A 53,451-nucleotide genomic window follows, 5' to 3' on the forward strand; every position below is an offset into this window, starting at 1 on the left:
GCTTCACGTACGCGGCCTCGGTTCCTCCCTCTGCATCCAGCTGTGCAATAAGCTCCGTGAGCTTGCTCTGCAGGGCGGTTTTCCCCGCTTCGATGTCAGACGAAACAGTCGACCCGGCGTCCTGAACAGCCTTAACCTGCTTGTCGCCCTCGGCGTCGATCTCCTGAATCTTCGAGGCTGTTTCCGTCACAACGCCAGTAGCCGCCGTTTCAGCTCGAGTCGCGGCCGCTTCAGCCGCTTCTTTATAAGCTTCAGCCCCTGCGGCCCGCGTCTTGAAGTCGGCAAACACATCAGCCAGCTGATGCAGGTTTGTAAGCGACGGCTCCAACCCGGCCTGCTCGATCACCGCCATGAATTCCTCGGTGATCATGTGGTACCAGTATGCCCCGATCACTGTCGGCATCTGCTTTTTCGCTCGATTTCCATCCTGCGGATACTGATTTGTGATCGGATTCTTGGGAGGCGTTGGCGGTGTATCAGATGCGTCTGAGTAATAAAGTCTCTTCATCTTTACCTCTAAAAGAAAATGCTTTTCATCTTCTCGGCAATAATCAGGATCCCGTAAGCGAGAACAAAGATCGTCACTCCCCAACGCAGCACTCGCAGATAAGCAGGAAGTTCCTTGTCTGGCTTCATCATGGCCTCTCTCAGCGGCAAAAGTGCCGCCAGCACGGGTATAATTTCATTCATGGAAAGTCTCGATTTCCATATAAAAAGCCCCGCTCAGATGGCCGTCTGGGCGGGGCTTATCTTTCTAATAAAAGCCTAAATATGAATGCAGGGGAGCAAAACGAGAGCCGGAGGCTGCACTGTGCCTGACCGTCCATAAATTCCGTTGGAGCGAGAGGCATCGAACACGATTTCATTGCCCCACTCGTGATATCCCTCGTTCATATGCCTGAAATTCGGGTCGTATGCTCCGCCGTAATAAGCCGCGCCCCATGCATTGCGTTCGCCGCCGGAGTCAACCGCGACCTTGATGCCGCCAGTTATGTTTGGAAGCCCCGCGCTTCTCTGCTCGCCTACATTGCTCTGCCCGCCCCACACCGTCTTGTCGATCAGATATGGCAGATTGAATGTCGTGCTCCCGTTACCCGAGCCATATTTGGTCCCGATCACAGAGAACAGGTTCGCGTAGGCCGAACGGCTCACCGCCTGGCCGTTGCATACAAGCCAGTTTGCGTTCGGAGAAGAAGAAGTCGGGAAGAACATGATTGCTCCGGGCGGGACCACTTCAACTTGAGCAACTTTTGCCTGGATCTGGGCAACAGCGTCTGACAGAGCCTGGTTCACGGTCTTGATTTGGGCTTTGATAGCTGCGTCGAGCTGGGCATTGTCGTGCCGGTCCGGTGTGATGCCGCCTCCCTTGATGGCGTTGATCAGCTCCATCATGACCGCGTTGTACCAGATGGCCCCGGGTACGGTTGACGCTATGCCGCCACCGGACGATCCGTCTGTCGGATATCCCGGGTCAACATCATCGGGAATATTGGGCTCGTTCTGCACGGCTCCGGAAAGAAAGATCCTGTCCATTACGCATTGTCTCCTTCAAAACTGTAGTAGCCGAAATAGAGGTCGGTATGCGCCGGCTTGTAGCGCTTGATCAGGCATTCAATGAGCCTGTCGCCCCACCACGCAAGCGCCTCGTTTACCGGTCCCAGCGTGTTGTGATACCCCATGACAGACCCGGCTCCGGTCATCACGTCAACTCGCCAGACGTGCCTCCAGTTCTCGCCGCAGACCGCATCCATTGAGGTTGACTGAACGGAGTGCTGGCGGAACTCATCAATGACGATTCGATACCCAAACATTTCGGCCAGCTCAAAGAAATAGGCCCTGTCCTGCCTGCCGATGTTCTTGATCTTGTACATGAGCAGTGTGCGCAGCGTCGTCTGATTGGCACTGGACCAGGCTCGAATGCAGTCGTCAGGCAATCCCCAGTCGTCCAGCCAGTCTTCGAAAGTTTCCACAGCAAAGCGAGGGTCGGCCTCCCGCATCAGCGCCCGTACTCTTGAATCGATGCGACTGAATTCCTCCGCCCAAACTTCGATCATCATCCCCATGAGGGATGCGGCATCACCCCTCGGCCACGCAGGCCCCGGCGGAAGCAGCTGCTTCAGCATCCGGGAGTACTCTTCCTGTGTCGTCAGTTCCATGTGATCGTCCCCAGCGTGAGAAGCTCATTTGTTCCCGCTGTCGGGTTGGAAGTCGGAGACACGAGGACATGGTCAACCTCACCCGCCGCGGCCGAAATGGCCGCTCTTATGTGCGAAAGATAGATGCTCCTCGAGGGTTCGCTCTCCTTCATGAACAGGTCCTTAAGCTCGGCCTCAACCGCCGCCCTGACATCAGAAGTGTCCGGGGTGAGCGTACTGATTTCGATATTGACCGCCTTGAGCGTCGGACCCATGACGGTTACGTCAGCCGTTACCGGGCGTTTTGAATCGATATAGGACTGAACCTGCTTCACCATTTCGGACGTCGGGGAAATGTCTGCCAGATCGTCGCAGACAAACCTCACAACAACCGTTCCGTCTCCGTTTTCGAGCGGATAGCACCAGGCTCTTGTCACACCCGGTACAGCCAGGGCCCACTGGACATAATCAGACGAAGTACCTCCATGCGGCGTTTCCCGCTGCCGTGCAAGAACACGGGCCCGCAGGCTTTCGTCGTCCTCCGCATCAGCTCCTCCCGCAATACCTCGAGACTCAGCCTCGGAAAAAACACCTTCGATTGGCGAGATCAGCGTGAGCGTATCGCCGGATTCGATGTTGCCAGCTTCTCCCGCTACTAGGGCCTCAACAGAGGAAACCCCCTCCGCATCCGGAGCGACCGTCACCTGGAACTGCTGCTCGTCTCCGCCCTGCAGAATTGTCCCTACAGGTACGTTCACAACGCCGTCCTGAAAGCTGAATTTCACCGTTCCAGAGGCTTTCGAGGCGGCCTTTCTTGTGATCCCGAAGATTGAAGCATGGCGGTCGAGATGCTCGGAGTCTGCCGTGTCGACGAAAATCTGTTTGGAGACGTACTCAATGAAGCCGTGCAGCTCATGGCTCGCTCCTGCCAGCACCCGGCTGTAAACGGTCGCATTGCTTCTGCGCACCTGCGGAACGCTCAGGCGCGACTGGATTCCCGAGCTTATGCGGGAAATCAGCTCCCGCAGTGTTGGTCTAACAAATGCCATCATTCGCTCCAAATGTCTTGAAACCTCATGCCGATCAGGTCTGCGCCACTCGGTTTCTGAATCGTTACCGTTAGATTCAGCTGGTCGGCACCTCCCCGTTCTGCGGAAACGTCTACGCCTTTGGCAATGCCGTCATCGATCATCCACTGCAGCGCCGCCGCGGCGTAGTCTTGAGCTTTAAGCAGCGTCTCCTGTGTCACCTTCGCTCGAGACAGCAGCCAAAGCTTCGACCCAAACTGGTCGCCGGGGTCATCCGCGTAGGTATCCCCCCACCATCCCTGTTTCGAGTCCCCTGGGAGCTCGTCTGAATCCGAAGCCCGCGCCCATGAAAAAAGGCTGTTGTACACAGCCCGTCTTAACTCATCGTCACAAAAATCGGACAAAGTCGACTCAACGCCGTTGAGCATCAGAATCATTTGACCAAGCTCCACGAAAAGGACGCGGCGACCATCACCAGGCAGGCGATAACGGCCCACGGAAGAACCCTTCCCCACAGCCGAAGCTTTTGGTCCGGGGCGAGAAGTTTCATGATCACCATTGCTATAATTTCCAGTGTCCTCAATACGATTGAGGTCATAAAAAAGCCCAGCCAGATGCCCGTCTGACTGGGTTTTACTTTTCCTCGGCGGTAAAGAGCGCAGATTTACCGCATGAAATAAGAAACGCAAAAAATCACGCCTACAAGCAGAACAGCAAAGATGAATACCGTCACGCCACCAGCCACAAAGCCTTTGGCAAAAATCTTCATAAAAAGTCTTTGCGCTTCATCTTCTGCCAGTTTGTCGTAATCAATCATCTTCACCTCACATCTTTTGATCCGGGCTAACGCCGCCGTTATGCGTATGTCCGTTGTAGGTGCCCCTGATACTCTGCATCCGGCCCTTCGAGTCGTAAATCTGGGCCTTGCCCTGAATGTCCCCATTCACGATCAGCTTTCCCGTGACTGTGGTCTCAGGAGCGTCAATCGTCACAGAACCAGAACTCTTTACTGTCACCGGCGAATCCTTGCCCTCGACAACGATCCCGGATCGGGAGAAGTAAACCTTTCGCCCCAGATCATCGAAAACGCAAACTTCGCCGTCCTTGAGCCCCGTGGGGCGGTAGCGTCGGTCGGTGATGCAGAATGCGATCGTGTGCTCTCTGTCTCCGGCAAGGGATGCGGCAAGCACCTCGGCGCCTGTCTTGGCCTCAGAGGTGAATCCATACGGCTCAAAATGCTCGACATCGTCCCTCAGGTCATCGGCGAAGAGCTGCACCTGCACCGTCCGCATCTTCCGGGCAGCGTTCTTCGCCATCAGAACGCCTCTTGTAATCAGATCAATCAAACCGCTGCTCATAATCGTCCGGACCCCGCTTTGGCTAAGAATGTCGTACCTTTTTGGACCTTCTTCGCCACGGTCTTCTTGCCTTTGTCGACATCAGGAAGATCAGTGACGGTAAAAGCAGACGGATCTTTTAGTGTCATTGTTGTGGTTGAACCGTCTTTATCGAGCCTGTAAGTAATCTTCGAAACCAACAGCCTCTGGTTTATGCCGAGCATCGGATCTTTAATCCGAACCTTCATGTTCTGTTTCCATAGATCCCCGTTGCTCTGCCTCCACCCCTGCACCTGATAGGTCAAAACATCAGCGTTCCCAATGGAATTGGCCATCAGGTGCTCGGCTCTGGACTTGAGTTCTTTTCGAGTTCTGTTGCCGGACTGTTCGGTAACGGAAACCCTGTTTCTTGGAAAATCGGAGTTTTCAGCCTGCTCTGAAATTGAGTTCGCCGGTTTGCTGTTCTTGCTTTCTGGATCCGTTCCCTGCCCGATAACGACATAGGTTTTAAAAACCTTGGATATATCGTGCGCTCTGGACCCGGTCAAAATGTTTTGGCCATATATAAGCTGATCATGCGCCTCTCCGTTTTGAGTCTTGCCACAAACAACCAAGTTGCCAAACTCGTCGTCATTTATAAGCAGGCTGTCATCCTTCAGCAGTTTTGTGATTCCGCTGCCAATAGTTTCGTGGGTGGAAAAATCAATTGCCCTGACATTTTTGGCAAGGCCGTTGTCCACCACTTCAATTCCGTAATATCCAGCGATCGTTTTTATTACTGAGGAAACCGTCGCCCTTTTCCATTGATGCGGTTTCCCAGGAGGGATCATGCATTCATCCAAATCTACCGTCTTGCTTTTAATCGTTATCTGAATGTCCGATCTTTCGTGCGTATAGCTAATGGTCTTGTTGACAATAAAACCTGTTAACAGCGTATCGGACCCTATTTTGACAACAGCCTCAAGTCCCTCTTCTATGCCTTCGCAAAGACTGGCTCTGTTTGAAGTTCTCGCCGCTCCCAGTTGGCACGCCCGCACTAACGAATTAACGCTCACCTCAATCTGAACAGATGTCCAGCCAAGATACTTTTCCCCGTTGACATACAGGGTTACTTCGTTTTCAGGAGTCATAAAAAAAAAAAAGCGCCCGGATTTCTCTGAGCGCCCTTGGGGTTGATTGTCCCGCTTATTTATTCTGGAAGCTTGATGTTCCGCGTTTCCGGATCCACGAGAATCCGCTGCTTAGTAACGGGATTTACGTATTCCTTATATCTTCCCGACCAACCGTTGTCGTGAAAGTAGTTTTCTCTTGCCAGTCGATCCTGTTCGTCCTTCGCCTTCCTTGCCGCCTCATCTGCTTTTACCTTTTCCAGGGACTTCGAATCAATAACAATGTGCTTTATTGTTTTGCTCGGCGGATCCGGAAGATATTCAACGCTGAAATTCTTAGATCCGTCAGGATCTACCCAGCGATGAATTATCTCCTGTTCGGCAAACGCGTTCGCGCTTAAGAGCACCCCAAGCACCGCAGCAACAGCAAGGATCTTTTTCATGGCAGTCACCTGCTCAAAAGCTTCAGCTCCCTGGCGGGAACAAACCCGCCGTGCCGGATGCCGTTGCGGTCGATAATCTCTTTCTCCCTGGCGGCATCCTCATAAAAATTATAGGCAACCACAAGGGCCGGCTGCACTTCCGGAGGTGTAACAGTTATTAACCGCGCGGAGTCTTGAGCCCGGGTCGTCATGTCGTCCGATACTGCAGCGCGAGCATTTTCGAGCGCAAGATAAACATCATCGCTTTCAGTCTCCAACATCTCGGCATCAAGCGCGGCGAGAACCTGGTCGCGAACAGCGATCATGTCCTCGTAGGCTATGCCGCCCTCCGCCGTATCCTCATCGCCGCCGACCTTGGCCGATGCCGAAACGGCTTCAGCAAGCAGCGTCTGACGAGCAAGAGACTGGACGGCCGAAGACTGAGCTGTCGTTCTCGCCTCTTCATCTGAAACCTGCCCCGTCTGGTAATCGTTGTTCATGCCGTCCGATTTCACCAGGCGACTTAAGAGCCTCGTCACACGCCTCCAGTTGTTGACGCTGTAAGCCAGCCTCGAATACCCGAAGGAGTCGGCGACGGTCTTCGCAAACACCTCGACATCGCTGCTCACAAGGGAAATTGCCTTGGCCGACAGCTCCGACATCTCGTCGGACACGGAAAACAGCCGGCAGAGCTCTTTATAGTCGCTGAGCTCAAAGAACTTCGAAAGATTCCCCGTGACGGCAGCTTTCACGAAATCCTGGGCGCCGGAAAGATCAAACTTATCTAGAAATGCGTCCAGGGCGCTCTGCTTCAGAGTTTCAGACGCCGAAGCGCTTGCCGCAGCAGTGTCGGTCGACGAAGTCGGAAAAACATAATCACCGGACTCGACGAAAACGAGCTCGGCGGACGAAAACCCAAGTTTTGTCGTCGAATACGTGACCTTGGTCGTCGCCTTCGGCGTCACCGTCATACTGCCCAGCATCGGGTGTACGAGTACGCCGGCCCCCTCCTGCTCCATTGCTTCAAGCAGGCGGTTCATGCCGGTGATGTACTCCGGTCCCGCAAAAACAGCCGTCAGCGTGATTTCTCGAGCGCTTTTCCCGAGGTCCTCTACAAAAGGCTTGTCCCTCTGGGGATACTCGAAGACATGCACTCTTCTTCCAATCGTCAGGCTGCTGTCCGTGACGGAGAAGGGCACGCCCCTAAAAGATGCGGGCCAGAGTTTTTCTTCAAACGTCGGCATGTTCAATCAATTCCATAGCTGTAGTCGGTTGTGAGCGATACTGGACCGTTCGACCGAACGCCCTCTGTCCTAACCGTGGTTCCCTTGTCCGTCTGGATACGAAGGCGCACTTCGCTTTGGGCTGTCACTCTGCCGTTGCCCGCCACCACGCCTTCGTCCACACCCCTGAACCCCGCCGGAAGCCTGTCGTAGCTGTCGGAGAGCTTGCTTCCCTGGCTCGACAGCTCTTCTGTTTCCCCGAAAAGCCTCTTCAAGAAACTGCCGACGGCGGACAGTTTGTCGAGGAAGCTGTCAAGCACCGGCATCCATGTGTCCTTGAACTTGATAGCCAGCGCGATCCCGGCCCCCAGCGCCGTGAGCAGCAGTCCCACAGGATTCGTCATGGCTGCCACCCCGAGAAGCCTCAGCGCGCCGATCACCGCTGCGATTGATTTAACGAAGGCCCCAACCTTGATCACAAGATCCATGCCGATCAGAACACCAAAAGCCTTCAGGATGGTGGAAACGCCGCCAATGGATCTGATAAAGTCCGTCAAAGCCCGAACCGAATCAAACGCCCCCTGGATCATCCCCTGCCAGTCAACACCCTTCAGCTCCTTGGTCAACTCTTCGACAAAGTACTGAATATTCGTCGCGATCAGATCGCGGCACTTGACGATCGTCTCTTCCATGGGGGCGATCAATCCCTGAAGCACAGGCTGTAGCCTTGATCCGATCGCGGTCGAAATCGTCTTCGTGACCGACTGGAGCTCAGAGAGCTGATCCCCGAACTCGTTGGCCGCCTTGACGTCTTTGGCCGACATGACAAGGCCCAGCTCTTCAGCCCTCTTGCCAAAAGCCTGAAGCCCCTCGGCCCCGTCCTTGAGAAGAGGGATCAGCCTTGCGGCCATCTTGTCGCCAAAAGCGGCCGTCAGAATCTGCATCCGCGCCGCAGGCGATTCGTTGTTCTTCACCGCCTGGGCGAGATTGTTCATCACGTCCGCCGCGCTTCGCACGTGTCCGTTGCTGTCTTTAAGCGCGATGCCCAGATGACGGAACATAGCGACAAGCTCGTCGTTCTGTCCCGCGGCCGCCTTGCTCATGTTGGATGTGAGCTTCGTGAGAGCCCCGTCCAGCTCCTCGGCGCTCATTCCGGAATTCTGCGCGCCATATCGAAGCTTCTGCAGCGCTTCGACCGAAACGCCGGCCCGGATCGAAGCCTTGTCAATCGCATCGGCCAGTTCCAGATACGAGGAAACAGCACCTTTAATGGAAAAGCCGCCAGCTCCGGCAAGAACAGCGAAAGGCTTCGCAATCATACCGGCCAGATCCATCGAAGCCCGATTGAGCTCGCGAATCGATCTTCCAAACGCGTTCATGCGCCTGCGGACATCCTTCAGCGGAGCGGACAAATTGTCCCTCAGCTGAAGAACCGTCTGCAGCAAATATTCCTGCCCTGCCATCACTCACACTCCTCGGAATGAATCTTGTTCGTCATTTCCACGTACTGGCAGATGCGCTCAAGAGTCATGCCGCCGAATTCCTCCGGCGACATGCCCCAGAACCTCGCCATTCGAAAGATCGATTCCTCGACGACGTCAATCGCTTTCGCCCACCGGCGGCATTCCAAAAAGAGGAGTGATCGCCTTCGCGATGGCCATGCTGTCTTCAACCGTCACCTGCCCGAAGGCCTCGGCGTTGATGGTCGTGCAAAGACGCTGCGCGTATTGCATGGCATGGTCGAAGGCCTCGGCATTGGTCTTCTCATCGCCCACCATCTTGAGCGCTTTGGCGTCCGCAAGTGTTGGAGCGCGAAAAGAGAGCTTTTCGTATGTCGTCCCCTTGTAGGTCACCGGGGTCTTAAGAATCACCTCGGCCGGCTTCATGACCAGTCACCCCTCACACCGTTGAAAACAAGCTGAACCGTTCCATCCTCCGGTGAGAAATTCGCATTGTCGCCCGCAAGGAAAGCGTCAGAGAGCGTGTAGCGCATGCCATTTGCAAGCTCTGCCACGATCGTCATGTCGGTCGCGGTGCGCAGCTTCTCAAGCGGAAAATCAGCATCCACGTAGAAATTGCCAGAAATAGACGGCACAACCGGCGTTTCCGAATAGCCGATCACCCGGCCCGAGGCCGTCACAGCCTGCCGCGTGTACTTATTGACAGGGATCTGGAGGGATCCGCTCAGGTTGAGCTCCTCACCATCCACTGTGATGTAGCAGGTTCCCGAAATTCTCTGGTTAGCCATTTAAAACTCCTTAATTCAGACGGAACTGAGCAAGAACCGCGAAGATCCTCAGCTGGTTCACGAGGTCAGGCGGCAAAAGCACATCGACCCGGTTCGGATCGTCTGCATTGCGCTCAACAATGAGGTTCTGCTTGAAAGCGTCCAGATTCTCGACAAGAGCCTTCTCCTCGAGCTTCTGGTACTCGGCGATGAGCTCGGCGCGGATGATCGAAGGCGTGACAACAGCCTGCCCGGAACCAAAGTGCGTGCCATCGGAGGCAAGCTTGTGCCTCGGGTATTTGCTCGTGATGACGGTCTTCAGATCCCTCAGAATGTACGCGAGGGTAAAGAGCGTGCAGTCATCCAGGTACGAGTTGTCGGGCGAGCCGACGGCGTTCGTCTGATAGGTCGTGATCGCCCTCTCAATCCTCATGTAGCCGCCCTGGGTGTACTCGGTCGCAATGCCCGAGGTGAGGAGGCTCTGGCGCTCCGAGAGGTTGAACCTCGAGCCGGCCTGCGCCGCCGCCACGCCAATCAGCTCCAGAGTCTGAAGCGGACGGGCGGGATCGTTGTTGAGAGCGCTCGCGGCCCGGGCGGCATATGCGCCGAGGACTTCAGAGCAGGAGGAGGCCACCGCGGACTCGATGCCAAGGACGGTTTCGTGCTGGTTGTTGCGGCTCTTTCCAAAGGAAACAAGATCAGAAACGGAGCCGCGCTTGACCGTGAAAACGTGCCCGTAAAGCTGGCGCATCGGAGACCATCTGCCGGATTTGTCGTTCAGCTCTTCCGCCAATGTGGTCAGGCTCGCCGCATCCGCAAACGGGCAGGCAATCACGTCATACTGCTCTTCGCCCATCGCGGCCACCACCCCAGACAGATCCGGCGTTCCGGTTCCGCCCGAGAAGGCCGTCAGCGCAACGCTCACGCCCTCGGGGAGCTCTTCACCCGCCGCATAGCCCTGGCGGTTCACTGCGAGCTGGATGTCGTTGCCGACAAGACCCGCGTTCTTCGCGTTGAAGGTCACCACCCCGGCGGCCGCGGCTGCAGTCACCGGAAGGTCCACATTGGCGGTCACAGCAGAAGCGATGGCAGACGCAATGGCGGTCGCCGTATCATCCACCGCAACAGCGACGGACACCCGCACTGCTCCAATATAGAGGTTGATCGTCCCGGCTTCGGTCGGAGTGCCGGAAACGGTAGCCGTAGCGGAAGCTTTGGTTCCGGTCGGATCGGCAACCGGGATGCACCAGACCTCGCCGAAAGTATCGTTCTTGCGATACATCGCGTTCATCAGCGCGAGCTGGGAGCCGTGGCCGAAAAGTTCTTCGCCCTGGGCAGAGGAAGACACAAGCTGCGGCTTAAGGGCCGTGGCCTTTCCGCTTGTCATCTGGCCGATCAGCAGCGTTTTCAGCACGCTCGTCGCCGTATTAGCCTGAGAATTGTCGAGCTCCGCATAAAAAAGCGGAACCCGAATCCCGGACGGGATGTTTGAGAAGGAAACCGACATAGTTGCCTCTTATTTGATTAAAAGTTCAGCGGTGACGAGTTTGTCATCCTCGTCCGTAGTGGAAAAATTCTTCGCTTTGAGCCTGACAGACTGCAGAATCGGCAGTGCGTCGATGATTCGCTGCTGTGCGGTTATGCTTCCCATCAGGAGCTCGCCGTAGGCAAAATCGAGCGTCTCAACGAGCCTCGCGCGGTTGCAGGCCGACGTATTCACGCTCTGGCTCTCGAAATAGATGATCCTGTTCGTCTGTTCCGGATAACCGAGCGGAAGCCCCAGTACCGCCTTGAAAACCTCTTCCTTCAGATCCTCGAGATAGTCGTGCCCGGTTTTCCCCAGAGCGTCGTCGCTTGTAAGCGAAACGCAAATATTGATCGAAAAATGGTTTTCGATCAGCTGGCGGTACTTGGTCGAGGTTGTCGCCGTCTCCGCAGTCACGCCGGACGGAAGGACGAACGCGCAGGGCATCGCCGGGCTCACGCTGTCGTCGATGTTGAACCACGCATAAGCTCCGAAAACGCGCCGCTCGAAGGACGGGCAGTTCTCGCGAAGGCATTCGATGATCGGTGCAAGCTTCATTTAAATGAGATCTCCTTCGCGGCCAGCGCCTTGTCCATCAGTCGTGCAAGGTTCGATTCGATGCGGTCTTCGCCCACAATCTTTGTCGCGTCCACCATGAAATTCTTGCGGGGCTGAGCCACCTTCTTGCCGACAGACTTCTTTCTGCGCCGGTTGTCGGCCGCGGTTCGGGTTCTTGGGCCCCTGTGGCCGTAATAGACGTAGGCCGGGTAGAAGTCCTTCCCCATCTGATCCGTCTTCCAGGGTTTGATCACCGCAGAAAACCCGGATCTCGAGGGCTTGGGCTTAATTGACTTCTGCAGCACGCCGGTGTCTCGTCCCGGGTATTCGTCCGGCTTTGAAACGCCCTTTTGGCGAACAAGGTTCTTTGCGACTCGCGCGATCTCGCGTCCCTCTTTCCGAAGTCCGCTTTTTAGTGTCTTCACATCAAAGTCGGCGTACTTGAAGCCCTTCGGGAAGCGAACCTCGACATCAAGAAGCGCCATACTGGGCCTCGCATTCCAAAGCGGTAAAGCGGTGGGCGTCGTTCATGTCCGTCAGGCGCTTCACCAGATACCAGGCCCCCTCGTAGAGGATCTTTGTCGCATGGGTCAGGTCCTGAGGCCGCGTGCCCTTTGTGTAGCGGACGATGAAGCGGTGAGTCACGTCATAGCCTGCCTGAACAGACCCCCAGTAGTTCACGCCGCCGATCACTTCCACCTTCGCCCAGGCGTGAAGCTTCAGCGCCAGGTCGTTCGTGCTGTCGGAGGCATCCTTAGGGCTCGTGTCCAGGCTGTAGATGTCAATAGGGCGCTGCAACTCGCCAATTTGAGGCAGTTTCATGAGCTACCTCCATGTGCGATAGGGGTCCAAAAGCCGGTCGACGAACGGGTTCTCGATCAGGTTTTCAGCCTGGGCGGCCTCCCGATGCTCGTAAAAATGAGCCGCCTGGATCAGAATCCACGCCCGGATGCCTGCCGGAACCCCCGAGGGATCCGTGGCATAACCTTCGACGCCGTCCCTGGTGATAATCCCGTGCTGAAGCTCGTGCTCGGCCATCTGGGTGCAGGCAAGACAAAGAGAGGCGATCAGAGAATCATCCTCCGAATGGTCCACGCGGAAATGACGCTTCGCTTCTTCAAGCGTGACGCCGCTTTCCGCGGTGCTTGTATCAATTCCTGTGAACTCAGTCTCGTTTGACATCACGATGCCTTTACCGCTCTGCGCCTGGGCGCCGCCTTCTTCGTTTCAACCTTGACCGGGGGCTCTTCGGCCGCACCGGACGCTATCAGCGAATCGGCGACGACCCGGGATACCCGGACAACCGTACCAGCTTTGACAAGCCCGGCAGACGGAAGCAGCGCGGCCTTCTTCAAAAGAATCTCTTTTTGCATACGCTCATAAAGCAAACGCCCCGAAAGCAGGAAGCCTCCGGGGCGCATGCGTCAGTTAGCGGCTATCAGGCCGAAGGAACGGTCAGAGCGCCGCCGCAGAGGGCACCCGGGCGTTCGATGCCGAAGCCCAGACGACGCTCGGCGCGGATCGTGATCAGGTTCTTCTCGACGTTGTCGCTGTCCTGCTCAAAGAGCTCGACCGTCATGCCGGTGCGGGTCCAGACCGTGCCGGCCGCCGAGAAGTCGCCCACCATGAAGGTATCGACGGCGACGGCCTGAGTGGTCACCACCGGCAGGCCCCACAGCTGCGGCTGGGCGACAGACGCAGGGGAAGTGAGGTAGTAGTCCGCGCTTCCGTTCTTCAGCATCTGGAGCTTGCTCCAGTTGAGCGGATTCATGAGAATCGCGTTCGGGCGGAAGTAGTTCTGTTCGATCTTGGTCTTCGCGAAGAGAATCAGGTCAAGCAGCGTGGCGTTGGTCGTGCCGAGATCAGCCAGCTTGGCGACGTGCGGGGTGTAGTTCCCGGTGGTGAAAATGCCGGAGAGGTTCTGGCCCTTGCCGTCGCCGGTCGTGATCTGATCCTCAACCGCAAGGTCCACGCCGTAGACGACGCGCTGATTGATGTAGGCTTCGAGAGCCGGAGCATCCTCCATCAGCTGCTTGGAAATGCGGGCGAGGTGGGCAACGGTCTTAATAGTGCCGGAGATGAGCTCGAAGCCGGTCGAGCCAAAGGGCTTCTGAGCGCCTTCAGCCACAGGGGCTGCGCCGTTCACAAACCCGGCGTCCTTTTCCTTCACGTACTCATACGCGTTGGAAGCGACCGGGATGTTGGGGAACAGGGCCTCGATCGTGAAGGGGCGGAAAGCGCCGGCCAGAACGCCGGGGCGGCGGTAAGCCTGAACCACGCCGCCGGTCGGGGTGAGGATCGGATTGACGGCATCGGCCTTGGTCTCGGCCAGTTCCATGCGAGCCTTGGTGGCGGAGCCTTCGACAAAGGCCTTCACAGCATTGGACTCGGCAACCTGGGCTCCGACGCTCTTCGCCTCGGCCTTGGGGGCGACGGCCTTGACGGCGTTCTGCTGCAATTCGATCAGCTGTCGGGAGAGCTTCACCTGTTCGTCGCCAAGACGCTTCAGCTCAGCCTTGTTGGCCTCGGAGGTATCGTTCATTTTGCCTTCGATTCGGTCGAGGGCGTCAGAAATTTCCTTAAGTTCCATGATTTTTCCTTGAGAATTAAAGTGACTGCTCGAAGTTTTTCAGCCTCATGAGCAGTTCCTGAGCCGCTTTTTCCTCGGCCTCGGCATCCCGCTGAGCCTTAAAAAGCGTTTTGCACCGGGCGATAAGGCCCTGCGCTGCCGAGCGCGAGAACCGGCCTGAATCCCTCAGGAAATCCTCAAGCTCGCGAATTGTTTTAATGCCTGCGATGTCCTCGGCCCGGACTTCAGTCACCCTGGCGAAGTTATCGGCGGGCAGAGCCACGACGGAAATCTCGTAGAGCCGGGAGATGTTCTTGATCGTGCGGCCGTATGCGCTGTCCGTCTTCTCTTCGTAGTCGCCTTTGTCAATCGAAAAGCCGATCGAAAGGCCGGAAACGGAGCCGTCTTTCAGGGCGGCAAGCACTTCGTCCGCCTTGGCACTCCCCCGGGTGAGCTGGCCGGTCACGCGCAGGCCTTTCTCATCCTCCTGCATCGTGAGCCACTTCCCGATCGGGATACTCGACCAGTCATGACCGTAAAACATGACTGGCATCTGGCCGCCAGCGATCACGGACTTGTACGCGCCGGGAAGAATCGTGTCTCCATAGCTGTCCGTGTTGCCGAAAGTCGACGCGTATCCGGTGAAGAGGCGCTTGTCGGCGTCAAGCTTCATCTCGGCCGCTTTAATGTCAAAGTCTTTGAATTCCATTTTGCTTGGCTCCCGTGGTCGCGTCCGGGTTCTTTCCCAGCTGATCAACCGGGACGTAATTGCTCATGGTCGTGAGCACGTCGCAACCTTTTTCTGGCGGCAGATTCTCCTGCCCGCGGGCCTCGTTTCTCGTCATCAGACCGCCCTCGACCATCGTCGTGTAGTATTTGGCCCGGGATTCGGACGACCCGCGCAGGAAGGCGTCCGTCTTGAATTCGATCTCTGTTTCCTCGTCGCCCGTTGGTATCAGGCGCTTAGAAAAAGCCTGTTCAAGCTGAGTCAGGAGCGGATTGATCGTGAATTTGTGGAATCCGTCCACCAGCTGTTCGATCCCGGAGCCCCAGGTGCTCTGTACGGACGACCCGACAATCACCGCCGGAACGCCAAACCACCGGCAGATTTCCTCAACGGAGAACCGCCTGGTCTCAAGCAGCTGTGCGTCCGCAGGATTCAGGCTCAGCTGTGCGTACTTAAGGCCGCGATCCGCGATCAGAAGTCCGCCCGTGGGATTCGACATCTGCTCCCCGAAGCGCTGAATCAGCATCGCCATCTGCTCCGGGTTCAGCTTCGAGTCCGTCTGCAGCACACCGGTCGGCTTCGATCCTTTCCCGAAGAGATTGTTGGCGTTTTCCTGGGCATGAATGCTCTCATTCATCGAGGCCCGCATGAATTCAAGCTTCGCAAGCCCGATATAGCCGTTTCCAAGGCCTTTCCAGTGAATCACGCTCTCCGGGGCGAGAATGGTCCGAACACCGTCCTGCGTGTAAACGTAGACCATGCCGCCGGCCACGACGGATGTTTCCATCTGATCCGCGGCGAGCGGGATAAGGGCCACAGGCTCGTCTCCCGCGCCCCAGACGATCTGGGCGTAGGCGTTGCCTCGCAGAAGCCGGTTCATACACATCGTGCTGATGAAGTCGGCTGGCGTCATCCATTTGTTGGGCCGGTCGTGCAACAGAAACCAGAGCGGAGAAGCCCTGAACGGCTCCCGGCCGCCGGAGGGGAGCCTGCGGTACACGCAGACCGGAAGCGAGCTGATCGTGCTCGAAAGCAGTTCAACGCAGGCGTAGACGGTCGATATCTGCAGCGCGGCATCGGCCGGAACGGGCTTCGTGTTGTCGATTATCGGCGCCGTAGGCAGGGGAATCTGCTGGCCTGAAGCCGTCCCAAGGGGCCCGCCCCACGAGGCAACCCAGTTGATCAATCGCTGTAGAAACATAAATGTGATTACCAGCTTAAAAATGTGCCCGAGGGAGAACCTTCAAAATCCGCATACTCGTCGGCGTCAGACTCCGCGCCGAACAGCGCGAGGATCAAAGCCACCGGCCCGTCGATCTTCTGCTCGTAGCGCTCCTTTCGCGGGAAAATATTGTCCTTTGCGTCTACCCTCGCCACCACGTTGCTCATCATCCAGTCCATGACCGGATTCGCCTCATGCGCGAGCCTGTGGTCGAGCACAAGGGCCTCGAGTGACTTCATCGGGCTCGACACGTTCGCGACAACGACGGAGCACTCCACCAGGGGAGCCCCGGAATCATCCAGGTTGTTGATCAGCTGCGTGGCGTGCCACGGGTCGTAGACGATGCCGAGAACGTTGTACCGGGATAGATCATCCCGGATGTCCTCTTCGACCACGTTGTAGTCGGTCATGGCCCCTTCGGTCACATGGATCAAGCCTTGATCGGCCCAACCCTGATACTGCGAGTTGACCGAGTTCTGAACCGCGTTCCGCGGCAGATAAAAGTCCGAAAAAACCGTGTAGCGAGGCTTGCCGTCCTCGCTCTCACGGGGAAAAAGCAGCACTTTCGCCGTCATGTCCGACTTCGACCCGAGGTCTAGCCCTATGTAGCAGTCTTCACCCTCGAAATCCTCGCGGCGCAGGGAGGAATCTCCTCCCCGAAGCCACTCGGGCATGTTCATCCAGGCGGATGCGGCGCTGCACCAGACATCAAGGTGCTTCGTCTGAAAATTCCCGGCCGCTGATGGCAGCGCAATCGCCTTCTTCTGCAGAGAAGTGACCATCTCCGGCATGACCGACACACCCCAGTTGGGATTGGCCTTCTCAAGCGCTTCGACGCTCTTCCAGTCGTCTCCGGCGTCCAGCCCGTAGATGATTCCGAACTGCGTTTCGTCGGACACCGTGCCCTCAAGCACCTCCAGAACCATCGTCCGGACCTCGTAGCAGATGCCGGAAGTGTCGAAACCGGCGGTCGTAATGACCCACATCAGGCTGTTTTTGCGCTTGCCAAGACTTGTCTCGACAACGTCATAAACTGCCCTTGTCTTGTGGGCGTGGAGCTCGTCGATGATGGCCAAATGGGTATTCAAGCCGTCCAGCGTGCTCCCTTCGGCCGATTTGGCCTGAAAAGTGCTGTTCGTCGACTCGACATAAAGCGAATGCGCCAGTATCTCGAGGCCAAAATGCTTACAAAGAGATGGCGTCTGCTGAGCCATTCGCTTCGCATCGCCGAAAACGATGCCGGCCTGGTCCCGAGTTGTGGCGAACGAATACACTTCGGCGCCGGGCTCGTGGTCTGCCAGAAGGCAGTAGAGCGCAACGCCGGAGGAGAGACAGCTCTTTCCGTTGCCCCTGGGCACTTCGATGTAGACGCGGCGGAACCGTCTCCCGCCGTCCGACCGGCGCCTCCAGCCGAAAACAGTGGTCAAAATCCAAACCTGCCACGGCTCGAGCCTGATTTTTTGCCCGGCGAGCTGTCCCTTCGTGTGCGGGAGCAATTCGACGAACCGGCAGACTAAAGAAGCTTCATTTTCATCGAAGTAGTAGGCCGATTTCGCCCCGGAATATCGCTCCAGATCGCTTTTTTGCCGGCGAACAGCCAGCTTTACGAACTCGCAGGCCGGGATTTCGCCGTTCAGCACACGCTCGCCGTAATCCCGGGCAATCGCGCAGTAATTACGAGGTGAAGTCCGCAAAATCTCCGTCCTTTTCCGGCGCTGCGTCCGCGGGCGCGTGCGCGCGGGCGACCGGCGTGAAGCCCAGCTCCTTTTCAAGCTTGATCAATGCCGCCAAAAGGGCCTGCATGGCCGTGAATTCCGGGCTCAGCTTCCTGCTTCCCGACTTTTCGTCCACGTCGTAGAGCGCCCCATGCTCGACCGCCTTGGCCATCTTCCGCCACAAGGCGTATGTGCGGCACCATTGCTCGAGCGCAGGGCCGTCAACAACCGACAGGCGGCCTTCCGGCGCGTTTTTGACCGCAAGCGCCCACGCTTCCTTCGCGTCTCCCGGCACGCCGACCGGCGGCTCTTCGCTCAGCCTGTCCTTCGCCACCGGGATCGTCCTGCCGTTCATGCGGCATTTCTGCAGCGTGCCCCTGGCGGCCTTCTCAGCATCCGATTTTCGTGGTCTGGGCATGGTTCAAGGCGTGAAAAGCACGTGCAAAAAATTAGCTAAGGGCGCGGTCTAGAGGCCTTCTGCCGCCACTTTTCGACCCCGGGGGGTGGGTTGGCGCGAAAGCCATCGTGGTAGTGTTGGATTGTCCAGATCCATCCCGCCACGAGGCCTCGCATGGAAACAATCTTTTCCTTTCTAAAGGCGGTCGCGCTGGCCGCCGTACAGCTTGTGAGGCTTGCCATGTCGCTGAGAGCCTGCGGTGTTCAGTTCCATCCTCTCGTATCGAGGAACAAAGACGGAACCTATCTGGTAGAAGCGTGGCTCACGCCCGGGAGGGACGAGGTCCGCTTCGACACCTTCGTGGCCAAAGGCTGCGACATCTGGCCGTCCATAAGCCAAAGCGCTCCCGTGTTCAGGGACAAGGCTCCAATCAGCGAGATCGTCGCTCCGGCCTACGATGGAACAGGCGACTCCTGCTTCACCGTAAGAATCAAGCCCAGGCGCAAAATGGAAAAGGTCCAGCTCGTCATCAAGGGCGGCTGGCTCAATCAGCTGAACGCTTCACGGTATTTGGACAACCCGAACTCTAAGATCCACGCCTCCGTCCTGTAGCGGCGTTCTCTTAGTGATTGAAAATGGCGCTGTAGATGCTGGATGCAAGTCCGGCCTTTTCATCTTCGTCATCCGATTGCTCGGGTTCTTCAGAGAGCTTCTCCCGAACAAACTCGCCATCGAGGTAAAGCAGAGCGCCGCAATGGATGCACCGAAGCGCTATCCGGTTCGCCGTCGCGAGGGAAGAGCTGTCGTACTCCCAGGCGAATTCGCCGCAAACCGGGCAGGTTATGTGTCCCTTTTCGGCAAAAGACTGCATGTAGTCCCGGAATTTTCGTTCAAGGTCGTCCCGATCCGCGCCTGCTGCCATTACCAAACCCTCCATCCTCTCTGGCCGTTTTCTTGCTGTGGCATTCGTGGCACAAGGCCTGAAGATTGTCCCAGTCCCAGAAAAGCTCCGGATCACCTTTGTGCGGCCGGATATGGTCAACATCAGTGGCCGGCGTGATCCGTCCGCGCTTCCTGCACTCCTCGCACAGCGGATGCTCGCGCAGGAAAGCCGCTCTCCTCTTCTGCCACGAGTAGCCGTAGCCCCGCTCGGTGGAAGAGCCTGTCCTCTCTGTTCTCCGCCTGTCCCTCGCGGCCTTCAGCCGGGCGTCGCGCTTCTCGCCCTTCTCCTCATGTCTCCGGCAATACCGGACCCCCAGAGGAACCGGTGTATGGCACCCGGGGTAAGCGCAGATATGAAGGAGAGGCATCTAGGCCTTTCCTCGCCAAACATCCCCGATCCTCCGAACGGCATCGGCCAGATCAGTGCAGGCGAAATCAATCAGGTAGTAAAGTCCGAAGACTGCGCAAAAGGCATACCCAATGAACGACATAGCTCTGGCCGGGGCGAAAACAATGGCAATGAGCATGCCAAGACCGGCCAGAGCCGCAACGATCTGTCGAAGTTTCTGCACGATCTCGATGACAAATAGAAAGCGCCGGGAGCGAGTCCCGGCCAAAGCACCGCACTTAGGAGAGTCGGCTGCAATAGGGGTGCCGGAGCTTCGCTGCAAGCAACAACCAATGAACGTTAAATGTAGGAATGCGAAGCCCCGGCGCGATCTGGCGCCGGATGAGTCCCGTCGGGGATTCGGCCACGCCGATAGTATTTCCGAGCTCACCCGGCATAAAAGAATGGGCGCTGAGGAAGTACCAGTTCTTCAGCGCCCTTGTGGCAAATTCCGGTGGAAGCCAGTCCTTGCCTGTCATTAAACTGTTGAGCCCGGAATGCCGTTTCATTGGAATCCCGGGCTTGTGACCATTCGATGATCTGCCAGCCTGTTCGGTTGCTTCCTTCATTCTCAGAGGGCGCAAAGCCCCCATAGATGTTGAAAGGCACGAACTAATCGGCATGCGAATTGTCACTGCATATAGTATCACGGAGGATTAAAAAATACAAGCGGTTGTAGGCGCGGGCAATGCACTGGTCATAAAATCTCCGACGGATTCCGGCCCTGCGGCACAGATCAACCCGGGAGATCGATCCCTGGACGTAGATGTCGATGAGCAGCGTCCTCTCGGGGCAGTTCCCGAGGGAGGCTATGGCCCGGTCGAGCTCCACGGCATCGGACTCGTCCGGCGTGAGGCGAGAGTCCCCGGAGCAGTCCGGCTTATAGCCCATCCTGACCAGCACTCCGAGGAGGGCGCTCGCTCTGGGTCCCCGACCGCTCCTTGACCACCGGCCCCAGTTCACAAGCCGGGCCTTGAGCTGATTGAGTTCACTCTCCGTCATTCTTCACTCCGTTTGGTCCGGGTGGTGGCGGATAACAAATTTTCATCCGCCACCAGTTGGTGTTCCTGTATTCCGTTGATTTTAAACCGTGTTTTCATCGTTGTTTCCGGGTTGGTGGCGGTGGTGGCGGATAAAATGTCTATTGTTATTTCCTAGAGTTTTTTGGTTGGGTTTTCCCTAATGCTTTTTATTACTTATTTTCTTCTATAAAAGGGTTAGCCACATTTATCCGCCACCACCGCCACCACATCAATAAAAGCCAATAACCACGGGGTTCTTCGTGGTGGCGGATCAGTGAAATCATCCGCCACCACATCCGCCACCACCGCCACCAATGTCACCAAATTCGCCCTTAAAACTGGATTTCATCATCCGTTAAGCCGCCCTCGGCTACCCGCTTTTGGTCCTTAACGTAGAAACGAAGAGAAATGCGTTTTCCGTTGACCCGTGCCGTGGCCTTTTTGTATTCATAGCCGAGAGACGCCATGCATGCTGACAGCCGCCGTGCGTCTGCCGTAGTAACCCGGCTTCCTCTCAGGCCCAGAGCAAGCTCCAGAATGTTTGCCGCCGTGAGCGGGATATCTTCTCCCGTCATTGGATCCTTCAGGTTTGCCGGATCAGAGAGCCAGATCTCGAGCTTCTCTGTCCACGGGTCGATGCGCATATACTCCTCGTTCACTTTGGCTGAGAGCCGCTCCACCGGCTCGTGCCTGATTCCCTCGGCGAGGAAGATCTGGAGGGCCTCGGCCCACAGCTGCGGCATGTCGGCCCGCGCCCGGTCGATGTCGATCATTCCGACCCTGACCGGGGCGAATCGGCGGTTTCCCGTGGTGTCGACCAAAAACTTGTCGTCATTCGTCGTCATAACGAATATGCACCGACGGGGAACGGTTTTTGCATGTTCCTGGTATTTTGGGGTCCAGGTGTCCTCTGTGAGCGTGATGTAGCGCTTCACCTCTTCAACCTCGCGGCGCCTGAAGCCGGCGAGCTCCGGGATTTCGACCGTGAGCTTACCGCCGATCGCCCGGGCCAGATCCTCATCCCTCGAGTTGAAAGTAATGTTCCCGGAGAATCGATCCTCGAGAGCCAGAACCCTGACGAGGGTTGACTTTCTGCTTCCCTGCCGGCCTACGAGCACCACTACGATGTCGGCCTTCACCCCCCGGATCGAGATCGCCCGGCCCGCCATCGCGGCAAAGATATAGTGCGCCACCGCCCGGGTGTATTCCGTATCCTCGGATCCGCAGTAGGCCGAAAAGAAGGCGTCCACCCGGTGCACGCCGTCCCATTCGGGAAGCTGTTTGATGTACTCGGTCATTGAGTCCCGACGGTTTTCCTGCGCCACCACTTCAATCGCCCCCCGAAGATCCCCAATTGCGATCGCCGGATGAAAGCCCCTCTCGTGCTCAAGCCGGGCCTTAAGCGAATACTCATCGGCATCGGTGATTTCGGTCCAGATGTCTCGGGAGTTCTTCCTCACAACCGTGCGGCCGCAGAACGAGTCGAAGCTCATCTCAAGCCCGCAGAAGCGGTACCCGAGTCGCAGCGCGGAGATGACGGCGGCGAGGCTGGTCTTAGGCCGTCCGTCCTTGTCGTTGAACTCAGCCATGAACTTTGCCTCGGGGCTGGGCTCTTCCACGGCGGCCGGAGCGGCCTCGGGGAAGTCCTCCGGGAGCGTCTCCTGAAAACCCTGATTCTTCGCCCAGGCCTTGAAGTCCCCGAGGTTCTTGTCCTTGCAGTGGCCGTGCAGGCACACGAAGGCTCCTTCCGGATAGCCGTTAGTTCCGGCCTGGTAGTACGTGGTCGAGGTGTCTCCGGCCTCGCCTGTCGTGTGCTGGTCCTCCCACGGGCAGACGATCTGGAGCTCGCCGGGGCGCGGCTCAGACAGCACCCTCCCGGTTTCCCGCAGCCAGTCCGCGAGCCGGTCCTCCTGCAGTTCCGTCTCGCCCTTCTGCCGTTCCGGCCTGGCGCGGCCGCGTACAGTCTCGGCTCCGATCGCGGTCCTGATGTTATTCACCAGATCTCCGAAATCTTTTTCAGAGCAGTGCGGCACGTGGTCGTCGTCGAGCTTCTGCGTGAGCTCGTAGGGCTTTCCGCTTGAGACGTGGAGCCCGGCGAGAACGAATTGCTGGCCCCGCGAGAGGATCTCGACCATGTTGTGTTCATCGACCCGCAGGACCTGCTTTTGCAGGCTCGCGTCGGTGCGGATCGGGATGAGGCAGTGGCTGGAGCCCTCGCGCTGCCGGATGAGGACTGCCCGCCCGAAGCGGCTCCGCACGGCCCGGACCGCCTTTTGCGCGATCTTCGGGTCGTCGCAGTCGATGTCGATCGCGTTGACCCCGAACCCGGTGCGCACGCAGATTCCGAGCCTGCTGTTGCCGGACCACCGCTTGATTTCCTCTGGCGTGGTCTCGTGCTTCGTCCATGCGGGGAATCCCACGGCCTGGCCCTGGCCGTTGTAGGCCGAGGGGACCTTGCCCAGAATCTTGAGGGTGGAGTTGCTCGAGACCTCGGAGCTCTTGTCGCAAACGACCGGGAGCAGGATTGAAGTCCAGCCGAGCGCCACAGCGTCCTGCCACACAGCGGCCGGGGCGCCAACCGAGTTCTGCTTATAAGCGATCGGGGCTGTCATTTTTCGGCCCTCTTGTTCTGTTCGGTCTGACCTGTGAGGATGAGCAGATTCAGAATGCGAACCGCTGCGGAGTATTTGGGGTCCGAAATTTCTCCAGTTGCAATTCGTGAGAGTGTCGACTGGTTGACGCCCGTTAAAGCGGCGATGCGCTTTTGCGTGAGGCCTCGTTTTGTCAGTTCTTTGATTGCTTCCGCAGGGGTGCAGGTTTCCATGCTAAATAGCCTTATGAGTCCGTAATTTGCTAAATCGCATTTTAGTAAATCGCATTGCAAAAGTAAAACGAGTTCGCTGATAATTGGCAAATACTTATGCTGTTATGCATAGTTAAGAAGGGAGGAAGGCTCATGACCAAGCTAGGAGAAAACCTAAAGCAGCTGATGACAGCTAAGACTCTGTCAGCTACTCAGCTTGCACGAATGTCTGGCGTGGCTCAATCTCAGATCACCAGAATTCTTACAGGCGAAGCTAAGCATCCGACAATTGATACTGTTGTTGCTCTTGCTCAGGGTCTGAATGTTTCTTTGTATGACCTAGTTTCAACATCCGGCGGCGGTATTAAGGTTTTTCCGCCGGAGGAGCCGGTAGACGATAGTCTGTATGTGCTGGTGCCTGACGTAAAAGCTTCCCTTTCCGCCGGTCCGGGCTGCGACTGGCTGTTGGAGCCAGAGGATGAAGGGGCTCAAGTGGCCTATAAACGGGACTTCTTCGTTAAGAAGCACGTTAATCCTAAGAACACCTTCCGCATGAGGGTCCACGGGGATTCCATGTACCCGTACTTTTTTGATGGTGATTCCGTTCTTATAGAAAGATATAAGGAAGGAGATCCCATTCGCTCTGGCCGCATTTATGCGTTTTCGTTTGCGGGTGAACTGCGGGTGAAGCGTCTCCGTGTTCGTATGGACGGAAAAATTGCTATCGAGTCCGAGAATTCATCCGCGTATCACGAAGAGCTTGTCTCCCAGGAAGAGTTCTTTAATCGGGCGAAAATTCTTGGCCGCGTCATTGATCGCTCCGGCGGCGATTTTCTTTAACTACCGCTTTTACTTCGACTTGCGTTTGCGTTTTGCAATCGATGCAGGGATTATTTTTGCCTCTTCAAATTGTTGCTAATTGTAAATCTAATGCTAAATAACATTGTGTTTTAGCATTATGTCGGGTAGACTCTAGTCATGCGAAATCACATTGACTAGGAGCCCGAGCTATGCAGTTAGCGATTCTCCACAGAGTTCTCGACGTTTTCACCGGAAGGTCTTTCGGTGATGTCTCCGACCGTGAGCGCTTTCAGGCGCTGCTTTGGGCCGTCCTCATCAATTCCCTTTTCGTCCTGGTTTTCATTTTCCGGAAACCACTCTTCACTTTCCTTCTTGGACTTTAAAACATGTACCTCGAAGACCTCATAAAAGAGCAGACGGAGGCCCTTGCCCGGCTCACGGCCGCGGTGGACTCCCTCCGGGAGGAGCTTAAGGCCGGACGGGCGCCCGATGCGCCTGCTCCTGAGCCGGCTCCCGCTCCCTCCCCGGCGCCGGAAGCGGCCGCCGCCCCTGAACCCGTACCGGCTTCCGAGCCTGAGCCCGTCACGGAGACTCAGCTCAAGCAGGCCGCGCTGGATGCCGCCGCTCGCAATGGTCGCGAGTTCCTTGTGAACGCACTGCACAAGTTCTCGGTCGAGAAAGTCACGGAGCTGATGCCCGACCAGTACCAGGCGTTCGTCGACAAGCTGAAGGAGACGGCCTGATGCACGCGGTCCTTTCGCCGTCGTCGTCCCGCCGATGGATTCACTGCCCTGGGTCCGCCGCGCTGATCGAGCGCTATTCGCCCAAGGAGCAGACCTCGGAATTCGCGGACGAGGGCACCTACGCCCATGCCGTGGCCGCCGCGATGCTGACCGGCCAGCCGCTTCCGGCCTCCAAGCGCTACAGCTCCGAGGAGGTCGCGGAGACGGTTCGGCCTTACGTGGACTACGTGAACGCCCTCCGGACGAGCGGCGCCGCCGGGTGCCCCTCGCAGATCGAGCAGGAGCTCGACATCCGCCCCGTCACAGGAGAGATCGGAGCCCACGGCACGGCGGACGCACTCGTGTTCCTTCCGAGCGAGCTGGTCGTTGTCGATCTGAAGTACGGCATGGGCGTGAAGGTCTCCGCGGAATTCAACCCCCAGCTCACGATTTACGCCGCGGCGGCTCTCGAGCAGTACCGGGCGGTTTTCGACCGCATCGAGACCGTGCGCCTCGTGATCGTGCAGCCGCGGCTCAACAGCGTCTCTGAGTGGCGCGTTCCGGTGGGGGTGCTCACCGAGCAGGCTTACGACATCACCCAGGCCGCTCGGGAGGCTACTAAGCAGCGCGGCCTTCCGGAAAACAGGCTCTCGTTCTCCCCTTCGGAAAAGGCCTGCAAGTTCTGCCCAATGGCGGGGCGCTGCACGGCTTATGCCCGGTTCTCGGCCGCGGCTGCCGGAGTCGAGGTCGATGCCGCCGGCGCCGTGCTCTCGGACGAGGAGCTTGCTGCCATGTACTCGAAAGTTGACGCGGTCGAGCAGTGGTGTGCCCGCATTCGCGCGACCGCGATGGACCAGCTGATGGACGGGCGACCGCTTCCCGGCTTCAAGCTCGTTGCGGGCCGCGAGGGCATCAGGAAGTGGAGGAGCGAGCTGGTGGCAGACGAGCTCATGCGGGGCTTTCACGTCCCCGCCGGGAAACGCTACCAGTCGAGGCTCATCTCGCCCACGCAGGCCAGCCGCCTCGTGAAGAAAAAGCTCCTGACGAACGAGCAGTGGCAGAAGCTAGAGGCCTGCATCACGCGAGCCGAAGCGAAGCCCGCCATCGCACCGGAGAGCGACCCCCGGCCTTACTGGGTCGCAGCCTCGCCGGAGGATTTTCCGGTTGTGAATCTTGATAGACCCGCATCGGGCAAGGAAAACTGAATGTCTAAGCAAATGCTTTATGGCCGTCTGGCCTTTCCCTACATATTTGAGCCTCGCGCTGACAAGGCCGATCAGAGCAAGAAGCCCCGCTACGAGCTTACGCTCCTGATCGACAAAACCTTTCCGGGAATCGCCAAGTACAAGGCGGCCTGCCTCGAAGTGGCCGTGAAGAAGTTCGGAAATGCCTCCGCGGCTCAGGCCGTTCTTCAGGCCCGCCCGGTCTTCAAGGACGGCAACGCCAAGGCCAAACCGGTTGAGGGTTTCGCGGACCACTACTACATCGCGGCCCGCTCCACCACGATGCCGGACTTCTTCGGCCCCGACCGCCGGAAGCTCTCGACCGAAGAGGCCCGGAAGCTCTTCTATGCCGGGTGCTACGTGAACGTGATCGTGAGCCCCTGGGCGTACTCCTCCAACGGCAACCGCGGCGTGAGCCACGAGCTTGTTGCGCTGCAGTTCGCAGGCCACGGAGACGCCTTCAGCGGCCGTCCCACGGCAAGCGCTGATGACTTCCCGGACGTGAGCGCCCAGGCGGGAGAGACGGCTTTCGCCACCGGGGCCGACGACCTCATCTAACCAGTTTTCCGGTCCCGCTGGCCTTGAATTGTGAGGGCGGCGGTACCGGCCTTCAAACCATGAAACTTTTTCTCGACACGGAAACCTACTGCGAAACGCCAATCGCCTACGGCACACACCGCTACGCCGAGGATGCGGAGCTGATGCTCTTCGCCTGGGCGTTCGATGACGAGCCGGCGCAGGTCGTTGACCTCACCGCCGGGGAGGCCATTCCGCAGCGAGTGCTGAGAGCGTTTAAGGATCCTGCGGTGGAGCTCTGGGCCCACAACAGCCATTTCGACCGCACGATCCTCAAGCGCCAGTTTCCCGAAGTCGCGGACCCGGCCCGTTGGCGTGACACGATGATCCTCGCCTACGCCCATTCCCTTCCCGGAGCTCTGGGGGCGCTCTGTCCACTTCTCGGGATCCCTGAGGATCAGGCGAAGGACCGGGACGGGCACCGCCTGGTGCTTTTGTTCTGCAAGCCACAGTCTGCTTTCCGGAAGATCAGGCGCCATACTCGCCTCACCGATCCGGAGGACTGGGCGCACTTCAAGGAATACTGCCGGCGTGACGTGGGTTCCATGCACGAGGTGTGGAAGCGCCTGCCGCACTGGAACGAGAAATCCTTCCCGCTCTGGCGTGAATGGACGCTCGACCAGAAGATAAACGATCGCGGTATGCAGATCGATATGGATCTGGTTCATGCGGCGATTGACGCTTCGGCCGCGGCCAAGGCATCTGCCGACCGCCGGGTGCATGAGATGACCTCGGGGCAGGTATCCACCACGGGGCAGAGAGACGAGCTGCTCGGCTTCATGCTCCGGGAATACGGCGTGACGCTGCCTGACATGCAGAAAGCCACTCTTGAGAGGCGGCTGGACGACCCGGAGCTTCCCGACGAAGTGCGGGAGATGATTGCCCTGCGGCTCCAGTCGACAAAGACCTCAGTGCAGAAATTTGTGGCTCTGGCCAATTGCTCGAATAAGGACGGCCGGCTTCGCGGGTGCATGCAGTACATGGGCGCGGCCCGCACCGGCCGTTTCTCCGGCCGGCTCTTTCAGCCGCAGAACCTCCCCCGGGGGTCGATGAAACCCGATGAGGTGGAGGCAGCTATCGCGGCGTTAAAAGGCGGCGTCGCTGATCTGCTTTATTCCGATGTCATGAGCGTGGTGAGCAGCTGTATCCGGGGCGCCATCATCGCTCCGCCGGGCAAGAAACTGGTTGTTGCCGACCTATCCAATATCGAGGGCCGGGTCCTTGCCTGGCTGGCCGGCGAAGAGTGGAAGCTGAAGGCTTTCCGCGCCTACGACGAAGGCACCGGCGTGGACCTCTACAAGGCCACCTACGGCCGTACCTTCGGCGTGAAGCCCGAGGACGTGACGAAGAAGCAGCGCCAGATTGGAAAAGTGCTTGAGCTCGCGATGGGCTACCAGGGAGGCGTCGGGGCTTTTCTCACGTTCGCCCGGGCCTATCGGGTGGATCTGGACGAGCTGGCGGATCATACCCGGAAGGCGATCAACCCGAAGTACTGGTCCGCTGCAGAAGATTCCTATGACTGGTGCCTGAAGCACGGCGGCTCTCACGGCCTCGCGAAGGACACCTACATCGCGTGCGACGCAATCAAGCGGGCGTGGCGCGACGCCCATCCTGCGATCTGCAAGTTCTGGCCCGACGTATCGGAAGCCTGTGACTGGATGCTGACTGCGCAGACCCCGAAGGTGGTCGGGAAGTGCGTGTTCGGGCGTCTTTCCCGATCGTTCTGCGGCGTGAAGCTTCCGTCCGGCCGTTTCGTCTGCTACCCGATGGCGAGGCTTCCTCGGGAAGATGAGCGCGCGACCTTCGGTTATCAGGGCATAAACCAGTACAGCCGCAAGTGGACGGACATCAGGACCTATGGGGGCAAAGTTGTCGAGAACCTCACGCAGGCCACCGCCCGGGACCTGCTGGTCGACTCTTTCGCCCGGGTCGAAGCCGCCGGCTACCGCATCGTTTTTTCTGTTCACGACGAGCTCATTACAGAGTGCCCGGACGCTCCGGAATTCACGGCGGACAGCCTTGCCGGGCTCATGACCTCCGGCGCTCCGTGGTCCAAGGGATTGCCGCTCTCCGCGGCTGGTTTTGAAGGCTATCGATACAAAAAGGATTGACGAATGCGTACACCCATCAGAGAGACACCCGGAAATTTCGCTGCTCAGGCGTTTCAGTCGGTCACAGACTCGGAGAGGAATCGGCTCCAGCTTTTGCTCAACCAGTTCACCGGCTACCCGGTTGCCGCGTTCAATTTTGTCGGCTCGGCCGATGACCGCCGCCAGGCGCTCGTGCGCTATTTCATCGGCCGGCTGAATAACGCCCCCACGAGCCACCACCCTTTCCTGCTCGCCCAGTGGGAGCGGCAGGCTCTGGTGAACGCCGTGGGCGGCCTGTGCCTGTCTGACGTCGCCCGGGCCGCCGAGGACGCGCTGCACCAGATCCGCAAGGAACGGGGGGCGGCGCTATGACCCCGGAAAAGCTGAAGCAGCTCACGGCTGTTCTGTCCGACTGCGAGAAAGCCCGGTGCTTTACCGAGGATGAGCGGCTCGCTTTCACTTCTGCCCGCGGCGCCCTGAAAGTTTTGTTCTCGGAGCGGGAGTCCATGCGCTGGGTCGCCCCGGTGCTTGTAACTCAGCTTCAGCGGGAGAACCTGCTGCGGCGGCTGGTTGATGCCTTTGGGGATTCGCTGTGACTCCGGAAGGCCGGCTTGTCGTGTATCTGCGCCGCCGGGTGAAAGGCCTCGGGGGCGAGACGAGGAAGTGCGCCTGGACGTCGCACATCGGAGCGCCGGATCAGCTGGTGCTTTTCCCCTGCGGAATTCACTTCTGGGTGGAACTGAAGGCTCCGGGAAAGAGGCCCCGTCGGTCCCAGATGCGTGAGTTCGATGTCATGACGCGGGCCGGATGCGCGGTGTTTGTGGCGGACTGCCCGGAGGACATCGAAGCGATTTTGAGAAGTTTTCTGCTGAATGGAGGAGCAGATGAGTAATTTTATTTTCCACGCCGAAGTAGTTCCGGTCCTGAAGGCTCTTGCGGGCTTTACAGCCAGGAACGATATCCGCTGGTACCTGAACGGCATTCACTGCGTGCAGGAAGGGGCTTCGGTGCGGCTTGAGGCAAGCGACAGCCATTCGGTTGCTCGGGTTACTGTGGCGGGGGTCTACATTGACATGCCCGCCCCGGAGCTTATTCTCAGTCCCGCCGGCATGGCCCGCCTGGAAGAGCAAAATTTCTACACCGATCTTGAGCTCAATCCGAGCTGCTATCAGCTGATCGGCGAGTCTCTTCCGGATGTGCCGGTGCAGTGCCGGGCGAAATATCCGGATCTGGCCAAGGCCGAGAAAGAGGTTCGCGATCGGTTTGATCCGGCCGCCGGCTACACCCATTCTTTCAAGCTGAAGCTTCTTCAGCCGATTCTCAAGGCCAAAAAGCATATTTCCGCCAGAAAGCGTGCTGATTCGACAGACGCCGATCGGCTCATCACGCTCACGATGCGCGGACTCCGGCGAGATGACGTCGACCGCTACGGCAAGCAATACGGCGGGGCTTTGGAGTTCAGCTTCCCGGTGAGCATCATGCCGGCTAATGCGGCGAGCGACTTCTCTGGTCTCGTCTTGTCTGTTGCGGATGAGGAGAGGAGATAAGCCATGCGCTTCACTCCCCGGCCCTATCAGAAGCTCATCATGCAGCACATCCTCCGGCACCCCCGGGGCATGGTCTGGTCCAGCATGGGCACCGGCAAGACCGCGAGCACGCTCTTCGCACTCGATACGCTGAAGCGCTGCGGAGAGGACGCCTTCCCGGCGCTTATCCTCGCGCCCCTTCGTGTTGCGGTCTCGACTTGGCCGGACGAAGTGGCCAAATGGAGCGACCTCGGGCTCACGATTCAGCCGATCACCGGTTCAGCCGCCGCCAGACGCCGGGCGCTTTCAACCCCGGCGGATGTCTACACGGCGAACTACGAGAATCTGCCCTGGCTTACGAAAGAGCTGGGCGACAGGTGGCCGTTTCGCACCGTCGTGGCCGATGAGTCCACGAAACTGAAGGGCTTCAGGCTCGGTGGCGGGGGCGGTTTGCGGGCCCGGGCGCTCTCGAAGGTCGCCTTCAAGGGCGTCACCCGCTTCGTTGGGCTTTCCGGCACTCCGGTTCCGAACGGGCTCGAGGATCTCTGGGGCCAGTACTGGTTCGTGGATTCGGGCCTGCGGCTCGGGAAGACCTTCAGCGCGTTTCATCAGCGGTGGTTTTATCCCGAGCGGGTTGGATCAGATCCGCACGCCGTCCGGTGGAACGCGCAGCCCTTCGCTCAGGAGCAGATCGAAGAGCGGGTGCGTGACGTGACTGTGAGCGTTGACGCCGCGGACTACTTCGATGTGACAAAGCCGGTTGAAAACGTGATTTCGGTGGAGCTGCCCCCCGCCGCCCGGACGATCTATCGACGGCTCAGCGCCGACATGGTGGCCGAGCTCCAGTCGGGCCGGGAGATCACAGCGGCCAATGCGGCGGCCCTCTCCGGGAAGTGCGTCCAGTGCGCTTCTGGGGCGGTCTACACAGACGATGCGGGCCACTGGGAAGAGATTCACACAGCAAAGATCGAGGCCCTGAAAGACGTGGTGGAGGAGGCCGCCGGGGCTCCGGTGATGGTCGCATATCACTTCAAGAGCGATCTTGAGCGCCTGAAGAAGGCCTTTCCCAGAGGCCGGGTGCTTGACCGGGATCCCTTCACGATCCGGGACTGGAACGCCGGAAAGATCCCGGTGCTATTCGCCCATCCGGCAAGTGCCGGGCACGGGCTCAACCTGCAGGACGGCGGGAACATTCTCTGCTTCTTTTCCCTCTGGTGGGATTTGGAACAGTTTCAGCAGATCTGCGAGCGGATCGGGCCGGTGCGGCAGATGCAAGCCGGCCACCCCCGCCCGGTGTTCATCCATTACATCGTCGCACGGGGCACGGTTGATGAACTGGTTTTAAAGCGGCTGAAGACTAAAGCGAGCATTCAGTCGATTCTTTTGGAAAGCATGAAGGAGAAGGAACTATGAGCGGAACAAGAGCAATCATGCGCGTGTTGATGCGCGATCTGCAGGACACGGCCCAGAGGGTAGGGAACGATCCGGGCCACGAAACGACAACAAACGCCATGCTGCTTTGCCGGTCGATCAAACTGCTGCATTGGCATCTGCTGGAGGAGCTGAGCGACGGCTATGTCGCGGAGGATAAAACCCGGGAGCTGCTGGCCGTCATTCAGTCTCTCGCGGCGATTCGCTCTTATCTCGAGTGCCTGCGTTACCGGGTGCCGTCCGAGTGCATCGATTTTGAGCTGCTCTCCGTTTCCGATAAGGCCCGGGAGTACATCGAGCAGGATAAGGATCGCAAGACGGATGAAGTGGAGCTTTGCGCTCTTTCATCGCTGTTCACCGTCCTTCAGCAGGTCGAGTCTCAGCTGAAAAACTATCTGACGGACAACGTGAGGTGACGAAATGGTGGATGTGAAGATCAAGGCGCTGCACGAATTCGCCCACGAGCCGACTCTCGGGACGGAGGATGCGGCCTGCTACGACATTTACGCGATCGAAGACCAGTACGTGAAAGCGTGGGAGCCCACAACGATCAGGACCGGGATTGCGTTTGAGGTCCCGAAGGGCTATCGGATGGCGGTCTACAGCAGGAGCTCGAACCTCCTGCGCCGCAACGCGATTCAGGTGCCGCTCATCGTGGACGCGGACTTCAGGGGCGAGGTTCTTGTCTGCTGGATCTGCACGAAGGACTACCAGATCCTCGCCGGGGACCGGGTGGCGCAGGTCGCGGTGGAGCCGGTGATTCCGGTGCAATTCAAGTGGGTCAACGAGCTGAGCCCGACAAAGCGCGGGACCGGCGATACGGCTCAGCCGGACGCTGATCATGCCAAAGAGCAAACGCCCACGGAAGCCGCACCGCCGGGTCGATGTCCAGGCGGGATGGTCTGCGGCGCAGAAGCTGTGCAACTACCTGATCCGGGGGTACGGCGGGTGGTCGGACTCCGATCGAAACGAGTTCGCCGGGCATTTTCTCGAGCCGGTGACAGCTCTGCGCTACAGCGATCCGAAGGACGACCTAAGGCCGCTCTTCGCCCTCGCCAAGGCCCAGATGGTACTCGCCTGGGGCCTCACGAGCTGGTACGTGACCGAGGGCCGGGAGTACGAGCGGGACGAGATCGCCGCGGCCAATCAGGCGCTGCAGGTCGCGTTCAACGTGTGGCTCGACCACCGGAGGATGCTCTATCCGCAGCTGAAGGTGGCTCGTGAGCTGATGCGGGATCGGTTTGAAAACATGACGACGTATTTCGAGCCCTACGAGATCAGCAGCCAGCGCTACACGATGGCTCACGGTGCCGGATTCTACGACCGGGCTGAGGCGGAGCTCGACGGAAGATTGAGATTCAAGAGGAATTGAAATGGGACAGGTAAAGGTTTGGCCGAAGGACGAGCGGGCGAAAGATGTGGTCATGAACCACGGCGAAGAGATCAAGAAGCTGAAAGCCGGGGGGCAGACGATCCCGCAGCTCGCCATGAAGTACCAGGTTGACCCGAAGGTAATTCGGCAGGTTCTGCACGACTACTGGCCGCGTTGGAAAGAAGAGCCGAAGACTGAGGACGCTATCTCGGAAGTGAAGGCTGAAGCTCCAGCTCCGGCTCCGCAGGAGGAAAAGCCGGCGAAAGCGCTCGAGTCCGACCCGGTAAATCACCCGGCGCATTACACGAAGTACACCCGTGAGGTGATCGAGCTCACGGAGCGGTGCAGCTTCTGCCTGGGCAACGCCTTCAAGTACATTCTGCGGGCGCCGTTCAAAGGCCGCCGGGAAGAGGACATTGACAAGTCCTTGTGGTATTTGGACCGGTATTTCAGCGAGGCATCCGACTTCAATCCGGACATAGCCGGGAAGTATTTTGCTAGTCTTGCCTGGCCGTACGTCATGGATCTGATGGAGTGGCAGGAATACGAGCTTTGCAGTTATTTTCTCGGCGTCATCAAAGCCAGAGACGCGAAGGGAGCGGAAAGAAGGAGAGCCTGGCTGAAGTTCAAAGAGCTTGCTGAAGAGGCTAAGAAAGGAGTCGGGGAGGAAGGAAAATGAGAAAGCGCAGCGAAACAAAGCCGGAGCTCGGCTATCTCATGGTTGACGTCAAGCAGGCGGCGGCCATGCTCTCCATCGGCGTGAGCACTGTTTGGAAAAAAGTAAAGAATGAACCCAGCTTTCCTCAGCCGGTATATTTCTCCAAAAAATGCGCACGCTTTAAAGTAGAGGACATCAAGAGGTGGGTGAAGGAGGTTAAGGCAGAAGACAAGAATGAGACCGCCAGTGCCTGAGCGTACCCCGTCACGAGAAATTGACGGGGTTTTATTTGACCGTGTTGCTTATAAATAGTTTCACAATATCGTTATCTTTTGACAGCTGAGCTTTTGCTTTGAACTTCAAGACATCCCCGGAGGCGAACGAAGAAACATAGTCGTTTTGCTCGGTTTGCAACGCTGGATCGGTAATAAGCCCGTTAATGCGAGTATCCGAGTCTTGGCCGTTCAGAGACAATTTGCAAGCGCCGGTAACCTTATCCAGCTCAGTCAACAGGCCCTCATACGTTTTCTCTTCATCAACTTTTTGAATTGGCTTGTCGAAATATTCCTTCAGGGATCTGTCTGCGGAAACGATTGGTCTTTTCTCTTCATCCAAAACCGAAACTGTATTGCAGGATTTCCCAATGGGCGACAACGCCTGTCTTGTCGCGGAAACGAGTCCGTCAGACATTTTGTCTATGGTTGCCATAAGCCTGTCCTGTAGCTCTTTGTTTTGGGCTAGTGACTGTTGGAGGGCGGCAGAAAGATATTCCATTTCCTTCTTTTTCCTCCTGCTTATAACGTAAGCGATTATTGGCGAAAAGACCGCTCCGGCGAACCCGGAAAACAAATTTGCCACTTCTGGCGAAACCGAAACCGGCAACTCTATGCAGCCTTTTTCCAGTTTGGCGTTTGTTGTTACCTTGGTGCCAAGAGTGCTGTACTTTCTGTTGTACTGCCCGGTTGAAACAAAATTGCCGACGCACACCAGAATCTTGGCGAATCCTTGAAGGGATTCACCCAAGTCTGATAAATTTATCGAATTGTCTGAATTGATTAAACCGTCAAACTGAATGACGTAAGAAACCGAACCGTCAGGCATTTTCGTCTCCGGTAGCAAGCAAAGAATAGCAGAACTTCCCCCAGGCGTCGTAGACCTCGCGCATGTCACCCAGCGCCTGCTCTCGGTCGTAGGCGCACTGATAGGATTCGTTGCGGTGGTCAAGGCAACTCTCTCTTAAATCGCGCGAGAACGGCTTGTGGCCGTATCCTTTAGCGTCCTTGGCCCAAGTGTTGAATGTAGCCCGGGCGAGGCCGTGCAGCGTCACTATGCGGGGCTTGCCGGTCTTCGCATGGAACTGATCCGGATCCACCCAGCCGATGCCATCTATTTTCCGTTGCTTGTCGTGCATGCGTTTGATGAGCGCCCGAACGGCGTCGCGCGTAAACGGCGAACTATGCCCCTTGTTGACGTTCGGGAAGATATAGTCGCCCGAATCATTTCCCATCCGAGGCGCCGTCCTGATCAACTGGACGGCCTCGTCACAAAGCGGGGTCTTTCGATCAAACGGGATTTTTTCGCTTTTAACCTTCATACGCGCCCGTGGGATCACATGCAGCCACTGGCCGTTGTCATCCTGACGGATTTCTCCCCACGTAGCCTCGCGAGCTGTCGAGTTGCGGGCCGATGTCAGGATAGCGAAGGCGAGGCACCGGGCCGTCTGGCTCACGGGAACCAGCTGCATGAGCGCCTTGAAGAAGGCTGGCATTCTCTTTGGCGGCAGAGCGGGCTCATGGCCTCCTTCTGGACGATCAAGCGGAAGCAGATCTCCAAGGCGCCCGTCGACAACCTGGCACGGGTTCACCATCGGTGGGACCATCTCAGAGCGAATAGCCCAGTCTATCGCCCGCTTTGCATCTCCGAGGATGCGCTCCGGCGTATCAATCATGGTGCGCCATTTCTCGCCCAGGGCGTCGCAGAACATTTGGGGAGTCAAATCCACAACCGGGCAGTCGCGGATCTCCTGCGGGATGTGATTCCTGAAGAACCCCGTCCAAACCTGATCCCGGGATTTGTTCGCGTTCTTCCACCGGCCGCGCTTTTCATTGAACTCGATCCACTTCCATATCAGCTTTTCGAAAGTCAGAACGTTCTCTTCTTTGCCCGGGTCTGCAGGACGCAACGCCTCCATCGCGGCCTTCTCTTCCTTGGCCGGGTCAATCCCCTCAGCAATCTTCTTTTTCCACAACCTTCCTTTTTCGAATGCCTCGGCCAAGGTCATCTCAGGGAATTTACCTAGTGTGAATACACGCTTCAGGCTGCGCTCACGAAGCAGGAAATACTTCGCGTATGAACCGTCCTTGAGCCTCCTGACAGACACATAAAGCCCCGGCACAACACCGCACGAAGCGTCTGCTGTCAAGGCTTTCAGCCGCTTTTCAGTCATTCGGTTTGCCACTCTCATGAACGCTAATTCCTCGCAACAGATTGTTTTTCTGTACAAAAAATAGTTATTGCCACAAAAAAATTCGTGGTTTAGCTGCCTATTTTTTAAGCACGGGCTTTATTTGTGGTAATAATTGTGGCATAGATTTCGAGCTTACGACATGGTCATGTAGACAAACATAAGCAATGACAACGCTTATGAATTGTCATAAGCTCATGATTTTATTGAGAGTGCGTAGACAAAGACAAAGAAAAAGGAGGCAACTTACGTCACCTCCTTTCCTGGATTTGGTCGGGGTGGTGGGATTCGAACTCACGACCCCTTGCACCCCATGCAAGTGCGCTACCAGGCTGCGCCACACCCCGAGACTTCTAACTATAGCACAAAACTTTTATAAAAGAAAGTCCCGAATAGAAGCCCGGATATCCTCCAGTTCCTCCAGAATTCCCTTTCCCGCGGCCGCCCTAACCTTCTGATCCGTTTTTTTGCGCTTGAGGTATTTTTTCGCCCCCGCAAGCGTGAAGCCCTTGTCGTAGAGCAGCTCGCGGATCTCCCGGGCCTTCAGGATGTCTTTGCGCTCATAGCGGCGGCGCGAGCCGTGGCGGCCCGGGGAGAGCTGCTTGAACTCTTCCTCCCAGAAGCGGAGCACGGAAGTAGCAACACCGACAAGCTCCGCCGCCTCCCCAATCGTAAAGAAGCGTTTGTCGGGAATCGGCGGAAGATCTTCAGTTTTTCTCTCAGCCATTCCTTGGTCCATCCCATGTTGATTGGAGATTGTAATCGCAAAAAAAGAAAAGGCAGGGCCCCGCCAAAGCGCAGGCTCTGCCTGATTTGCGGCGCGGCGGCCCTATCAGTCGCCCGATCTGGCCGGGCAGCCGGCGAGCACCGCTTCGCGCAGCTTCGCCGAGGCGTGGAAGGTCACGACGCGGCGGGCGGTGATGGCAATGTCCTGCCCGGTCTTGGGATTGCGGCCGGGACGCTGGGACTTGTCGCGGAGCTGGAAGTTGCCGAAACCCGACAGCTTCACGGCGCTTCCCATCTCAAGGCGGGTGCGGATCTCGTCGAAAAACACGTCGACCAGAAGCTTCGCCTCGCGCTTGGACAGGCCCATGCGGTCAAACAGGACGTCTACAAGATCCGCCTTGGTCATGGTGGCCCCGACCTGGGCTTCAGGCTTGTTGTCTTTAATGCTCATTTCTCTGCTACCTTTTACTCGCGCAGTTTGATGTTCAGTTTAGCAAGGCTCGAGACAACGGCCTGCACCGCTTTCTCCGTCTCGGACTCCGAGAGCGGATTCTCGCCGAAAGACTCCAGCACAATGCGGAAGGCCATCGACTTGTCGGCCTGGGGCGCATCCTTCGGCCGGTACACATCGAAGAGCCTGAAGTCTGCAAGGCCCGCAAGGCAGGGGTCGGAAGAGCGCGCAGCCTCAACCGTGCCGTAGATCTGGCTCAGGGTCACCGCCCGCGGCACGAGCACCGAAATGTCGCGTAGCTGCGGTTGGAACTTCGAGACCGGCCTGTACTGCGGCACCGGCACCGCGAGGAGGGGCTCGGCCTCAACCTCAAAAACTACCGGGGCGAGCGGCAGGTCATAGGCCTGCTGCAGCTTCGGGTGCAGCTCGCCGATCATGCCGATGCGGCGGCCGTCGAGATAGACTCCGGCGCTGCGCCCGGGGTGCAGCGCGGGGAAGACCTCGGGCACAAAGCTGAGCTTGAGCGGGAAAGCGATCGCCTCCAGGTCACCCTTAAGGTCGAAGAAATCAACCCTGCGGGCCTTTTCGCCCCACTGCAGGGAGGCCGCGTCCCCATAGGCAAGCGCCGCGAGATGCTCGGGCTGGCGCACGCCCTTGACCGACGTGTCGGAAGGCTCGACCGACGGGTCGCGGAAAAACACGCGCCCGAGCTCGAAAACCCTGACCCGGTCGGCCTTGCGGTTGAGGTTATAGCCCAAAACGGACACAAGGCCGCCCAGCAGCTGGGTGCGCATCACCGACAGCTGGGAGGCGATCGGGTTCAGAAGGCGGATCGGATTGCTGTTGCCGGCGAAGTCGCGCTCCCAGCGCTCCTCCACGAAGGAAAAGTTCACGAGCTCCTGGTAGCCGCGGGCCGCAAGGCCGCGGCGCAGGTCGTGGCCGCTGCGGCGCTCCTCGCGCTCGGGCAGCATCACGGCGCGCTCGAGCGGGGGATTCTCCGGCAGGCGCCCGTAGCCCCAGAGCCGCGCCACCTCCTCGACGAGGTCTTCCTCAATCTCAATGTCGAAGCGGTAGGTCGGGGACACGACGCTGAAGAGCTCCCCGTCGCGGCTGTACTCAAAGCCGAGGCGCTGGAAGGCCTGCTCCATGAAGTCGGTCGGAATGTCCACCCCGACCAGCTTCCTGCAGCGCTGCGCCCTCATCTTCACCACCGGCGGGCGGGGCATGTCCTGCTGCACGTCATGGACCGGACCCACCTTCGTCTCGGCCGTGCCGCAGATGTCGAGCACGAGCTTCGTGATGTATTCGAGGTGTTCGGCCACGGAGCCGTAGTCAACGCCGCGCTCGAAGCGGAAGGAGGCGTCCGTCGAGAAATTGAGCCTGCGCGCGCGGCCCTGGATCGCGCTGCGGCGGAAGAAGGCGCTCTCGATGAACAGCGAGGTCGTCTCCGGGCCGATCGATCCGGCCTTGCCGCCCATGATGCCGGCAAGCGCCTGCGGGCCGCGGTCATCGGCGATCACGCCGAAATAAGGAGACAGGGCCACCGTGCGGTCATTGAGCAGCTCGAGGCTCTCGCCCTCGCGTCCCCAGCGCACCGTGATCCCGCCCGAGAGCCGGTCCAGGTCAAAGAAGTGCGTCGGGCGCCCGAGCTCGAACATGACGTAGTTGCTGATGTCCACCAGCGGCGAGATGCAGCGCTGGCCCAGCCGCTCGAGGCGCTCGCGCATCCAGTCCGGCGTCCGCGCGTTCGGATTAAGACCGCGGATGACCCGGCCCGCATAGCGGGCGCAGAGGTCCTTCGCCTCGATGTGAATCGGAAACTGCTCGTCGCAGTTCGGCTCGACCGGCGTGAAGGCCGGCAGCGACAGCGGCGCGCCGGTGATGGCGTGGACCTCGCGGGCGATGCCGATCAGGGAGAGCGCATCGCCGCGGTTGGGCGTCACGTTGAGGTCCACCACGGTGTCGTCGAGATGCGCGTAAGCGCGGATGTCCTTTCCCACCGGGGCATCATCGGGCAGGATCCACAGCCCGGAGTGGTCTTCGGAGACCCCGAGCTCGCGGGCTGAGCAGAGCATGCCGTTTGAGGCCACGCCGCGCAGCTTCGCCTTCTTGATCCTGAAATCGCCGGGCAGAACGGCGCCCACCAGGGCGCATGGAACCTTCACTCCGGCCTTGACATTCGGGGCTCCACAGACGATCTGCAGGGTTTCACCCGCGCCGGCGTCAACCTGGCAGACATGCAGATGGTCGGAATTCTCGTGCGGAACGCACTCCAGGACCTTCGCGACCACGACGCCGGTGAAAGCGGGCGCCGCGGGCCAGGACTCCTCAACCTCCAGCCCGTGCATCGTGAGCGCATCGAGAAGCTCCGCGGTGCTGATCGCGGGATTGACGTAGGTACGCAGCCAATTTTCAGAAAACAGCATTTTCCCTTCCTCTCCCCTTACTCGTTGAACTGCCGCAGGAACCGCAGGTCGCCTTCGAAGAACAGGCGCAGGTCGTCAATGCCGTAGCGCAGCATCGTCAGCCGCTCCAGACCCGAGCCGAAGGCAAAGCCGCAGTATTTTTCAGGGTCGAGGCCGTAGTTGCGGATCACGTTCGGGTGAACCTCGCCCGCGCCGGAGATCTCGAGCCACTTGCCGCGGCGCGCTCCGGTCGTGAACATCATGTCCACCTCGACCGAAGGCTCCGTGAACGGGAAGTAGCTCGGGCGGAAGCGCACGACGAGGTCGTCGGTTTCAAAGAACCGGCGCAGAAACATCGAGTAGACGCCCTTCAGGTCGGCAAAGCTCACGCTGTCGCCCACCCACAGGCCCTCGACCTGATGGAACATCGGCGAGTGCGTCGCGTCGGAGTCGACCCTGTAGGTGCGGCCCGGGGCGATCACCTTGATGGGAGGACGGTGCGTGCGCGAATAGCGCACCTGCATGGGGGAGGTGTGGGGCCGCAGCGGCAGCGGCAGTCCGTTCTCATCCTTCAGGTCCACGTAGAAGGTATCCTGCATGGAACGGGCCGGATGATTCGGCGGGTTGTTGAGAGCGGTGAACGTGTACCAGTCGTTTTCGATTTCCGGACCTGAGGCAACGTCAAATCCGATGGAGCGGAAGATCTCCTCGATCCTGATCCACGTCCTGATCACGGGGTGGATGCCGCCCGCGCTGGAGACCCGCCCCGGCAGCGTCACGTCAATCGCCTCGGCAGACAGCTTCTGCTCGAGAGCCGCCCGGGCGAGGGCCTCGCGGCGCTCGTTGAGCGCCTGCTCCACGGCCTTCTTCGCCTCGTTGATCTTCGCGCCCGCCTGCCGGCGCTCGTCGGCCGCCAGCTCGCGGAGGCCCTTCATCATCACAGTGAGTTCGCCGGTCTTGCCGAGGAACTTCGCCTTGGCGTCTTCAAGGGCGGCGGACTGCGTCGCCTCTTCGAAGGCCTGCCTGGCCTGTTCTATCAGTTTGGATAAATCTTGCATTTTTCTTCCATTCCAGGACGGAAAAAAACTCTGCTGGGCCTGCTGCGGCCCGCTTCGGAAAAAAAGCGCTTGACGCCGCGCCCGCCTCGCGCGGCCCGCCTTTTTTCCGAAAGGGGTTGACGCGGCCCTCTCAGGGCGTGGATGAAAAAAGGGCGGCCTCAAAAACCGGGGCCGCCCTTTTTAAAGCCGGGGAAGCTGCGGGATGCGGCACGCAAAAGCCGGCCGGCCCGCATTCCCCGCCGCGACGCTCTGACGCGGGCTCAGAAAGCCCGATCAGGCGGCGCGAGCTGCTTTAGCTTTTTCAACCAGGGCAGCGAAGGCTTCCTTGTCGAACACGGCCATGTCGGCGAGCACCTTGCGGTCCAGGCAGATATTGGCCTTGTGGAGGCCGTTGATGAAGCAGCTGTAAGTCAGTCCGTTCGCGCGGGTGGCCGCATTGATGCGGGCGATCCACAGGCGGCGGAAGACGCGCTTCTTCGCACGGCGGTCGCGGTAGGCGTACTGGGCGCCGCGCATGACGGCTTCCTTCGCGACGCGGAAAACGTTATTCGCGCGGAGGCTGTAGCCCTTGGAGAGGGCAAGCAGCTTCTTATGACGGGCACGGGCAGTTACACCACGCTTGACTCGAGGCATCTTTTTATCTCCTATCCAGATCAGGAAGCGATCGCAAGCATGCGCTTGACGTTGAGCTCATTGCACTTCGCAACAGTCACCATGCCGCGCAGATGACGCTTGTTCTTCGTCGTGCGGTGAGACAGGATATGACGCTTGGTCGAGTGTCCAAACTTGATGGAACCGCCGGAGCGAAGCTTGAAGCGCTTCGCGGCGGCCCGCTTGGTTTTCATCTTCGGCATTTGCCGTTACCTCTTTTTTTGCATGGCTCAAGGGCGCTTTCCCTTCAAAAGGGCGGGAAAGGCTTGACGGCCCCGAGTCACTTCTTTTAAAAACTCCGCACCCGGCCCATTGCCGGCCAGGCTCCGGAGGTACTGCTAAATTTCTTTGCCGGCCCGGGCGGCCCCGCGCTGCGGGAGTCCGCCCCGGCGGGTCACTTCTTTCTCTTCGGCCCGAGGACCATGATCATCTGCCGGCCTTCGAGCTTCGGACGGCTCTCGACCTGCGCGACATCGGCAAGGTCCGTGGTCACGCGGTCGAGCAGCTCCGCGCCGAACTCCTGGTGGGCCATCTCACGGCCGCGGTAGCGCAGCGTGATCTTCGCCTTGTCGCCGTTTTCAAGGAAGCGGCGGACCGAGCGCAGCTTGGTCTGGTAGTCGTTCTCGTCGGTGGCGGGGCGGAACTTCACTTCCTTGACCTGAGTGACCTTCTGCTTCGCCTTCGCCTCCTGGGCGCGCTTCTGCTCCTGATACTTGAACTTCCCGTAATCGATCAGACGGCAGACCGGAGGACGGGCCTTGGGAGCGACCTCGACGAGATCGACCCCCATGTCCTCGGCCATGCGAAGCGCCTCGGCCGTCGCCATAATCTGGCTCGAGCCGTCGGGCATCGTCACGCGGACTTCCGGAATGCGGATCTCGCGGTTCACGCGGTGCCCGCGCGGTTCTTTATCTTTTGCAGGGGTTGTTGCCCTATTCAATATCACTTGGCGACCTCAATGTTCGACTTTGCGGCGACCTGCGACTCCAGCATCTTCAGGAACTGCTCGAGGCTCATAGCGCCCAGGTTCTTGCCGCCCCTTTCGCGGACGGAAACCGTACCCGCCTGGCGCTCCTTGTCCCCGACCACGAGGATGTAAGGAATCTTCACCTGGCTAAGCTCACGGATTTTATAGTTTATCTTCTCGCTGCGCAAATCCTCTTCTACTCGATAACCCGCAGCGAAGAGTTTTTCGTAGACTTCATGCGCGTAGGAGGCCTGCGCGTCGGTGATCGAGGCGACGGCCGCCTGAACCGGCGCGAGCCACGTGGGCAGCGCGCCCGCGTAGTGCTCGAGCAGCATGCCGATCCAGCGCTCGAGGGAGCCGAGGATCGCACGGTGCAGCATCACGGGCACCTTCCTCGAGTCGTCGGAGGCCACGTATTCGGCGCCCAGCCTTCCGGGCATCTGGAAGTCAACCTGGACCGTGCCGCACTGCCAGGAGCGGCCGAGGCAGTCCTTCAGGTGGTACTCCACCTTCGGGCCGTAGAACGCGCCCTCGCCGGGCAGGATCTTGTAGGTCACGCCCGCGCTGTCAAGCGCTTCCATCAGCGCCTTTTCAGCCTTGTCCCAGACCGCGTCCTCGCCGATTCTCATCTCGGGGCGCGTGGCGATAAAGTATTCGATGTCGCTGAAGCCGAAGTCCTTGTAGACCTTCTGCACGAGGGAGGTGAAATGCACGCACTCCGAGAGAATCTGGTCTTCCGTGCAGAAAATGTGGCCGTCGTCCTGCGTGAAGCCGCGCACGCGCATCAGCCCGTGCAGAGAGCCCGAGGGCTCGTTGCGGTGGCACTGGCCGAACTCGCCGTAGCGGATCGGCAGGTCGCGGTAGGAGCGCACGGCGTTCTTGAAGATCTGAATGTGGCCCGGGCAGTTCATGGGCTTCAGAGCGTAGATGCGGTTCTCGCTCTCGGTGGTGAACATGTTGGAGCGATACTTCGCCCAGTGGCCGGAGCGCTCCCAGAGGGAACGGTCGAGAAGCTGCGGGGCCTTCACCTCCTGATAGCCGTTGTCGCGGTAGACGCCGCGCATGTACTGCTCGATCACCTGCCAGAGGGCCCAGCCGCGGGCGTGCCAGAAGATCATGCCCGGGGCCTCTTCCTGGAGGTGGAAGAGATCCATCGTCTTGCCGAGCTTGCGGTGGTCGCGGCGGCCGGCCTCCTCGAGCATGTGCAGGTAGTTCTTGAGCTGCTCGCGGGTCGCGAAGGCCGTGCCGTAAATGCGCTGCAGCATCTCGTTTTTCGAGTCGCCGCGCCAGTACGCGCCGGCCACCTTCATCAGCTTGTGCACCTTGAGGCAGCCCGTGCTCGGGACGTGGGGGCCGCGGCACAGGTCGGTGAAATCGCCCTGCGTGTAGAGCGTGATCTTCTCGCCCTCGGGGATGGCCCGCACGAGCTCGACCTTGTAGTGCTCGCCCTCGGACTCGAAGAACTTCACGGCCTCCTCGCGGCTCACCTCGCGGCGGGTGATCGGCAGATCCTGCTTGACGATCTCGTCCATGCGCTGCTCGATCGCCGCGAGATCCTCCTGCGTGAAGGGCTTCTTCGAGGAGAAGTCATAGTAAAAGCCGTTTTCGATCGCCGGGCCTATCGTCACCTGCACGGAGGGGTACAGCTGCTTGACGGCCTGAGCCATCAGGTGAGCCGTCGAATGCCGGATAATCTGCAGCCCGTCTTCATCGGAGGCGGTCACGATGGAGACCGCGGCGCTGTGGTCGACCGGCGTGGACAGATCGACGAGCTGTCCGTCCACTCGTCCCGCAATCGCCGCGCGGGCCAGTCCCGCGCCAATCGACGCAGCGATCTGGGCGACCGTCTGCGCTCCTTCGTACTGGCGTTTGGATCCGTCAGGCAGTGTAATTTCGATCATCTGGAACTCCCAATTCCCCACCAGTGTTGCCGGCGAGCCTTATCGGTAAAAAAAAAGTGCGGGCTGAGCCGCACTTTTTAAGCTAAGGAACTGCTGTGTGACTCGCCCCGTTAGAAACGAGTCAGGGTAGTTTGACCAAATACAATGCAGTCGAACACCGCAACAGCTCCCAGAATAAATATTGGTAGGCACGATTGGACTCGAACCAACGACCCCCACCATGTCAAGGTGATGCTCTAACCAGCTGAGCTACGTGCCTGAGAGGTTTTTAATTTTACGGATTCGGAAGAAAAAAGCAAGTCCGTCCATAAAAAAACTTCTTTTTAAGGGATATCACTACCCTTTCCCTTCCGTCCTCGCTCAGCAGCGCCTGGCCGATATCACGCCCTTCACCCCGAGAATCTCTTTGAGAGCCTGGTGCAGCAGCGCCGTCCCCGTCACCTCGAGCCCGAAGCGCAGCCGGGCGACATTCTTCACCGTCTGGGTGTTGACGTGCGTGATGTTGATCTTGAGGCGAATGAAGATGTCGGTCACGTCCTTGATGAGCCCGATTCTGTCGCGCGCGAGCACCAGGATCTCGAGGGGGTAGACCGCATCTTCGGGCGGCTTTCCCCAAGAGACGTCGATCAGCCTCTCGCGCGAGTGCTCCATCAGATTCTTGAGGTTCGGACAGTCGGCCCGGTGCACCACAACGCCGCGGCCGCGGCTCACAAAGCCCACGATCTCGTCGGGAGGCACCGGATGGCAGCAGCGGGCAAGCTGCGTGAGCAGCGAGTCCACCCCCACCACGAGCACGCCGCCCGCCCCGCGGCCGCGGGGCTTCGCCTGCAGGGAGCGCAGGGGCGGCTCGGGTGCCTCTTCGGCTTTCTTCTCGGAGGGCGCCACCGCCGCTTCGATCGCTCGGGTCGAGATCTCGCCCTTGTCGAAGGTCGTGCAGAGATCCTCCACGGACTCGAAGCCGAGCGTTTTCGCGAGCAGCTCGAGCTTGAACGTGCTGCGTCCGAGCCGCGCGAGCTCCCGGTCAAGCTTGTCGCGGCCGCGCTCGATCTGCTCCTGGAGCTGCTGCGCGTTGAACCAGGCCCTCACTTTGCCGCGCGTGCGCGGCATCGCCGCAAACCCGAGCTCCGGGTTCATCCAGTCGCGCGAAGGGCCGCCGGACTTCGCCGCAATGATCTCCACCGTGTCGCCCGTGTGGATCTTGTGCGTGAGCGGCACCATCACGCCGTTGACCTTCGCGCCCCGGCAGCGGTGCCCGAGCTGAGTGTGGACCATGTAGGCGAAGTCGACCGGCGTGCTGCCGGCGTCAAGCTCCACGACCCTGCCCATCGGCGTGAGCGCATAGACATGCTCGTCCTCGACGCCCGGAGCCTTCGGTGGCTCCACGTCAGAGTGCCAGGCAAGCAACTGCCGCAGCCACACCACCTTCTGCTCCTCGGCGCTGTTCACCCCGAGAGAGTTGCCCGCCTCCTTGTAGCGCCAGTGAGCCGCAAAGCCAAGCTCTGCGAACTCGTGCATCTCCCGGGTCCTGATCTGGATCTCGACGGGCAGTCCGTTGCTCGCCCGCACAACGGTGTGCAGCGAGCGGTAGCCGTTCGGCTTCGGGTGGGCGATGTAGTCGTCGTACTCGGAGGAGATGGCGCTGAAGGATTCGTTGATGATCGACAGCACCTCGTAGCACTGCGCGACGGTGTCGACAATGATGCGCAGCGCCCTCAGGTCGAAAAGCCGCTCGAAGGGCAGGTGCTTGCGCTCCATCTTGAGCCAGATCGAGTAGATGTGCTTGGAGCGGCCCGACACCTCCGCTCGGATTCCCCTTTTCTCCAGCAGCGCGCGGATCTTGCGCACGCAGTCCTGGACGAAGGCGATGCGCTGGCTGCGCGTCGCGTCGAGCTTCTTCACGATGCTTTCGTAGACCTCCGGCCTCGTGAAGCGCAGCGACAGGTCCTCGAGCTCCCACTTCAGCTGCCAGATGCCCAGGCGGTTCGCAAGCGGCGAGTAAAGCTGCAGCGTCTCCGCACCGTAAATCTCGGCCTCGGGGTTCGGGTGCATGGCGAACCAGCGCAGCGTCTGCAGGCGGCTAGCCAGCCGCAGCAGCACCACGCGCAGGTCCCCGCACATCGCAAGCAGCATCCGGCGCAGCTTCTCGGGCTGGGAGGCGGCGTTCGCCTCCTTATTCTTCGAGCGCGCCTGCACGGAAAGCCGGATCAGGCCCTGCAGCTGGCGGCACAGCCCGAGCACCCGCGTCCCAAAGGACTTCTCTATCCACTCGTCGGAGTTCTTGAGAAAGACCTGCACCGAATAGAGATAGGCCGCCGCAAGCAGCTCGTCGTCGTCGCGGATTCCCCGCAGGATGGCCGCCATGCCGTCGGCATGGGCCAGCCTCGGCTCTCCGGTCTCAAGGACCTGACCTGCGTAGATCGGCTCCACCATCGAGCGGGCGAGCTGCCAGTTCACGGGCCTGGCCATTTCCTTTGTCTCTGAAGCTTCCATCTGTGTTCACCGAACCGCTGAAAAAAGCAGGCGCATCTGAAGAAAGCGCGGGGCCCCGAGCGGGCAGGCGCGCAGCAAAAGGCCTGCAGTGCAGTATAGACAATTCCGCAGGAGGAACCCGGCGCCGCGGCTTTTCAGCTCACGCCGATGCGGGCAAGCAGCGCGGCGATGTCGACGCCGTTGCGCACCGAGAGCTTCCGGCAGGCCGAGCCGCGGTGCACCTTCACGGTTTTCTCTGCGATCGCGAGCCGCTGCGCGATCTCCTTGTTCTGCAGCCCCTGGGCGACGAGCTTCACCACCTCTTTTTCACGGTCGGTGAGCGTGCCGTAGGCTTCGCGCTCCGCGCTCACCCGGCGCTCCTGCTGCCGGGCCGCAACCGAGCGGTCGACGGCCGCGCGGGTGACGGAGATCAGCCGGGCTGCGTCGACGGGCTTCTGCAGGAAGTCGACGGCGCCCTGCTTGAGCACGTGCACGGCCATGTCCACATCGCCGTGGCCGGTGATGAAGATCACCGGCAGCGCGATGCCGCGCTCCTGCAGGGCATCCTGCAGCTCGAGCCCCGTCATGCCCGGCATCCGCGCATCCAGCAGCAGGCAGCCGGGCCTGGAGGAGTCGCCCTGCCCCAGAAATTCCTCAGCCCCCGCGAAGCAGGCGGTCTGGAAGCCTGCGGCCTCGAGAAGAAACGCGGTGGACTGCCGCACTCCGGGATCGTCATCGATGATGCGGACCAGAGGCTGGTCGTTTTCATTCGTCATAGCGCAACTGCACCTGCCCAGTATCGGATCAAAGCATTAAGACAAAAGACTCAATTTCAGGAGGCTAGTTTCCCCTTCCCCCGGCCGGGAGGGCGCCCTCCCCGAAGCCGCGGGGCGATGCCGCCGCGGCTTCGCAGAGGCTGGCCGAGCCGCCCGCGGCTTTAGTTCTTCAGGCTGTGGATCGGGGCGGGAATACGGCCGCCCAGGGCCATGAACTTCGAGGACTCGCCGCCCGGCACGCGGATCACGGCGGCCTCGCCCAGCAGGCCTCCGAACACAGCCTTGTCGCCCACGGTCTTGCCCGGAACCGGAATGACGCGCACCGCCGTGGCCTTGTTGTTGATCATGCCGATCGCGGCCTCGTCTGCGATGATGCCGGCCACCGTGGCCGCCGTCGTGTCGCCCGGAATCGCGATCATGTCGAGCCCCACCGAGCACACGGAGGTCATCGCCTCGAGCTTCTCAAAGGACAGGGCGCCGGAGCGGGCCGCCGCCTCGATGGAGGCGTCCTCCGAGACGGGGATGAAGGCGCCGGAAAGACCGCCGACATGCGAGGAGGCAAAGACTCCGCCCTTCTTAACCGCGTCGTTGAGCATCGCAAGAATGGCCGTGGTGCCGGGCGCGCCGATGGAAGAGAGCCCGAGGGCCTGGAAGATCTCACCCACGGAATCGCCCACGGCGGGCGTCGGGGCGAGCGAAAGGTCGGCCACGCCGAACGGGATGTTCAGCGCCGCGGCCACGTCGCGGCCGATGATCTCGCCCACGCGGGTCACCTTGAAGGCCGTGTACTTGATCGTTTCGGCCACATCGTCGACGGTGACGCGGCGGCCCCCGGCCTTGTCCTGCATCAGGCGGTCCAGCGCCTTTTTCACCACCCCGGGCCCGGACACGCCGACGTCGATCACGACGTCGGGCTCGCCCACGCCCAGATAGGCGCCCGCCATGAAGGGCACGTCCTGGGGGATGTTGCAGAAGACGACGAGCTTGGCCGCGCCAAGCCCGTCGCGGTCTGCGGTGGCCTGCGCGACGTCGATCACGCGCTGCCCCATGAGGGCGACGGCATCCATGTTGATGCCCGCCTTGGTCGAGCCCACGTTGATCGATGAGCAGACCCGGTCGGAGGTCGCAAGCGCCTCGGGCAGCGCGTCAATCAGGTTGCGCTCGCCGGGAGTGATGCCCTTTTCGACCAGGGCGCCAAAGCCCCCGACGAAATCCACCCCCACTTCCTTGGCGGCTGCGTCAAGCTCGCGGCAGACCGCCGCCATCTGGTCGCGCGTGAACGACGAGCAGACCGTGCCGATCGGAGAGACGGAGATGCGCTTGTTCACCACCGGGATGCCGTAGCGGTCGCCCACCATGTTGCAGGTCTCGACAAGGCGCTTCGCGTAGCGGGAGATCTTCGAACGGAGCCGGTAGGAGAAGGTGTCAAGGTCCGTGCTCGCGCAGTCAAACAGGCTGATGCCCAGCGTCACGGTGCGCACGTCGAGGTGCTCCGTGCGGGTCATGTTGATGGTCGAGAGAATTTCGCTTTCTGAGATCATTCTTGTTCCATTCTTAGAAAAAGGAAGAGCCCGGCGGGGCTGCGCTCAGCAGATGTCCACGTGATGCATCGCGTCAAAGATCCGGCGGTGCTGCATCGTGAGGGTGAGCCCCATGGCGGTCGCCCGGTCGGACATCACGCGGTGCAGCGCCCTCACGTCGACGCTCTTGGGCACCGCGACCTCGAAGATCTGCACCGACTCGCCGTTGCCAAGGGGCTTCGCGCGCAGGTCGTGGATGTTGATCCGCTGCTCACTCATCATCCGCGAGAACGTGGAAACGATGTCGTTGCCGTCCTTGCCCCAGATCGTGACGACGAACGGGTCGGACTCGGGGACGCTCTCGCGGGGCAGCTGCTCGTAGTCCCGGATCACCAGCGAGAGCCTGAAGCGCCTGCGCTCCAGCCCCTTTTCGATTTCCTGCTTCATCTGCTCGTTGGTGAGCCCGTCGGGCTTGTTGACCAGGTAAATGCCTGAAAACTGGTCATGAAGCGTCGACTGCGTCATCTCCTCGATGTTGCAGTTGAGCCGCGTCAGAGCGGAGGACACAGAGGCGACGATGCCGGGCTGGTCGAGCCCGATCACAGCAACAAGCGCGCTGTTTTCCTTGGTGTATTCAGTCATAGCACGGAACCGGGCCCTCGCCCGGAAAAAAGAATTTTCAGCAGTGTAACTCCAAACGGCCGGCGGTCCGTTCCTGCCGCTCCAAAATGGAGCGGAAGCCCGGAAAGCTGTCAAGCGCATTCTCGAAAAGCTGCCCGGCCAGCTCCTGCGCGGGGACGCCCCGCAGCTCCGCAAGGACTTCCAGATAGCCGGCGAGATCGGCAGGCTCCGTTCTCAGGCGGCCCGCGTCGCGCCTGGCCGAGGAAGGCATGTCCGGACAATCCGTTTCAAGGACGATCGAAGAAAGCGGCAGGCTGGCGGCGAGGCGCCGTATCCGCAGGCTGCCCGCATAAGTCATGGCGCCTCCGAACCCCAGCCGGAAGCCTAGCCTGAGAAAGGCTTCAGCCTGCTCCTTCGAGCCGTTGAAGGCGTGGATCACGCCGCCGGGAACCTCAATGCGCCGCAGCCACTTCGCCACCTGGTCGGCGGCGCGCCGCGCGTGCACCGACACCGGCAGCGCGAAGTCACGGGCGATACGCAGCTGCTCGGCGAAAAAGTACTCGTCCCGCTCGAAATTGGCGCGCTCCCCGTAGAGGTCGAGCCCTATTTCGGCGACCGCGATCACGGGCGAGGCGGGGTCGGCCTTCTCGCGCCCGAGCGCGGCCCGGAGCTCCGCGAGGGCTTCTTCGGGTGTCTGCGGGACGGCAAGCGGGTGCACTCCAAAGCCAGCGGCCCAGCCGAAGCTCCGGGCGAGCCTCGCGCAGTCGGTCCAGTCAGAGGGAGAGCCGCCCGCGATGAGTCCCGAGGCCACCCCCCTGCGGCGGGCCTCCGAGACCAGGCGGACGCGGTCCCCGTCAAAGCGCTCCGACTGCAGGTGGCAGTGCGTGTCGATGAGCCTCATGGCGCAGGGCTCCGCTGCCTCAGCCGGCCATCCTCCAGCGCGAGCACCCGGTCGCAGCGCGCGGCAAGCTCCAGGTCATGGGTCACGATCACGATGGCCGCCTCCCTCTCGCGGGCGAGCTTCAGGAAAAGATCCCAGATCTGGCGGGCCGTCTCCTGGTCAAGATTGCCGGTCGGCTCGTCGGCCAGCACGCAGGCCGGACGCGTCACGATCGCACGCGCGATGGCGACCCGCTGGCGCTCCCCGCCCGAGAGCTCCGAAGGAAAATGCTCCGCGCGCCCCGCCAGCCCCACCTCCGCGAGCACCTCTGCGGCTGCCTTTTCGGCCAGGGCGCGGCTCTCGCGCCGGATGAGCAGCGGCATCTCCGCATTTTCAAGCGCCGTGAATTCAGGCAGGAGGTGGTGGAACTGATAAACGAAGCCCAGCCTGCGGTTGCGCAGCTCCCCGCGCTTTTTCTCAGACATGTGGAGGATGTCCACCCCGTCGATGAGAATCCTGCCCGCGTCGGCCTCATCGAGCCCGCCGAGGCAGTGCAGCAGCGTCGACTTCCCGGCGCCTGATGCGCCCACGACCGCGACCGTCTCCCCCCTGTCGACCCGGAAGGTCACGCCGCGCAGCACCGGGGTCGTCCGCGCGCCTTCGCGGTAGGACTTCTGCAGCCCCGAGACCTCTATGGCGGCGCCGCCCCGCTTCATTGTTATTTCGTCATTCATAGCGCAGGGCCTCCGCCGGGTTGAGCTTCGAGGCTCGCCAGCTGGGGTAAACCGTGGCGGCCAGGGATAGCGCGAGGGAGCACAGGGCGATAGGGACGATGTCCCCCGCCCGGGGTTCCGAGGGCATGGTGTTGATCAGATATATCGACTGCGGAAGAAACTCCACATGGAAAATGGCCTCGATTGCCGACACGATGGAGGAGAGATTGCAGGCGACAAGCAGGCCGAGCGCCACGCCGGCGGCCACGCCGATGACGCCGATCACGGCGCCCTGCACCATGAAAATGGCCATGATGGAGCCGGGGGACGCGCCCTGGGTGCGCAAAATGGCAATGTCGGACTGCTTCTCGGTCACGGTCATCACCAGCGTGGAGACAAGCCCGAAGGCTCCCACGAGGACAATGAGGAAAAGAATGATGGACATCATCCGCTTTTCAACCTGCACGGCCGCAAACCAGGTCTTGTTCTCCACCGACCAGTCCCGGGCCGCGTAGCCCGGCGGCAGCGACTCGATGAGCTCCCGGGCGATCTGCGGGGCCCGGTTCATGTCCCGGGTCTGGACCCGCACGCCCATGGGCCCGCCGGTGCGCAGCAACGCCGCGGCGTCCTCGATGTTAAGGAACACCATCGAGGAGTCGTACTCGTAGTGCCCGGCGGAGAAAACCCCGGAAACGGTCATCGTGCGGGCCCTCGGAATCAGGCCCGCGGGCGTCATCGTTCCCTCGGGGACCACCAGCGCGATGCGGTCTCCGGGATAGACCCCGAGCCGGGCGGCAAGCACCGACCCCAGCACCACGTGGAAACTGCCGGGCTGCAGGCTCGCAAGGGAGGACGCCGGCATCGTCGAGGCGACCTCGCTCGCCCGCGGCTCCTGCGCCGGGTCTATGCCCTGGATCATCACGCCCGTGACGACGCCCCCGTTGGAGACGAGGCCCTGGCCGTTCACGTAGGGAGCCGCACCCGTCACCTCGGGGTTCTTCATCGCGGCGGCGGCCAGAGCCCGCCAATCCTCGACCGAGCCGCCGACGCGGGTGATCTGGATGTGCGGAATGACGGACAGCATTCGGTCGCGCACCTGCGTCTGGAAGCCGTTCATGACCGAAAGCACCACGATCAGCGCCATCACGCCCAGGGCGATGGAAGCCATTGAGGTGGCCGATATAAATGAGACGAAGCGGTCGCGGCGGCCGGAGCGGCGGCCGGAGCGCGTGTAGCGCAGACCGATGAAAAGTTCGAAGGGAAGAGAGATTTTCATGCCGGAAGCGGCGCCGGACGCAACGGGGCAAGCCGCCCTGCCGTCAGGCGCCAGAAATAAGTGCCGCCTGTGATTGTAAGCGGGCCGAAGCGGCGCCTAGCGGCCGGGCGCTGAAAATTTGAAACTCCGTTTTACAATGTGGCCCAACATGTCTAACGCTTACTTTCTCATTCCCGGCGGCCTGCTGCCCCCGAAGGCGGCCTCGGAGGCGCTTGACGCCGAGGCACGGCAGAGCCTGGAGGAGCTCCTCGGGGACTGCCGGGCGTCGGCGCCGCAGCAGCTCGCCCAAGGGCTGCTGCTGCCCTTTGCCCGCTGCACCCATCACCTCTGGTTCTGGGCGGCGGTGACGCGCGCCCGCACCACGCCGGCCCACGCGGGCTACGAATGGCTCGCGGAGAACGGCCCCGCCCTTGCGGGCGAGGTCTGGTCCGTCACGCCCTGCAGGCTGCAGGACGGACGCACCGCGGGCCTCGGCGGCTCGCCCCTCACCCCTCAGGAGGTGGAGCAGTGCTCTCCCGCCCTGCGGGCCGTGCTTGAAAAATCAGGCTTTGTGCTTCAGCTCTGGGACGCCGAATGGTACGCAACGAGGAAGCAGGACTGGGAAGTCGTCGCCAGGCCCTGGCGCTGTCAGGAAGGCTTTGCGGCCGATGACGAGGAGGCCCTCGCGGGCGACCGCGGAGCAGCTCTCGCCCTGATGAAGGCCTGCGGAGAAGCCCTCGCCGGCACGCAGGTCTCGCAGCTCCGCCGGGAGGCCGGCCTGCCCGCCCCGGATTTCGCCTGGATCTCAGGCGGCGGGAGAGCGGTCCGCTTTTATCCGCCCACGAA

Annotated in this window: 67 protein-coding genes, 2 tRNA genes and 1 pseudogene (1 of these 70 only partly in view); 17 read left to right on the forward strand and 53 right to left on the reverse strand. The window is 59.9% G+C overall.

Features of this window, described 5'->3' with window-relative positions; genetic code table 11:
• The 26 genes from MAF45_RS09425 to MAF45_RS09545 form a co-directional block, all read right to left on the reverse strand.
• On the reverse strand, positions 1 to 403 hold a 403-nt coding region (locus MAF45_RS09425; protein ID WP_237979959.1), incomplete at its 3' end, for a hypothetical protein.
• A gap of 113 nt (positions 404 to 516) precedes the next feature.
• Positions 517 to 690, reverse strand: coding sequence for a hypothetical protein (locus tag MAF45_RS09430; protein ID WP_237979962.1), 174 nt, complete (start codon positions 688 to 690; stop codon positions 517 to 519).
• A 75-nt stretch (positions 691 to 765) separates the two neighbouring features.
• A complete protein-coding gene (locus MAF45_RS09435; protein WP_237979964.1) occupies positions 766 to 1,533 on the reverse strand; it encodes a phage tail protein in 768 nt (255 codons plus the stop codon).
• Positions 1,533 to 2,156, reverse strand: a complete 624-nt coding sequence (locus tag MAF45_RS09440; RefSeq protein ID WP_237979966.1) for a YmfQ family protein — start codon at positions 2,154 to 2,156, stop codon at positions 1,533 to 1,535. The genes MAF45_RS09435 and MAF45_RS09440 overlap by 1 nt, the downstream gene beginning before the upstream one ends.
• On the reverse strand, positions 2,147 to 3,187 hold the full coding sequence (locus MAF45_RS09445) for a baseplate J/gp47 family protein (protein ID WP_237979968.1): 1,041 nt from the start codon (positions 3,185 to 3,187) through the stop codon (positions 2,147 to 2,149). Before MAF45_RS09445 ends, MAF45_RS09440 begins: the two co-directional genes overlap by 10 nt.
• Entirely contained in the window at positions 3,184 to 3,600 is a 417-nt protein-coding gene (locus MAF45_RS09450) for a phage GP46 family protein (RefSeq protein ID WP_237979970.1), read from the reverse strand. The genes MAF45_RS09445 and MAF45_RS09450 overlap by 4 nt, the downstream gene beginning before the upstream one ends.
• A complete protein-coding gene (locus MAF45_RS11350) occupies positions 3,597 to 3,722 on the reverse strand; it encodes a hypothetical protein (protein ID WP_283207074.1) in 126 nt (41 codons plus the stop codon). The genes MAF45_RS09450 and MAF45_RS11350 overlap by 4 nt, the downstream gene beginning before the upstream one ends.
• 105 nt (positions 3,723 to 3,827) lie before the next feature.
• Positions 3,828 to 3,980: a hypothetical protein gene (locus MAF45_RS09455; RefSeq protein WP_237979973.1), complete on the reverse strand. Its 153-nt coding sequence runs from the start codon at positions 3,978 to 3,980 to the stop codon at positions 3,828 to 3,830.
• Positions 3,981 to 3,987: 7 nt separating this feature from the next.
• Positions 3,988 to 4,521, reverse strand: coding sequence for a phage baseplate assembly protein V (locus MAF45_RS09460; protein WP_237979983.1), 534 nt, complete (start codon positions 4,519 to 4,521; stop codon positions 3,988 to 3,990).
• A complete protein-coding gene (locus MAF45_RS09465; RefSeq protein ID WP_237979984.1) occupies positions 4,518 to 5,630 on the reverse strand; it encodes a phage baseplate assembly protein in 1,113 nt (370 codons plus the stop codon). The genes MAF45_RS09460 and MAF45_RS09465 overlap by 4 nt, the downstream gene beginning before the upstream one ends.
• Before the next feature lie 59 nt (positions 5,631 to 5,689).
• Positions 5,690 to 6,052, reverse strand: a complete 363-nt coding sequence (locus tag MAF45_RS09470) for a hypothetical protein (RefSeq protein WP_237979985.1) — start codon at positions 6,050 to 6,052, stop codon at positions 5,690 to 5,692.
• Between the two features lie 5 nt (positions 6,053 to 6,057).
• The gene (locus MAF45_RS09475; RefSeq protein WP_237979986.1) at positions 6,058 to 7,275 is read right to left on the reverse strand and encodes a DNA circularization protein; all 1,218 of its coding nucleotides are present in this window, start codon (positions 7,273 to 7,275) and stop codon (positions 6,058 to 6,060) included.
• Between the two features lie 2 nt (positions 7,276 to 7,277).
• A complete protein-coding gene (locus MAF45_RS09480) occupies positions 7,278 to 8,717 on the reverse strand; it encodes a phage tail tape measure protein (protein WP_237979993.1) in 1,440 nt (479 codons plus the stop codon).
• Between the two features lie 135 nt (positions 8,718 to 8,852).
• Positions 8,853 to 9,140 carry a phage tail assembly protein gene (locus MAF45_RS09485; RefSeq protein WP_237979995.1) on the reverse strand — a complete coding sequence of 96 codons (288 nt, stop codon included), beginning with the start codon at positions 9,138 to 9,140 and terminating at the stop codon, positions 8,853 to 8,855.
• Positions 9,137 to 9,502: a phage tail tube protein gene (locus MAF45_RS09490; RefSeq protein WP_237979997.1), complete on the reverse strand. Its 366-nt coding sequence runs from the start codon at positions 9,500 to 9,502 to the stop codon at positions 9,137 to 9,139. The genes MAF45_RS09485 and MAF45_RS09490 overlap by 4 nt, the downstream gene beginning before the upstream one ends.
• A 10-nt stretch (positions 9,503 to 9,512) precedes the next feature.
• Positions 9,513 to 10,988, reverse strand: a complete 1,476-nt coding sequence (locus MAF45_RS09495; protein ID WP_237980006.1) for a phage tail sheath subtilisin-like domain-containing protein — start codon at positions 10,986 to 10,988, stop codon at positions 9,513 to 9,515.
• A 9-nt stretch (positions 10,989 to 10,997) separates the two neighbouring features.
• Positions 10,998 to 11,564, reverse strand: a complete 567-nt coding sequence (locus MAF45_RS09500) for a phage tail terminator protein (protein ID WP_237980008.1) — start codon at positions 11,562 to 11,564, stop codon at positions 10,998 to 11,000.
• On the reverse strand, positions 11,561 to 12,049 hold the full coding sequence (locus MAF45_RS09505; RefSeq protein WP_237980011.1) for a hypothetical protein: 489 nt from the start codon (positions 12,047 to 12,049) through the stop codon (positions 11,561 to 11,563). Before MAF45_RS09505 ends, MAF45_RS09500 begins: the two co-directional genes overlap by 4 nt.
• A complete protein-coding gene (locus MAF45_RS09510) occupies positions 12,036 to 12,386 on the reverse strand; it encodes a phage head closure protein (RefSeq protein ID WP_237980017.1) in 351 nt (116 codons plus the stop codon). Before MAF45_RS09510 ends, MAF45_RS09505 begins: the two co-directional genes overlap by 14 nt.
• Before the next feature lie 3 nt (positions 12,387 to 12,389).
• Entirely contained in the window at positions 12,390 to 12,746 is a 357-nt protein-coding gene (locus tag MAF45_RS09515; RefSeq protein ID WP_022443406.1) for a head-tail connector protein, read from the reverse strand.
• Positions 12,746 to 12,937, reverse strand: a complete 192-nt coding sequence (locus tag MAF45_RS09520) for a hypothetical protein (protein ID WP_237980021.1) — start codon at positions 12,935 to 12,937, stop codon at positions 12,746 to 12,748. The genes MAF45_RS09515 and MAF45_RS09520 overlap by 1 nt, the downstream gene beginning before the upstream one ends.
• Positions 12,938 to 13,002: 65 nt before the next feature.
• Positions 13,003 to 14,154: a phage major capsid protein gene (locus MAF45_RS09525; protein ID WP_237980023.1), complete on the reverse strand. Its 1,152-nt coding sequence runs from the start codon at positions 14,152 to 14,154 to the stop codon at positions 13,003 to 13,005.
• A gap of 16 nt (positions 14,155 to 14,170) precedes the next feature.
• On the reverse strand, positions 14,171 to 14,842 hold the full coding sequence (locus MAF45_RS09530; RefSeq protein WP_237980025.1) for an HK97 family phage prohead protease: 672 nt from the start codon (positions 14,840 to 14,842) through the stop codon (positions 14,171 to 14,173).
• Positions 14,823 to 16,061, reverse strand: coding sequence for a phage portal protein (locus MAF45_RS09535; RefSeq protein ID WP_237980027.1), 1,239 nt, complete (start codon positions 16,059 to 16,061; stop codon positions 14,823 to 14,825). Before MAF45_RS09535 ends, MAF45_RS09530 begins: the two co-directional genes overlap by 20 nt.
• An 8-nt stretch (positions 16,062 to 16,069) precedes the next feature.
• Complete coding sequence (locus MAF45_RS09540) at positions 16,070 to 17,776, reverse strand: terminase large subunit (RefSeq protein ID WP_237980039.1); 1,707 nt, start codon at positions 17,774 to 17,776, stop codon at positions 16,070 to 16,072.
• Complete coding sequence (locus MAF45_RS09545) at positions 17,757 to 18,215, reverse strand: P27 family phage terminase small subunit (protein WP_237980041.1); 459 nt, start codon at positions 18,213 to 18,215, stop codon at positions 17,757 to 17,759. Before MAF45_RS09545 ends, MAF45_RS09540 begins: the two co-directional genes overlap by 20 nt.
• 153 nt (positions 18,216 to 18,368) lie before the next feature.
• On the opposite strand from MAF45_RS09545, the gene MAF45_RS09550 reads away from it, so the two are divergent.
• Positions 18,369 to 18,806: a hypothetical protein gene (locus MAF45_RS09550; RefSeq protein ID WP_237980044.1), complete on the forward strand. Its 438-nt coding sequence runs from the start codon at positions 18,369 to 18,371 to the stop codon at positions 18,804 to 18,806.
• Between the two features lie 10 nt (positions 18,807 to 18,816).
• On the opposite strand, the gene MAF45_RS09555 is transcribed toward MAF45_RS09550, so the two are convergent.
• From MAF45_RS09555 to MAF45_RS09585, 8 genes are all read right to left on the reverse strand, one after another.
• Positions 18,817 to 19,116, reverse strand: a complete 300-nt coding sequence (locus tag MAF45_RS09555; protein WP_237980046.1) for a hypothetical protein — start codon at positions 19,114 to 19,116, stop codon at positions 18,817 to 18,819.
• Positions 19,085 to 19,504 carry an HNH endonuclease gene (locus tag MAF45_RS09560; RefSeq protein WP_237980047.1) on the reverse strand — a complete coding sequence of 140 codons (420 nt, stop codon included), beginning with the start codon at positions 19,502 to 19,504 and terminating at the stop codon, positions 19,085 to 19,087. The genes MAF45_RS09555 and MAF45_RS09560 overlap by 32 nt, the downstream gene beginning before the upstream one ends.
• Positions 19,505 to 19,708, reverse strand: a complete 204-nt coding sequence (locus MAF45_RS09565; RefSeq protein WP_237980049.1) for a hypothetical protein — start codon at positions 19,706 to 19,708, stop codon at positions 19,505 to 19,507.
• Between the two features lie 55 nt (positions 19,709 to 19,763).
• Positions 19,764 to 20,093: a hypothetical protein gene (locus MAF45_RS09570; RefSeq protein ID WP_237980051.1), complete on the reverse strand. Its 330-nt coding sequence runs from the start codon at positions 20,091 to 20,093 to the stop codon at positions 19,764 to 19,766.
• Positions 20,094 to 20,136: 43 nt separating this feature from the next.
• Positions 20,137 to 20,526 (reverse strand): hypothetical protein, encoded by a 390-nt coding sequence (locus tag MAF45_RS09575; RefSeq protein ID WP_237980053.1) that lies wholly within the window; start codon positions 20,524 to 20,526, stop codon positions 20,137 to 20,139.
• 215 nt (positions 20,527 to 20,741) lie between these two features.
• Complete coding sequence (locus tag MAF45_RS11355; RefSeq protein ID WP_283207075.1) at positions 20,742 to 20,867, reverse strand: hypothetical protein; 126 nt, start codon at positions 20,865 to 20,867, stop codon at positions 20,742 to 20,744.
• Between the two features lie 11 nt (positions 20,868 to 20,878).
• Positions 20,879 to 23,158, reverse strand: a complete 2,280-nt coding sequence (locus MAF45_RS09580; RefSeq protein WP_237980065.1) for a VapE domain-containing protein — start codon at positions 23,156 to 23,158, stop codon at positions 20,879 to 20,881.
• Positions 23,155 to 23,370, reverse strand: a complete 216-nt coding sequence (locus MAF45_RS09585) for a helix-turn-helix domain-containing protein (protein WP_237980067.1) — start codon at positions 23,368 to 23,370, stop codon at positions 23,155 to 23,157. The genes MAF45_RS09580 and MAF45_RS09585 overlap by 4 nt, the downstream gene beginning before the upstream one ends.
• 132 nt (positions 23,371 to 23,502) lie before the next feature.
• Here MAF45_RS09585 and MAF45_RS09590 point away from each other — a divergent pair, with 132 nt between their 5' ends.
• The 15 genes and pseudogenes from MAF45_RS09590 to MAF45_RS09655 all read left to right on the forward strand — a co-directional run bounded on the left by MAF45_RS09590 (position 23,503) and on the right by MAF45_RS09655 (position 34,002).
• Positions 23,503 to 24,189, forward strand: a complete 687-nt coding sequence (locus MAF45_RS09590) for an XRE family transcriptional regulator (protein WP_237980077.1) — start codon at positions 23,503 to 23,505, stop codon at positions 24,187 to 24,189.
• A gap of 347 nt (positions 24,190 to 24,536) precedes the next feature.
• Positions 24,537 to 24,893: a hypothetical protein gene (locus tag MAF45_RS09595; protein WP_237980104.1), complete on the forward strand. Its 357-nt coding sequence runs from the start codon at positions 24,537 to 24,539 to the stop codon at positions 24,891 to 24,893.
• A complete protein-coding gene (locus MAF45_RS09600) occupies positions 24,893 to 26,077 on the forward strand; it encodes a DUF2800 domain-containing protein (protein WP_237980105.1) in 1,185 nt (394 codons plus the stop codon). The genes MAF45_RS09595 and MAF45_RS09600 overlap by 1 nt, the downstream gene beginning before the upstream one ends.
• Complete coding sequence (locus MAF45_RS09605) at positions 26,078 to 26,653, forward strand: ssDNA-binding protein (protein WP_237980117.1); 576 nt, start codon at positions 26,078 to 26,080, stop codon at positions 26,651 to 26,653.
• 59 nt (positions 26,654 to 26,712) lie between these two features.
• On the forward strand, positions 26,713 to 28,782 hold the full coding sequence (locus MAF45_RS09610) for a DNA polymerase (protein WP_237980120.1): 2,070 nt from the start codon (positions 26,713 to 26,715) through the stop codon (positions 28,780 to 28,782).
• 3 nt (positions 28,783 to 28,785) lie between these two features.
• Complete coding sequence (locus MAF45_RS09615) at positions 28,786 to 29,133, forward strand: hypothetical protein (protein ID WP_237980123.1); 348 nt, start codon at positions 28,786 to 28,788, stop codon at positions 29,131 to 29,133.
• Positions 29,130 to 29,357 (forward strand): hypothetical protein, encoded by a 228-nt coding sequence (locus tag MAF45_RS09620; protein WP_237980125.1) that lies wholly within the window; start codon positions 29,130 to 29,132, stop codon positions 29,355 to 29,357. Before MAF45_RS09615 ends, MAF45_RS09620 begins: the two co-directional genes overlap by 4 nt.
• Complete coding sequence (locus MAF45_RS09625; protein WP_237980127.1) at positions 29,354 to 29,653, forward strand: PDDEXK family nuclease; 300 nt, start codon at positions 29,354 to 29,356, stop codon at positions 29,651 to 29,653. Before MAF45_RS09620 ends, MAF45_RS09625 begins: the two co-directional genes overlap by 4 nt.
• A complete protein-coding gene (locus tag MAF45_RS09630) occupies positions 29,646 to 30,308 on the forward strand; it encodes a hypothetical protein (protein ID WP_237980130.1) in 663 nt (220 codons plus the stop codon). The genes MAF45_RS09625 and MAF45_RS09630 overlap by 8 nt, the downstream gene beginning before the upstream one ends.
• Positions 30,309 to 30,311: 3 nt before the next feature.
• Complete coding sequence (locus MAF45_RS09635; protein ID WP_237980132.1) at positions 30,312 to 31,700, forward strand: DEAD/DEAH box helicase family protein; 1,389 nt, start codon at positions 30,312 to 30,314, stop codon at positions 31,698 to 31,700.
• Positions 31,697 to 32,134 (forward strand): hypothetical protein, encoded by a 438-nt coding sequence (locus tag MAF45_RS09640; RefSeq protein WP_237980133.1) that lies wholly within the window; start codon positions 31,697 to 31,699, stop codon positions 32,132 to 32,134. The genes MAF45_RS09635 and MAF45_RS09640 overlap by 4 nt, the downstream gene beginning before the upstream one ends.
• Before the next feature lie 4 nt (positions 32,135 to 32,138).
• Positions 32,139 to 32,522, forward strand: a pseudogene (locus tag MAF45_RS11480) (dUTP diphosphatase); the annotation flags it as partial.
• Positions 32,523 to 32,559: 37 nt separating this feature from the next.
• Entirely contained in the window at positions 32,560 to 33,090 is a 531-nt protein-coding gene (locus MAF45_RS09645; protein ID WP_237980135.1) for a hypothetical protein, read from the forward strand.
• 1 nt (position 33,091) lies between these two features.
• Positions 33,092 to 33,769 (forward strand): DUF3310 domain-containing protein, encoded by a 678-nt coding sequence (locus tag MAF45_RS09650; protein ID WP_237980137.1) that lies wholly within the window; start codon positions 33,092 to 33,094, stop codon positions 33,767 to 33,769.
• Positions 33,766 to 34,002 (forward strand): helix-turn-helix transcriptional regulator, encoded by a 237-nt coding sequence (locus tag MAF45_RS09655; RefSeq protein WP_237980139.1) that lies wholly within the window; start codon positions 33,766 to 33,768, stop codon positions 34,000 to 34,002. Before MAF45_RS09650 ends, MAF45_RS09655 begins: the two co-directional genes overlap by 4 nt.
• Before the next feature lie 31 nt (positions 34,003 to 34,033).
• Here the strand turns inward: MAF45_RS09655 and MAF45_RS09660 are convergent, their stop codons facing one another.
• The 19 genes from MAF45_RS09660 to MAF45_RS09750 all read right to left on the reverse strand — a co-directional run bounded on the left by MAF45_RS09660 (position 34,034) and on the right by MAF45_RS09750 (position 52,626).
• Positions 34,034 to 34,849, reverse strand: coding sequence for a DUF7946 domain-containing protein (locus MAF45_RS09660; protein ID WP_237980141.1), 816 nt, complete (start codon positions 34,847 to 34,849; stop codon positions 34,034 to 34,036).
• Positions 34,842 to 36,212 carry a tyrosine-type recombinase/integrase gene (locus tag MAF45_RS09665; RefSeq protein WP_237980143.1) on the reverse strand — a complete coding sequence of 457 codons (1,371 nt, stop codon included), beginning with the start codon at positions 36,210 to 36,212 and terminating at the stop codon, positions 34,842 to 34,844. Before MAF45_RS09665 ends, MAF45_RS09660 begins: the two co-directional genes overlap by 8 nt.
• 270 nt (positions 36,213 to 36,482) lie before the next feature.
• Positions 36,483 to 36,559, reverse strand: a tRNA-Pro gene (locus tag MAF45_RS09670).
• Between the two features lie 26 nt (positions 36,560 to 36,585).
• Entirely contained in the window at positions 36,586 to 36,939 is a 354-nt protein-coding gene (locus MAF45_RS09675) for a MerR family transcriptional regulator (RefSeq protein ID WP_237980145.1), read from the reverse strand.
• A 105-nt stretch (positions 36,940 to 37,044) separates the two neighbouring features.
• Positions 37,045 to 37,389 carry an integration host factor subunit alpha gene (locus tag MAF45_RS09680; protein WP_237980147.1) on the reverse strand — a complete coding sequence of 115 codons (345 nt, stop codon included), beginning with the start codon at positions 37,387 to 37,389 and terminating at the stop codon, positions 37,045 to 37,047.
• A gap of 14 nt (positions 37,390 to 37,403) precedes the next feature.
• Positions 37,404 to 39,815: a phenylalanine--tRNA ligase subunit beta gene (pheT, locus tag MAF45_RS09685; protein WP_237980149.1), complete on the reverse strand. Its 2,412-nt coding sequence runs from the start codon at positions 39,813 to 39,815 to the stop codon at positions 37,404 to 37,406.
• 17 nt (positions 39,816 to 39,832) lie between these two features.
• Positions 39,833 to 40,852, reverse strand: a complete 1,020-nt coding sequence (pheS, locus tag MAF45_RS09690) for a phenylalanine--tRNA ligase subunit alpha (protein WP_237980151.1) — start codon at positions 40,850 to 40,852, stop codon at positions 39,833 to 39,835.
• A 273-nt stretch (positions 40,853 to 41,125) separates the two neighbouring features.
• Positions 41,126 to 41,485, reverse strand: a complete 360-nt coding sequence (rplT, locus tag MAF45_RS09695) for a 50S ribosomal protein L20 (RefSeq protein ID WP_237980153.1) — start codon at positions 41,483 to 41,485, stop codon at positions 41,126 to 41,128.
• Between the two features lie 20 nt (positions 41,486 to 41,505).
• On the reverse strand, positions 41,506 to 41,706 hold the full coding sequence (gene rpmI / locus MAF45_RS09700) for a 50S ribosomal protein L35 (RefSeq protein ID WP_237980155.1): 201 nt from the start codon (positions 41,704 to 41,706) through the stop codon (positions 41,506 to 41,508).
• Positions 41,707 to 41,897: 191 nt separating this feature from the next.
• The gene (gene infC, locus MAF45_RS09705; RefSeq protein ID WP_237980221.1) at positions 41,898 to 42,443 is read right to left on the reverse strand and encodes a translation initiation factor IF-3; all 546 of its coding nucleotides are present in this window, start codon (positions 42,441 to 42,443) and stop codon (positions 41,898 to 41,900) included.
• A gap of 2 nt (positions 42,444 to 42,445) precedes the next feature.
• Positions 42,446 to 44,371, reverse strand: coding sequence for a threonine--tRNA ligase (gene thrS, locus MAF45_RS09710; protein ID WP_237980157.1), 1,926 nt, complete (start codon positions 44,369 to 44,371; stop codon positions 42,446 to 42,448).
• A gap of 182 nt (positions 44,372 to 44,553) precedes the next feature.
• Positions 44,554 to 44,630, reverse strand: a tRNA-Val gene (locus tag MAF45_RS09715).
• Between the two features lie 101 nt (positions 44,631 to 44,731).
• Complete coding sequence (locus MAF45_RS09720) at positions 44,732 to 46,861, reverse strand: RelA/SpoT family protein (RefSeq protein ID WP_237980159.1); 2,130 nt, start codon at positions 46,859 to 46,861, stop codon at positions 44,732 to 44,734.
• 134 nt (positions 46,862 to 46,995) lie between these two features.
• Positions 46,996 to 47,616, reverse strand: coding sequence for a response regulator transcription factor (locus MAF45_RS09725; RefSeq protein WP_237980160.1), 621 nt, complete (start codon positions 47,614 to 47,616; stop codon positions 46,996 to 46,998).
• Positions 47,617 to 47,777: 161 nt separating this feature from the next.
• Positions 47,778 to 49,157: a PFL family protein gene (locus MAF45_RS09730; RefSeq protein ID WP_237980161.1), complete on the reverse strand. Its 1,380-nt coding sequence runs from the start codon at positions 49,155 to 49,157 to the stop codon at positions 47,778 to 47,780.
• A gap of 45 nt (positions 49,158 to 49,202) precedes the next feature.
• On the reverse strand, positions 49,203 to 49,778 hold the full coding sequence (locus MAF45_RS09735; protein WP_237980171.1) for an ACT domain-containing protein: 576 nt from the start codon (positions 49,776 to 49,778) through the stop codon (positions 49,203 to 49,205).
• A gap of 37 nt (positions 49,779 to 49,815) precedes the next feature.
• The gene (locus tag MAF45_RS09740) at positions 49,816 to 50,658 is read right to left on the reverse strand and encodes a TatD family hydrolase (protein ID WP_237980182.1); all 843 of its coding nucleotides are present in this window, start codon (positions 50,656 to 50,658) and stop codon (positions 49,816 to 49,818) included.
• On the reverse strand, positions 50,655 to 51,371 hold the full coding sequence (locus tag MAF45_RS09745; RefSeq protein ID WP_237980184.1) for an ABC transporter ATP-binding protein: 717 nt from the start codon (positions 51,369 to 51,371) through the stop codon (positions 50,655 to 50,657). Before MAF45_RS09745 ends, MAF45_RS09740 begins: the two co-directional genes overlap by 4 nt.
• On the reverse strand, positions 51,364 to 52,626 hold the full coding sequence (locus tag MAF45_RS09750) for a lipoprotein-releasing ABC transporter permease subunit (protein ID WP_237980186.1): 1,263 nt from the start codon (positions 52,624 to 52,626) through the stop codon (positions 51,364 to 51,366). The genes MAF45_RS09745 and MAF45_RS09750 overlap by 8 nt, the downstream gene beginning before the upstream one ends.
• Positions 52,627 to 52,774: 148 nt before the next feature.
• On the opposite strand from MAF45_RS09750, the gene MAF45_RS09755 reads away from it, so the two are divergent.
• Positions 52,775 to 53,451 carry the 5' portion of a hypothetical protein gene (locus tag MAF45_RS09755; RefSeq protein ID WP_237980188.1) on the forward strand. It continues 418 nt past the right edge of the window, so 677 of the gene's 1,095 nt are visible here — the first part of the coding sequence; its start codon is at positions 52,775 to 52,777; its stop codon lies off the right edge, out of view.

The sequence above is a fragment of the Mesosutterella porci genome, from assembly GCF_022134585.1.
Taxonomy (GTDB): Bacteria; Pseudomonadota; Gammaproteobacteria; order Burkholderiales; family Burkholderiaceae_F; genus Mesosutterella; species Mesosutterella porci.

Coding starts and splice junctions, on each gene's coding strand:
- MAF45_RS09480 (WP_237979993.1), bottom strand. CDS start 8,717: ATGGCAGGGCAGGAATATTTGCTGCAGACGGTTCTTCAGCTGAGGGAC.
- MAF45_RS09505 (WP_237980011.1), bottom strand. CDS start 12,049: ATGGCGCTTCTTGATGTCGAGGTTCGCTTCCCGAAGGGCTTCAAGTAC.
- MAF45_RS09490 (WP_237979997.1), bottom strand. CDS start 9,502: ATGGCTAACCAGAGAATTTCGGGAACCTGCTACATCACAGTGGATGGT.
- MAF45_RS09620 (WP_237980125.1), top strand. CDS start 29,130: ATGACCCCGGAAAAGCTGAAGCAGCTCACGGCTGTTCTGTCCGACTGC.
- MAF45_RS09580 (WP_237980065.1), bottom strand. CDS start 23,158: ATGACAGCCCCGATCGCTTATAAGCAGAACTCGGTTGGCGCCCCGGCC.
- MAF45_RS09610 (WP_237980120.1), top strand. CDS start 26,713: ATGAAACTTTTTCTCGACACGGAAACCTACTGCGAAACGCCAATCGCC.
- MAF45_RS09585 (WP_237980067.1), bottom strand. CDS start 23,370: ATGGAAACCTGCACCCCTGCGGAAGCAATCAAAGAACTGACAAAACGA.
- rplT (WP_237980153.1), bottom strand. CDS start 41,485: ATGCCTCGAGTCAAGCGTGGTGTAACTGCCCGTGCCCGTCATAAGAAG.
- MAF45_RS09720 (WP_237980159.1), bottom strand. CDS start 46,861: ATGGAAGCTTCAGAGACAAAGGAAATGGCCAGGCCCGTGAACTGGCAG.
- MAF45_RS09460 (WP_237979983.1), bottom strand. CDS start 4,521: ATGAGCAGCGGTTTGATTGATCTGATTACAAGAGGCGTTCTGATGGCG.
- MAF45_RS09445 (WP_237979968.1), bottom strand. CDS start 3,187: ATGATGGCATTTGTTAGACCAACACTGCGGGAGCTGATTTCCCGCATA.
- MAF45_RS09515 (WP_022443406.1), bottom strand. CDS start 12,746: ATGTCAAACGAGACTGAGTTCACAGGAATTGATACAAGCACCGCGGAA.
- pheS (WP_237980151.1), bottom strand. CDS start 40,852: ATGCAAGATTTATCCAAACTGATAGAACAGGCCAGGCAGGCCTTCGAA.
- MAF45_RS11350 (WP_283207074.1), bottom strand. CDS start 3,722: ATGGTGATCATGAAACTTCTCGCCCCGGACCAAAAGCTTCGGCTGTGG.
- MAF45_RS09520 (WP_237980021.1), bottom strand. CDS start 12,937: ATGCAAAAAGAGATTCTTTTGAAGAAGGCCGCGCTGCTTCCGTCTGCC.
- MAF45_RS09535 (WP_237980027.1), bottom strand. CDS start 16,061: ATGTTTCTACAGCGATTGATCAACTGGGTTGCCTCGTGGGGCGGGCCC.
- MAF45_RS09475 (WP_237979986.1), bottom strand. CDS start 7,275: ATGCCGACGTTTGAAGAAAAACTCTGGCCCGCATCTTTTAGGGGCGTG.
- MAF45_RS09630 (WP_237980130.1), top strand. CDS start 29,646: ATGAGTAATTTTATTTTCCACGCCGAAGTAGTTCCGGTCCTGAAGGCT.
- MAF45_RS09730 (WP_237980161.1), bottom strand. CDS start 49,157: ATGATCTCAGAAAGCGAAATTCTCTCGACCATCAACATGACCCGCACG.
- MAF45_RS09595 (WP_237980104.1), top strand. CDS start 24,537: ATGTACCTCGAAGACCTCATAAAAGAGCAGACGGAGGCCCTTGCCCGG.
- MAF45_RS09600 (WP_237980105.1), top strand. CDS start 24,893: ATGCACGCGGTCCTTTCGCCGTCGTCGTCCCGCCGATGGATTCACTGC.
- MAF45_RS09740 (WP_237980182.1), bottom strand. CDS start 50,658: ATGAGGCTCATCGACACGCACTGCCACCTGCAGTCGGAGCGCTTTGAC.
- MAF45_RS09560 (WP_237980047.1), bottom strand. CDS start 19,504: ATGCCTCTCCTTCATATCTGCGCTTACCCCGGGTGCCATACACCGGTT.
- pheT (WP_237980149.1), bottom strand. CDS start 39,815: ATGCTGTTTTCTGAAAATTGGCTGCGTACCTACGTCAATCCCGCGATC.
- MAF45_RS09650 (WP_237980137.1), top strand. CDS start 33,092: ATGGGACAGGTAAAGGTTTGGCCGAAGGACGAGCGGGCGAAAGATGTG.
- MAF45_RS09440 (WP_237979966.1), bottom strand. CDS start 2,156: ATGGAACTGACGACACAGGAAGAGTACTCCCGGATGCTGAAGCAGCTG.
- MAF45_RS09555 (WP_237980046.1), bottom strand. CDS start 19,116: ATGGCAGCAGGCGCGGATCGGGACGACCTTGAACGAAAATTCCGGGAC.
- MAF45_RS09660 (WP_237980141.1), bottom strand. CDS start 34,849: ATGCCTGACGGTTCGGTTTCTTACGTCATTCAGTTTGACGGTTTAATC.
- MAF45_RS09655 (WP_237980139.1), top strand. CDS start 33,766: ATGAGAAAGCGCAGCGAAACAAAGCCGGAGCTCGGCTATCTCATGGTT.
- MAF45_RS09665 (WP_237980143.1), bottom strand. CDS start 36,212: ATGAGAGTGGCAAACCGAATGACTGAAAAGCGGCTGAAAGCCTTGACA.
- MAF45_RS09635 (WP_237980132.1), top strand. CDS start 30,312: ATGCGCTTCACTCCCCGGCCCTATCAGAAGCTCATCATGCAGCACATC.
- MAF45_RS09500 (WP_237980008.1), bottom strand. CDS start 11,564: ATGAAGCTTGCACCGATCATCGAATGCCTTCGCGAGAACTGCCCGTCC.
- MAF45_RS09575 (WP_237980053.1), bottom strand. CDS start 20,526: ATGACGGAGAGTGAACTCAATCAGCTCAAGGCCCGGCTTGTGAACTGG.
- MAF45_RS09725 (WP_237980160.1), bottom strand. CDS start 47,616: ATGACGAATGAAAACGACCAGCCTCTGGTCCGCATCATCGATGACGAT.
- MAF45_RS09605 (WP_237980117.1), top strand. CDS start 26,078: ATGTCTAAGCAAATGCTTTATGGCCGTCTGGCCTTTCCCTACATATTT.
- MAF45_RS09485 (WP_237979995.1), bottom strand. CDS start 9,140: ATGAAGCCGGCCGAGGTGATTCTTAAGACCCCGGTGACCTACAAGGGG.
- MAF45_RS09525 (WP_237980023.1), bottom strand. CDS start 14,154: ATGGAACTTAAGGAAATTTCTGACGCCCTCGACCGAATCGAAGGCAAA.
- MAF45_RS09615 (WP_237980123.1), top strand. CDS start 28,786: ATGCGTACACCCATCAGAGAGACACCCGGAAATTTCGCTGCTCAGGCG.
- MAF45_RS09550 (WP_237980044.1), top strand. CDS start 18,369: ATGGAAACAATCTTTTCCTTTCTAAAGGCGGTCGCGCTGGCCGCCGTA.
- MAF45_RS09645 (WP_237980135.1), top strand. CDS start 32,560: ATGCCAAAGAGCAAACGCCCACGGAAGCCGCACCGCCGGGTCGATGTC.
- MAF45_RS09430 (WP_237979962.1), bottom strand. CDS start 690: ATGAATGAAATTATACCCGTGCTGGCGGCACTTTTGCCGCTGAGAGAG.
- MAF45_RS09495 (WP_237980006.1), bottom strand. CDS start 10,988: ATGTCGGTTTCCTTCTCAAACATCCCGTCCGGGATTCGGGTTCCGCTT.
- MAF45_RS09450 (WP_237979970.1), bottom strand. CDS start 3,600: ATGATTCTGATGCTCAACGGCGTTGAGTCGACTTTGTCCGATTTTTGT.
- MAF45_RS09470 (WP_237979985.1), bottom strand. CDS start 6,052: ATGAAAAAGATCCTTGCTGTTGCTGCGGTGCTTGGGGTGCTCTTAAGC.
- MAF45_RS09545 (WP_237980041.1), bottom strand. CDS start 18,215: ATGCCCAGACCACGAAAATCGGATGCTGAGAAGGCCGCCAGGGGCACG.
- MAF45_RS09640 (WP_237980133.1), top strand. CDS start 31,697: ATGAGCGGAACAAGAGCAATCATGCGCGTGTTGATGCGCGATCTGCAG.
- MAF45_RS09680 (WP_237980147.1), bottom strand. CDS start 37,389: ATGAGCATTAAAGACAACAAGCCTGAAGCCCAGGTCGGGGCCACCATG.
- MAF45_RS09735 (WP_237980171.1), bottom strand. CDS start 49,778: ATGACTGAATACACCAAGGAAAACAGCGCGCTTGTTGCTGTGATCGGG.
- MAF45_RS09745 (WP_237980184.1), bottom strand. CDS start 51,371: ATGAATGACGAAATAACAATGAAGCGGGGCGGCGCCGCCATAGAGGTC.
- MAF45_RS09750 (WP_237980186.1), bottom strand. CDS start 52,626: ATGAAAATCTCTCTTCCCTTCGAACTTTTCATCGGTCTGCGCTACACG.
- MAF45_RS09590 (WP_237980077.1), top strand. CDS start 23,503: ATGACCAAGCTAGGAGAAAACCTAAAGCAGCTGATGACAGCTAAGACT.
- MAF45_RS09510 (WP_237980017.1), bottom strand. CDS start 12,386: ATGAAACTGCCTCAAATTGGCGAGTTGCAGCGCCCTATTGACATCTAC.
- MAF45_RS09435 (WP_237979964.1), bottom strand. CDS start 1,533: ATGGACAGGATCTTTCTTTCCGGAGCCGTGCAGAACGAGCCCAATATT.
- MAF45_RS09455 (WP_237979973.1), bottom strand. CDS start 3,980: ATGATTGATTACGACAAACTGGCAGAAGATGAAGCGCAAAGACTTTTT.
- MAF45_RS09465 (WP_237979984.1), bottom strand. CDS start 5,630: ATGACTCCTGAAAACGAAGTAACCCTGTATGTCAACGGGGAAAAGTAT.
- MAF45_RS09530 (WP_237980025.1), bottom strand. CDS start 14,842: ATGGAATTCAAAGACTTTGACATTAAAGCGGCCGAGATGAAGCTTGAC.
- rpmI (WP_237980155.1), bottom strand. CDS start 41,706: ATGCCGAAGATGAAAACCAAGCGGGCCGCCGCGAAGCGCTTCAAGCTT.
- thrS (WP_237980157.1), bottom strand. CDS start 44,371: ATGATCGAAATTACACTGCCTGACGGATCCAAACGCCAGTACGAAGGA.
- MAF45_RS09570 (WP_237980051.1), bottom strand. CDS start 20,093: ATGAAGGAAGCAACCGAACAGGCTGGCAGATCATCGAATGGTCACAAG.
- MAF45_RS09675 (WP_237980145.1), bottom strand. CDS start 36,939: ATGGCTGAGAGAAAAACTGAAGATCTTCCGCCGATTCCCGACAAACGC.